Genomic DNA, 56945 nt, shown 5'->3' with positions numbered 1-56945 from the left:
CCGGGAGTGTCGGGTGCTGGAGGATCCAGTTACCGCTGGGTTCGCCGAAAAAATGGCATTTCGGGAGTTTCACCCGACTTTATTAGCGATATCATGGCGTCGTGGGACTGGATCACACCTCGTTGACCACTCTTGCCGCCCTTGGCGACGATCTGCGCCGCCGCATGTTCGACTTCATCCGGCAGGAGCGGCGTCCGGTCACGCGCGAGGAGGTGGCCGCGAGCCTCGGGATCTCCCGCAAGCTGGCGGCGTTCCACCTGGACAAGATGGTGGCAGTCGGTCTGCTCCGATCTCACAGCCAAACGCCTGCGGGAATGATCCACAAGGTCGGCCGCAGGCCCAAGGTCTATGAGCCGGTGGCGGAGGCCATCGCGGTGAGCATCCCCGAGCGCCGCTACGGCATGCTCGCCGACGTCCTGACCGAGGCCGTCGTGACCGAGGCCGGGGGCGAATCGGCCCGCGACACCGCGCTCCGCGTGGCGTATCGGCGCGGTGAGACCCTGGGCGGCGCCGAACGGGAACAGGTACGTCCCGGCCGGCTCGACGCCGAGCAGGGGCTCAGCCTGGCTGCCGACACGCTGGAGGGGCTCGGGTATGAGCCGGAGCGTTCCGCGCCGACCCTGCTCCGGCTGCGCAACTGCCCCTTCCATCCCTTGGCGGCCAAAGCCCCCACCCTGGTCTGCGCCGTCAACCAGGCTTTCCTGGCCGGCTATCTGCACGGCCTGGGAAGTGACAAGACCACAGCGGTGCTCGCCCCGCGGCCCGACGCATGCTGCGTCGAACTCCGCGCCGACGGCGAGGCTCAAGGCCCCTCGGAACCCGGTACCGCCTGCGGGCGGTGAACCGGCGCAGAGGCTGCGGCCGGGAAGCATCCGCCAACGGTGTGGCGTGAATGCCCGCCGCCGATGGCTCGGCGCGGGCCGGGCTGAGGAAGCGCCCTAGTTCACATGCTCGCCGGAGCATGCCATGGCTACGAAGATTTATATGCACCAGACCTCGGCTCCCCTGGAACCGGCAGCGCGGCACACCGTGACGCCGAGGTCGTCCGCCTCCGACTGGGGGCTTTTGCTGATCAGGCTGACCTTCGGATTGTTGATGGCCGGCCACGGCGCTCAGAAGCTGTTCGGGCTTTTCGGGGGCAAGGGGCTGACGGCGACCGGTCAGGGGTTCGCAGCCCTTGGTTACCACCCGGGAAAGGTCTACGCCCTGGTCGGCGGTCTGTCCGAGTTCCTCGGTGGCCTTGGTCTGGCTGTGGGGCTGCTCACCCCGCTCGCGGCCGCCGCCCTCGTCGGCGTGATGATCAATGCCATGGTCACCGTGACCGGCTCCCACGGTCTGTGGGAGACCCGCGGCGGCGTGGAGTACAGCGTCTGCATCGCCGTCGTCGCCCTGGCCGTCGCCCTGATGGGTCCCGGCCGGCTGGCCGTTGACCGGATCTTCCGCTGGGGTGCCGGTGGCTGGGTCGCGGGCGCCTTCGCCTTGAGCCTGGGAGGGATTGCTGCCGCCGTCGTGCTGAGTCTTTGAACCCTCCAATGCCAGCGAACGGTTGGAGTCGCCATGAACTCCACGCACTCCGCCGAAGCCCGCCTGAGAGGACTGGGAGTGTGCTGTGCGGTCGGCAACACGGTGCTGCACACCCTGCTCGTCCCTGATCACCTCAAGGAGAAGTTCTACATCGGCGTTCTGTTCGCCGTGGGAAGTGTCGTCATGCTGGTCGTGGCGGTGGGGCTCGTCACCTTGAAGCGTTCCCTGGCCGCGTGGCTGGTCGGGGCCCTCGTGAGTCTCGGCATGATCACCGGTTTTGCGCTGTCGCGCACCGTCGGCCTGCCGGGCGGTTACTACGAACCCGGATGGGAGCCGCCCTACGGCGCCCTTTCCTTGATCGTCGAGGGAATCTTCGTTCTCGCTTTCCTCGCCTGGCTCGGGGAGGGGACAGCCGTGGGTACCGCTGAGCCCAAGATCCGAAACAAGGCAATCCGCGAACGGAGCGCACCGGGGCCGGGCCCATCGAAGCCCCGGTAGGCGTCGTCATGTGCCGGTGAGGTGGCGCGCGTTACTCGTGCGCAACGCGCCCTGCGGGAGGCAGTCCGTGATCTGTCATTCGGTGCCGCATGCCGCTGGCTGTCACCGACAGCCAGGTGTGCAGAGTCAGACCGTCCTCTCCGTGCCAGGCCGCTTCCGCGACGGTCTGGACGACCGCGCAGATCCAGCAGTCCGGCACGGGCATGAAGCCGTTCGATGGCGGATCCATGCCCGGGCCGGGCGGTGTGATGTCGTCCACGGCCACGGTTCTCCAGACGAAGTAGGCCTCTTGGCGTTGTGGGTGTGCTGACATCCGCGCCCGGGCCCGGAATGCGCGGGGTGTTCGGCTTGGTCCTTCGATCTGCGGGGCGGGTTAGCCGCTGAGGGCGGGCAGGTCGGGGCCTATGGTCAACGTGACCGCTCCAGCGGCGGCCTGCCTTGACAGGGTGGGCGTGAGGCCGGGCAGGTGGGCGGCGAGTGCCTGGGCCTGCTCCGACTGGCCCTGGGCGTAGGTGAGCGTGGTCTTGCCGGCCGTGGCGGGTGCGTTGCCGGTGGAGGTGATCTGGAAGCCGAGGGCGCGGAGTTGGTCGGCGACCTTCAATGCTTCGCCCTTGGTGTCGGTGCCGTTGAGGACGGTGACGTGCACCGTGCTCGCCGGCGCGGGTAGGTGGACGGCTTTTTTCAGGTCGGCCTTGGTCATTTCCCGGTCGTGGTTGAGAGCGGTGAACAGGTCTTGGGCTGCGGGCAGTTGCCAGGCGACGTTGGCCTTGTCGGTGGGCACGTCCCGCTCGCGCGGGTAGTTGGGGACGGTCAGGAACGAGATGCGATCGGTGGGTATGCCTTTGACGCTGGTGGCCAGGCTGTAGAGCTGCTTGAGGCCGGCCAGGCCGGGGTCTGCGGTCAAGGACTTGGTGGCGGAGTTCAGAAACCCGTAGAGGGCGGTGGGGTTGTAGAGCTTGGACTTGGCGCGGGTGGCCAGGGACTGCATGAATTCCTGCTGGCGGCCGATGCGGCCGATGTCGGAGCCGTCGCCGATGCTGTAGCGGGCGCGGACATAGCCCAGGGCCTTCTCGTCCTTGACGATCTGGCATCCGGCCTTCAGATCGAGGTGAGCCTTCTTGTCATGGATGGCCTGCTTCGGGCAGACCTGGACGCCGCCGAGCGCGTTGACCATGCCGGTGAAGCCACGGAAGTCGACGATCAGGAAGTGGTCGATCCGCACGTGGGTGTTCGTCTCGACGGTCTTGATGGCGCAGGCGGCGGCCTTCGCGGTGTCGCCGGTCGAGCCGCCGATCGCGAACGCCTCGTTGATCTTGAAGTGGTGGGCGGTGGACCGGGTGCCGTTGCCCCGGTCGCAGGCGGGGATCTGCACCCAGGAGTCGCGGGGGAAGGAGACGACCGTGGCCCATTTCCCGTCGCCGCCGGTGTGCAGCAGCATCAGGGTGTCGGATTGCATGGTGGTGAGGTTCTTGCCGTAGGCGTCCCCGAGCCCTTTGCGGCTGTCGGATCCGATGACCAGGATGTTCTGGCCCCCGACGGCGGCCTTGGGCCGGTTGTCGCCGAGCGAATTGCCCACGTCGGCGCCCGTGATGTTGCCGTTGAGGTGCGTATACACCCAGCCACCCACGGCAGCGGTCCCCAGGATCAGGACCGAGACGGTCAACGCGATCCACCGGCCAATGCGTCGTTTGGGGCGCCGGCGCCGCCTGCTCGTGGGTTCCTGGAAGCCGGATGTGCTGCGCGCGTGTCCTGCCATGACAGGGAGAGGCTCCTTCGCTGTGGCGAGTGCTGATTCGCGCGGACGGGAGGTGGCCCGGCCGTCGGCGGCAAGTCCGACCGACAGCACCGTCCCGTGCGGCCACGCGGGCCCAGGTGGCAGCACGGGGCACCCGCTCAGCGCAGGATGGGTATCAGGCCGAGAGCGAAGAGCACGTAGAAGCCGGCCGCGACCGTGAGACGCGCAGGGGTGAGCTTGTGGGCGCGCATGGTCAGCAGCAGGTAGACGATCGCCGCCATGGTGATCAGGCCCGACCACAGCAGCGCGCCGTCGAAATGCCACGTCGTGAACAGCAGACCCAGGCCGGAGGGCACGGTGGCCTGGATGATCATGGCGCCGGAGATATTGGCGAGCGCCAGCTTGGTCTTGCCCTGCCGCACCCAGATGATCGCGTTCATGATCTCCGGGAGTTCCGTGGCGATCGGGGAGAGCAACAGGGCGGTGACCGAGGCGGACAGGCCCAGCATCGGACCGATGGCGTCCAGCTGCTTCACGAACAACTGCGAGGCGAAGAAGATCACGACGAGGGTGACGAGCGTCTGCGCGATGACGGCCCAGGTGGCGGGGGAGGCGGCCTTGGGCTGGAACTTCAGCGGCTCCAGCTCTTCCTCTTCGCCGTCCTCGTCTTGGCCACCGCGGATCTCCCGCCAGAAGTAGACCGCGTATGCGGCGAAGAACAGCAGACCGAGCGCGGGCTTGAAAGCGAAGGCGACCAGGCCGAGTGCCACCTTGACGATGAAGATCGGCAGGAACCACTTCTGGTCCTTGGCCAGCCGCTTCATGTCCTTTTCGCTGCCGAGCGCTTGCTCAGTGTGAGGCGCCTGCGGATCGAAGCGGTCCGGCCCCACACCGCCCGCGGCGACCAACGCGGAGGTGCGCTCCTTGCGGCGCTTGAGCAGCAGCACTGCGCCGGTCACGCCGTAGGCGACGGTGGCCAGTGCCAGCGGGCCGCCCATCGCGGCACCCACGCCGATGTTCTTGGCCTCTTCGGTGCCACCGGTGGTGACCGCGACGAGAGTGACCACGGACTCGGGCAGCGCGGTACCAAAGGCGGCCAGGATCGTACCGACCGCCATCTTCCCCACGTTCAAGCGCTCGCCCAGCCACTCCACGGCATTGACGAACCACTCGCAGGACAGATAGATCGCCACCGCGCAGACGATCAACAGAACGAAATGAATCACGGGTCTCGTCCAAGCCTTCCCGCACCGGCGGGGGCTTCGAGAACGACCGCGCGAGGAGAGATGGCGGCAGCTTCGACCCCGCCAACGCGCATACGTCGTCGACAAAGGGCCGAAGGTCTCGCCCACCCGCACACGAACCGTGCGGGCCCGGTCACCGGGAACCCGGCGCTGGGCTCCAGTGTGTCGACGACCGGTATTGCGGGGCTACTCCCCTTCGCAGCCGCCGAGCATACAGGGTGCTCGTCGACGTCCCAAAAGCCATGTGTATACCCGGTCTGCATACCCACCCGCGCTGATCAGGTCGGCCGGAACTCCTGCGAGCGGGTTCTGGAAGTGCGCCCCCTCCTACGGAACGGCGGAGGTGGCGGCCGGGATGTGGGCGGTGGTGATCGTCATCGGTGTGCCGGTGACGGCGATGAGATAGCTTCCCGGCCCGTGACCACCGGGCATCGCACGGAAACCCCCCTCGGGCTCCACGCGATAGTCCGCGGAGGTGTGCGGGGCCAGCACGGCGGGACCTGAGGCGATCGTCCACCAGTTGGAGGCGCCCTGGCCGGTACGGCTCGCGAAGTGCGGCTCAAGCGCCGTACCGGTGGTGTTGACGGCCCTGACCTCGATGGCGGTGACACCGACACGTGACCCGTGCTTGGCGAAGTGCGGCGTGAGGCTCATGCGCAGAGGAGGGGTACTCACCGCAGCGATCACGACGCATGCGAAGGCGGGGGCGAGCAACCCGGCCGCGACGACGGCCTTCGCGCGTCGGCCGGTGAGGCGGGGCAGGCGTGGCTGCCAGGCGGTGGCGAACGCGGCGGCCGGGACGGTCGCGGCGGCTGCCAGCCACAGCGGGGTCATCATCAGGAAGTAGCCGTCCTGGGAGCGCGTGGCCAGGTAGAACGCGATCCAGGGCAGGACGGTGAGGGCGGGGCCCAGCCGCCGGACGAACAGCAGCGTGGCTGCGAGCAGGCCGAACAGGAGCAGTTGGCTGCCGTAGGAGTAGTAGTCGAGGCGGCTGCTGCCCGCGGTGAAGTAGTAGGAGATGCCCATCACGCCCTGCCCGTGCAGGATCGCCTTCTGTTCCAGTGGCAGCAGGATTCCGTGCAGCCAGGCCGGGAAGTCCTGGACGGCGAAGTACGCGTTGACCGCGGACCAGGTGAGGGCGGCGGTGGCGGTGTACCGGGTGGTGACTGCCAGGGCGCGCCGGGGGCCGAGTTCGCTGCGCCGGACGGCGTACAGGCCGATCAGGAGGAACGGGGCGAGGAACCAGGCCAGTTGCTGGGCGGCGCAGGCGGCCCCCAGGCAGGCTGCCCGCAGTACGCCCGCCGGCCCGAGGTGGCCGCCCTCGCCCGTGCCGGGCCAGCGGACGACGACGGGGATGAGCAGGGCGAGGGCCGTGATGGCCGGGTAGCCGGCGTAGGCGTAGTGGGGCAGGAGGCCGAAGCCGAGGCACACGGCCGTGGCGGCGGATCGCCAGGGTGCCGGGAGCAGGATCCACAGCAGGATGGAGGAAAGCAGGAGCGCGCCTGTGGGGACCAGGGTGGCGGCCGTCGTCGAGTGGACGATGGCGTGTACCGGGGCGGCGAGCAGGGCGGTCAGCGGGGGATAGCCGTAGGTGTAGTCGGCGCCGCCGGACATGGTCTTGGTGATCCCGACGCCGTGCCTGGCGAACAACCAGGGCCATGGCTGGCCGTAGACCGGCTGGCTGTGCAGGATCTGGTGCGCGGCCTGGGCGGTCAGCGCGCCTTCGTCGTTGCCGGCGTGGTCGAGCAGGTAGCCGCAGATCACCAGCGCGACGGCGGTGATCAGTACGGCCGCGTCGACCCGGATCAGTGCCCGGCGGGTGCGCACGAGGAGGCTGAGGACGGCGCAGACGAGGATCGAGGCGTAGCAGACGGAGATGGCGGCGGCGACCGGCGGGCTCGACGCCATCGCGGTGGTCCAGGCGGCGCGCGTGCCGATGAACAGGCTGACCGTGGCCAGCAGGGTCAGTCCGCGGTGCAGCTGCTGGGGCCCGGCGTCCGGGACACCGACGGTGGAGGTCGGGGGCGGTGCCGTACGGTGCGTCGCGGCACGACGACGGATTTCGACGCCCATTCCGCCACGATGGGTGTCAACCAAGGACTGTCTCCTCTGCCTCGCCTCCGTTGGGCGGCAACCACATGTGGCGAGGTCCCGCCGGGCCGGAGGTTCATCCGACCGCCCCGGCAAGGGATGCGCGCATCCACCGTTCAGGGCAGGGACGAATGGACGCCCCTGTTCGATCATCTACAGTTCACCTGGTGTCTACAAGGCTGTAGCCGGTAAGCAGTTTGTGCGAAATCGTCCGCCCGGGAAGGCCCGGGAGGCGTCCGTTTCTGCCGCCGCCTCGCGGGCGCGAGCTGTCAGGCTCCGCGCGCTGCAGGATTCGAACCTGCGACACCCGCTTTAAGAGTTCGATCCGACCTCGCTCCGGCCCCTGCTGTGTTTGACCTGCATGCCGGATGCTCGCGGTGGAGGGGGATGGCTCGGTTACTCCTTGCGCGGGGGTGGTGTGCCGGAGGCCCGTGTGTGTGAGGGTGCGGAGTCCAGGTCTTGTTCGGCCCAGATGACTTTGCCGCCCGATGCTGGGCGGGTGCCCCATCTGCGGGACAGCTGGGTGACCAGGGAAAGGCCGCGGCCGTTTTCGTCGATGGCGCGTGCGTCACGCAGACGCGGGGAGTTGGCGTCGGTGTCGAATACTTCGCAGGTCAGGGCTTGGTGGTGGATCAGGCACAGTCCGATTGGGCCGGTGCTGTGGCGGATGGCGTTGGTGACCAGTTCACTGACGATCAGTTGCGTGGGGTCCTGGAGACCTTCCAGGCCCCATTCGGTCAGCTGGCGGGCCGCCATGTGCCGGGCGCTGCGGACAGCGGTCCGGTCGTTCGGCAGCGTCCAGGAGGCGACCTGGGCGGGGCTGAGTGAGAGCGTCCGCACCAGGAGCAGGGTGACGTCGTCGGACGGTGCCTGGCCCGGGAAGGTCTCCACCGCGCGGGTGCACAGGTCTTCCAGGCAGCGACTTGGGTGTGCCAGGGCGGTGCCCAGGCGGCGCATTCCCACGTCGGGCACCGCAGATCCGGCAGGGCAGCGGCCCGACTCCCCTGGATGCACAGACCACAACCGCGCACCCCCTGCATCCCAGACTCGGTCGCGTACATGACTGCTACCTCGTCCCAGGGCACACGGTCACCGGCGTCTTCACGCGGACTGACCGGCCTCGTCACTCGTAGCCGCTGCCCTGTGCCGGCCGGGACCGGCTGTCTGCTCGCCACCGGACAGAGGGCGGTGGAGTCTCAATGACCAGGCAAGCGCCGCTGCCCGAGTCCTGGAGCACTAGTTGGAAGACGCCGTATGCGGATTCCGGCCGACCTGCGAAGTCTCTGACCTGGTCCGGAGCGTGGTCGCCGCCGCTGTTCCCCGCGAGTCCTCGCTACGTCCCGCCGGAACGGGCACGCAACGGGCATGCGCGTCGCTCTGGCGCTTGGGCGGCCGGTCGCCGGGCGTCCCGCGGGTCGCCTTCTATTCGGCGCTCAGGCGGCGGTTCAAGGCTCTACCTGTTTGGGCCTGGGTCAGGTGGTGGGCTTCGTGAGGTTGGTGACATCGAGGGCGGGGCGGATGGCCTGCGCCAGGCGCGCGCCGTCGCCGGTCGCCCAGAAGTGCAGGAAGAACAGGCGGGGTTGCTCGTCCAGCATGTGGTTGTGCACCTCGACGATGTTGATGCCGCCGCGCCGCAGGGCCCTGATGACCTTGTTCACCTCGTCGGCGGTCATGACGAAGTCGCCGTTGATCGCGGCCTTGCCGCCGCCGAGGGGCTGGAAGTTCACTGCCGTGGTGATGCCCAGGGCCGGGGGCAGGATGTGCCGGCCTTCGGTGACGGTGTTCCGGCGGGCGATGGAGAATTTGTAGATGCCGCCGTCGGCGGTGCCCTTGCGGCCCAGGGCCTTGTCAATGGCGGTGGTGTCCAGGTCGATGGGCGGCTGGGTCGGCTTGGACGGCGACGCGGCGGGAATGCTCGTGGCCGCGAGGGCTTGCTTGACGCCGCGGGCGAGGGTGATCGGATCACCCGTCCCGTGGATGTGGATCCACCAGACAGCGGGGGACTGCTGCGGGAGGTGCTTGTGGATTCCTGTCTGCTCGATGCCTGCCGTCTGTAGGGCGTCTATGACCTTGGGTGACTCGTCCTCGGTGACCACCAGGTCGCCCATCACCAGGGTGTCGTCGTGGTACTTGGCGAAGTTCACGTACCCGCCGAGCGCGAACCCGGGCTTGATGGCCACGCCCTTGCTGGTCACCTTCAGGTCCTTGCGGTGAAGGGCAACGTGGTAGACCGTCCCGCCCATCACTGATCCGGTACGGCCGAGAGTGTCGGCGACCGGCTTCCAGTCGGATTCCGTGGTGGGCAGCGGAGGCATTGCCTGTGGGGCGGGGTCGCTTCCGTTGGATATCGCTGTCTGCGGAGTGGCTGGGGTGGGCGATGCCCACGTGGGGCTGGTGCCGGCCGTGATCAGGGTGGATGTCGTGAGCAGGGTCAGTGCCAGCGTGCCGAGGTTCGGTGCATTCCGTGCGCGGGGCATGGGGTCTCCTCTGGTCGAGAATTTCCCCTTACTCAAGGTATTTGCGACCCTACAGAGGGTCCTCGGCGTGTGTGGTGTTCGGGTGAATGGGGGATGTTCCGCCGACCTCAGCCACAGCGCGGCAGCAGCCAGCTCCCCGCCAGCCGATTCCTCGAGGTCAGGTCCGCTCACGCTGCCGCATCCGTGACGGCGGCGGTACGGCGCCAGGCCTCGCCGGCCTTTCTGCTCGATGGCCTACGCCCCACCCGGATGCCGCCCCCTCCGCAGCCAGTCTGTCCGACAGCACTACGGCTATGGCCGCAGACGGCCGTGCTCGTGTCACCTGAACCGCTCAGCGATGCCGTCGCGTTGTTCGGCCGGTGTGGGCCTTCTCGTGCTTGCCCGCTGCACGCGGCGCGCCGCCGGACGCGGCCAGCCGGGGCGCAGACAGGAGGCAGGCCGCGCCGCAGAGGCGGCGCGTGCCCGCGCCGTGCGCGGGCCTGGACGTCCATCCCCGGATCGCCATGCAGATCCTCCGCCACTCCGAGATCGCAGTGACCATGGAGGTCTGTACCCACGTTCCCTCGGCGGAGACCCGCCGGGCGCTCCGGAAGCTTGGCAAGGCTCTGGGCGGCGGCAGAAAGCAGAAGAGGGGCAAGCGCAAGCAGCAAGAGGAGCCGTGCAGGGACGGCCAGCAAGAGCCACAGCGGTTGCTGTACTCCGCTGCTGTACGGGAAACACTCAGGCCACCTACTAGCGACTAGTAGGTGGCCTGACCTGTGTCGGGGTGGCGGGATTTGAACCCACGACCTCTTCGTCCCGAATAATGTGCGGAAAGATCGCTGACCAGGACTACTTGACTCCTGTGCAGGTCAGGGCGTTGGTACGAGTTGGTTCCTGTGGGTGGCGATCCGCGCGGCTTTCTTGATCCACTCCCCGTTCACTCCCCAGGGCCGGCGCGTTACCCGGCCTTCCGCTTTTCAGGCGAGCCCTGGCCCCACCGGGTGGGGCATTGAGCGACACTACCGCCACACGCCCCCTGCCCATCTCAGGGTTTACGCATTCGAGCGAGGGCTAGCGCACAGTCGGTGCAGCGGCCTCCACGAACGCGCTCAGCGTCGCCTTGCAGCGCTGCGAGCGGCGGTACCGTTCGACTGCGTCAGGAGCCTCGTGCAGGCAGTTCGCCAGTTCGAATGCGGTGTCGGCTTGACGTAGCCGCATGTTGTCGCAGACGAGCTGGACGCGAACCAGCGCCTGCCGGGCGGCGACATGGGACTGGTACGAGGCGAAGCGCGCCTCCTCCACCTCGGACGCCGACGCCACAAGAGCAGCACCAGCTACCTGGGCGGCTACTCCTACAGCTCCTCGTCCGCCGGGGCGTCGATCAGCTGGACCTTCACCGGACGTTCGGTGGCCTGGATCGTCTCGCGGGCCTCCACCTCCGGTCAGGCCTACGTCTACGTCGACGGCACCAAGGTCACCACGGTGGACCTGAAGTCCTCCACGACCCTCTACCGCCAGGCGAGCTGGACCAAGACCTGGTCCAGCTCCGCCAAACACACCCTGAAGATCGTCGTAGTCGGCACCTCGGGCCGCCCGACCATCACCACCGACGGCATCGCAACCATCGGCTGACCAGCCACCACGCCGGTCCGGCCCGCGGCACCACCGCGCGGGCCGGACCGGCGGGCGAGACCTCCTGGTGGCCCTGAAGGTGCACCCAAAGGTGGCATAGCCCCCGAAACGTCAAGGGCCCCGGATCTCTCCGGGGCAACGAGGGTCGGGCAGCCTGACGACCCCGCTGACGATCAGCGGGGCCCTTCTTTTTGGGCTCTCCTGCCGTATGCGTGGGTGCTGTGGCCTGGGCTGATACGTGAAACACGCCGCTTCCTGTGATCCTTGAGGTGTCTAGGCTCAAGTTTGATCAAGCAGAGAAACGGCGTGTCTGTCTTCAGCATATGGAAGCGGTCCCTGACGGCGGAAAACACCGTGGTCGAGGGCGTCCGGATCGATGAGAACGAACAATGTGTGGTCGTGTCGGTACGGCCCGATGCCCGCCGTCGGCAGCGGTGCGGCCGGTGCGGACGGCTGGCGCCCTGGTTCGACGCGGGGCGGGGCCGGCGTCGGTGGCGAGACCTCGACCACGGCGTGATGCGGGTCTTCCTGGAGGCCGACGCGCCGCGGGTGGACTGCCGCCGACACGGGGTGACGGTGACGGCGGTGCCCTGGGCCCGTCACGGTGCCAGACACACCTACGCCTTCGATCAGCAGGCCGCCTGGATGGCCTCGGAGTGCTCCAAGAGCGCGGCCGCGCAGTTGATGCGGACTTCCTGGCGCACGGTCGGGGCGATCGTGGAGCGGGTGGTCGCCGACCGTGACCGGGCCGTCGACCGGCTGGCGGGGCTGACCCGGATCGGCATCGACGAGATCAGCCACCGCAAGGGGCAGAAGTACATGACCGTCGTGGTGGACCACGAGACCGCGAAGGTGGTGTGGATGGCCGACGGACACGGCAAGGACGTCCTCGACCGCTTCTTCGACGCCCTCGGGGAGCGGCGCACCGCCAAACTCACGCACATCAGCGCCGACGGCGCCGCCTGGATCGCTGAGGTCCTGGCCGACCGGGTCGCCTCGGCGGTGCGCGTGATGGATCCCTTTCACGTGATCGCGTGGGCCACCGACGCCCTGGATGTCGAACGCCGTGCCTCGTGGAACCGCGCCCGCCGCCAGGCCGCCGACCCGGACACCGCCCGGGCGCTGAAAGACTCCCGCTTCGCGCTGTGGAAGAACGAGGCAGACCTCACCGATCGGCAGGCCGCGAAACTCACCTGGATCGCCGCCACCGATCCCCGCCTGCACCGCGCCTGGCGCCTGAAGGAAGCCCTCCGCGCGGTATTCACCCTGGCCAAGACCCGGCCTACCGCCGCCCTGTCCGCTCTGGACCGCTGGATCGGCTGGGCCCGCCGCTGCCGCATCGACAGCTTCATCGACCTCCAGCGCCGCATCCGCCGCCACCATCAGGCGATCCGCGCCGCCTTGACCACCGGCATGAGCAACGGACTGATCGAGAGCACGAACACCAAGACCCGCCTGATCATCCGACGCGGCTTCGGCTTCCACACCGCCGACGCCATCATCGCCCTCGTCATGCTCACCCTCGTCGGCGACCGCCCCACCCTCCCCGGCCGCCAACCCACCACAGAATGACCCACACATACGGCTCGACTTTCGCAGTTTGCTTGGTCGGTAGTGACGACTGGGGCGGCGATCGGTTCTCTTGCGGCGGGTGTCGCCGTCGGCCGGGACGCGAGGAAGCATCGACGGTAGAAGAAGTTCCGCTCCCGGAGAGGAGGGATTCGTCGATGCTTCCGCCTTCGACTGTACTGCCGTCCCTGGCCGGGCTACTGGAGGTCTTCCGGCCCTGCTTCCGGGCGCCGACTTACCGGGTGTTCGCCGCCCTGGTCGTGGGGATGATCGCGCAGACCGGCCGCCGCACCGTGTGCGGCATGCTCCTGGGCGCCGGGCTGGGCGGGGTGTGGCACCACGCCCGCGCCCACCGCTTCTTCTCCACCGCCCGCTGGTCGGCCGACCGGGTCGGCCTCGCGCTGGCCCAGCTGATCGTCGACCTGCTCGTGCCACCTGCCGCGGCCCTGGAAGTGGCGGTGGACGAGACGTTCTTCCGCCGCCGCGGCAAGAAGATCTTCGGCGTGCTGTGGGGACACGACGGCTCGGTCAACGCCCCCCAACCCCTACAGGTGGGCTGGGGACACTGCTGGGTGATCGCCGGCCTGGTGGCGCACCTGCCCGGCTTCCCGCGCCCAATCTGCCTGCCGGTGCTCTTGCGCCTGTGGGGCGGCAAGGGCACCGCCAGCCGGGTCCAGCTCGCCCGCACCCTGGTAGAACTGCTGGCCCGCGCCTTTCCCGACCGCGACCTCCACGTCGTCGCCGACGGCGCCTATGCCACCCACGTGCTGCGCGGCCTGCCGGACCGGATCACCTGGACCACCCGGGCCGCCGGTCGGTCCGTCTTCTACCGCCTGCCGCCCGCGCCGACCGGCAGGCGCGGACGCCCCCGGCTCAAGGGCGACCGGCTGGGCACCAGCGCCGACCTCGCGGCCCGGGCCCGCTTCCGCCCCTGCCGCACCACCTGCTACGGACACACCGCCACTGTGCGGGTGGCCGAGACCCTCTGCCTGTGGTACGGCGTCTTCGGCCCCCGCGCCGCACGGGTGCTGACCGTGCGCGACCCCGCCGCCCGGGGCAAGGACCTGACCCTGGTCACCACCGACCTCGCCAGCACGGCCGCCGCCCTGGTCTCCCGCTACGCGGGACGCTGGTCCATCGAGGTCGCCGTCTTCGACGGCAAGCAGTTCGTCGGTGCGGGGCAGGCCCGCAACCGCACCCGGGCCGCCGTCGAGCGCACCGTGCCGTTCGCCGTGATCTGCACCAGCCTGATCCCGCTGTGGTACAGCCAGTTCGGCGACCGGACCGCCGACGTGGCCGACCATCGGCGCGCGGCCCCCTGGTACACCACCAAGAAGGACCCCTCGTTCGAGGACATGCTCGCCGCGCTCCGACGTGCCGTCATTGCCGCCCGATTTAACCCTCTTCGAGCCGAAGCCCCAACAGCCACCGAAATCCTGCAAGTCCAGCACGCCTGGGCCTCCGCCGCTGCCTGACTGCGAAAGTCGAGATACGGCAGGAGAGCCTCTTTTTGCCTGTTCAGGCGGCTGCGGAGGATACGAGATTCGAACTCGTGAGAGGTTGCTCCCAACACGCTTTCCAAGTGTGCTTGTATTGGCCGGGCGGCCGTGTGGAGTCGTTCACCCGCGTGCATGTGCGGCCGTCGCCTTCGAACTCGACTTGCCCTGGTACTCATCCGGACGGGGCGGTACGTGTGTGAATGAGACCAGAAGTGAGACCACGACCGGTGCTGGCCGGCTGGGCGGCACGCCAGTGGCTCGGTCGCGTCCAGAGAAGTGGTGTACGGGTTCGAGACAGGCGAGAAGGGTGCCGGGGGACGGCCATCGGCTGTGCATCGCTTCCGGCTACGGTGCGTTGGCCTCGATCTCGAACCACACCGTCTTCCCCCTGCCGCTCGGCGAGTTGCCCCAGGAGGAGGCCAGCGCGGAGACGATCAGCATCCCGCGTCCTCCCTCGGCCTTGTCCTCATCCGGCCCCAGGTCCACGAGCATCGCCGGGTGGGAATCGGTGTCCCGTACCTCCACCCGGAGATGGTCCGGGTACCTGCGCAGGCACACGTCGACGTCGCTGTCCCCGTGGACAAGCGCGTTGGTGACGACCTCCGACGCCAGCACCTCGGCAGAATCGGAGATTTGATCCAGGTGCCACCCCTCCAGGCATGTGTCGAGGAACTGCCGCGTGCGACGCACCCCCTGGAAGTCATGGCGCTGTACGTGCAGCCCTCTGACGGACTCCTTCGCCTCCGTTGATGGGCCTTCGTACCGCAGCAGCAGGAGTGCGGCATCGTCCGTTCGAGTAGCCCGTGTGGCAGCACGACCCATGAGCTGGTCGCCGAGCGTCTCGAGTTCATCACCGGAGTCCGCGATAGCGGCTTCCAAAGTCTCCCGGGACAGCTCGCCCTCCCGGCCGGACAGCCCGTCTGTGTAGAGAACCAGCAGCGTTGCGGGTTCCAGGGCGTGGACGCCGGCCTGATACGACGGGTTCTCCTCGACTCCCAGCGGGACGCCGATGTCGGCGGCTGCCTCCAGGTAAGCACCGTCCGCGGTGCGGATCAAAGGGCGCGGATGACCGGCACTGACGACCTGGGCCGTGCCCGTGTCGGGGTCCAGCCAGACGCAGCAGCAGGTAGCGAAGAGATCCGTCTCCAAGTCGATCAGCACGCGATTCGTGCGGTACAGGACCGTGCTCGGATCATGGCCCTCCAGCGCATAGCCGCGCACCGCACTTCGCAGCTGTCCCATCAGCACGGCCGCTGGGGTGCTGTGGCCCTGGACGTCGCCGATCACCGCGGCCACGCCGCCGGCGGGGAGCTTGATCAGGTCGTACCAGTCGCCTCCGAGCTCGATCGCGCCGGGGGGCGGCTCATACCTGCTCGTGGTGAGCACACCGGCGAGCTGGGGAAGTATCCGGGGCAGCAGGGCTTGTTGCAACTTCTGCGCCAATGCGTGCTCTGCGTCGTACAGTTGCGTGCGTTCGAAGGTCTGGCCGAGCAGTGCCGATAGGGCGTACAGAAGTGACTGCTCGGCGGCGATCACGAGTTGCTCCGGGGAGAATCCGATTGAGCACGCGCCCAGTGCGCGGCCGCGGGAAATCAGCGGGAGCACGATCCACGCATTCTCGTCACGACCGTCCGCCGTGAGCCGGCCCTCCCCGTGGGGCAGACTTCGCTCCGCAGCCTCGGAGACGACCAACTTCTGGTGCGCGATGGCTTCGGTTTCTGGCGAGCTTTTGCTGACTGAGATTCCGTTAAGCGATTTGAGGTACTCCTTCGAGCACCCCGATGCGGCCACCACCTGGAGTCGGTCGGCTTCTATCAGGCTGATGGCCACTGCTTGGGCCTGGAATCCCGACATCAGTCGCTCGATTGTCAGTGCGGCAGCGTCCTTTGTGTTCGCTATCAACGTCAGGTGGACGGCCAGTGTTTCCAGGTGGAAAACGAGGGGAGCACTCCAGAGGGCCGGCGATCCCTGCTCTTCCCGAGGCGCGGCGGGGCTGGTCTCCGCAACGGAACTACCCTCGGGGGAGACTACGAACGGATGCTCCGGAGGGGACAAAGAGACACCGTTTGCGGCAAGGCGCTCCAACTCGGCCGAAAGGCTTTGCGCCGTTTCCCGCAGGTAATCCGTCTCGCTTTTGAATAGCTCATCGGGGATTCGCGGCGAGAACACCGATAGTGTGCCGAATTTTCGCTCCCCGGCTATGAGTGGCACCGAGATCCCGAAATGCACAAGAAAAGAAAGAAAAAATAGGCTGGTCTCGGGATATCTTTCGAGGTATTTGTCGATTACTTCGTTGAGCTCGGCCGTGCAGATCTGCCCCGTTCGATAGGCCCGGCTGGACGGAAATGTCGGGTCGTCGAGCGGTATGCGCTCGGGTGCGGCAAGCATCACCGGCGTCGAAACGGCGATCACCGCGGCCGCCAGTACGGGCTCCTCAGGCACACGCAGATACACCACGAGGGCCGATGCGGGCAGGTCTCGCATGCAGCGGCGTGCCACCGAGACGAATAGACCGTCTCGGTCAGCGACATCGGGTGCGTGACCGACGCCGGACGGCCACTGAGAGTGGAGTGGCTGCGACCGCATGTCATCGCCCCAGTGGTTCGAAGGGACTGTCCTCAACTTTACTGCGGGCACACCGTCCGGGCCCTTCCCCCAGAGCGGACATCGACCGCGGGTGCACCGTCCATGCCTGTCCCGCGCGAAAACCCCGGTTCGGACGCTTGACCAGGGTGACTGGCGAGTGCCCCCGGCAAGATTCGAACCTGCGCACACGGCTCCGGAGGCCCCTTTGCCTCCCGGGCAACATGCTGGTCAGGGGTCCCGTCGAGACAAACCAGCTGGTGTCCGTCCACGGATAGTCCACGGAGGTAGCGCTTCCGCGCCGGACCGCGGTAGGGCCGATGCGGGGTTGGAGACCCCGCCGCTCAATGCAACCACCCACCCGGTACCCTCACCGAATCTACACATGTCAGGGGAGGGCATGCCGTGAGCGGTACCTGGGTTGCTATCGACTTTGAGACTGCCAATGCGTACCGCGGGAGCCCGTGCGTGGTTGGTCTTACCGCGGTTGAGGATGGCCACATCACCGACCGGATGTACACCCTCATCCGCCCCCCTGCTGCGCACAGGCATTTCGATTCATACAACACCCTCGTCCACGGCATCAGGGCCGCTGACGTCGAAAGCGCACCAGGCTGGGCGGAAGCCCTCCAGCAGATACTGGAGTTCACTGCGGGCAGGACCCTCGTCGCCCACAACGCGGCCTTTGACTTGGGGGTGCTTCGCGATGCCGGGTCTTCGAATTTAGTGGGGGTGCGCCTCCCGGCGGCTCCGGCGTGTGGTTGCACAGCGTGACCGGAGTCGTTGGTTGGCTCGGTTCCGGAAGCCGAAGGCGTTACGCGCTTCGAGTTTGATGAGGCGGTTGTTGCCTTCGGAGGCGGCGTTGGTGATTCCAGTGGTCAGGTAGGTCTCGATGCCGTCCCACCACTGCTCGATGGTCTCGGCGAGGGTGACGAGTTCGGGCAGGTGGGCGTGGTCGGGGGTGGTGTGGGCGCGGCTGACGGCGAGGTGCAGGAGGTCGCGCAGGAGTTCTTTGGCCTGCCAGGCGGTGTAGATCTGTCGGCCGTAGGTGCCCATGTGGTCCAACTCGACCTTAAAGAGGGTGTGTTGGTCCTCGGTGAGGTCTTCTTTGTTTCGGCGCAGGAGTTTGCGGACGGTGTAGATGCTGTCGCCTTTGCGGGCTCGGCGGCCGTGCTGCTTCCAGGTGAGGCGGCGGCGCAGGTCGGCGAGGTGGCGCTGGGCGAGTTGGACGATGTGGAAGCAGTCGACGACCACGGCCGCATGCGGCAGGGCACGCTGGACGGCGGCACGGAAGGTGGAGCACAGGTCGATGGCGACGTAGCGGACCTGCTCGCGCCAGGAGGCGGGCTGGGCGGTGAGCCAGTCGGCGACCGAGGCCGCGTTACGGCCCTCGACCTGGCCGAACAGCCCTTGTCCGCCGATCGCGTCGACGAAACCGATGTGCCAGGCGTCCGCGACGAGTTCCCACTTCTCCGTGGCCGGGTTCTGCTTCCACACCGGCTTGCCCCGCCGGGTCTCGTCGATCCCTATCGCCGAGGTCGCGGGCGGGGTCTCGGGCAGGACCTGGGCGGCGTAGTCCTCGAAGCATTGCTGCACGATCGGCCAGCTCAGGTGCAGGTCGCGGCCGGCCTGCACGACGGTGCGGCCGCCGTCGCAGACCGCGGCCCCCGCCGCCTGGCGCAGGGCGGTGGTGGTGCGCATCCCCGCGGGCACCGCGCGTATCGCCTCGGTGAACGAGCCGCGTGGGCACGCGGGGTCGGTGCAGTGCCAGCGTGCCTTGCGCCATCGGATGCTCACCGGGCGCCCACCGCTGGGCAGGTGTCTGGGCCGGGTGGTGCGGTAGTCCTTCAGCCGGGTGGCGAAGACCCCGCAGGCGGGGCAGGCCCGGGCGGAGTCCTCGTTCGTGACCACGTACACCGTCGAACCGCCCGCCCCATCGTCCTTGACCTGCGTCACACTCACCCCCTCCAGCCCCAGAAGTCGCGTTGCCGCCTCGTTGATCCCGGTATCGTCGATGTTCAAGCCCGTGGGGTTTCATGATCGGTTGCCTAGACAACAACCATGATCACGAAGGCCCGCGGGCTCCTTGCATCTGGGCCACCCGCACCCCAACCACCTCACACAGAGTGACCGGCCAGCCCGCCCGTCACCGCCGCACCTCCATCAAGTTCGAAGACCCGCGATGCCTGTACGGCGGAGGGCAGTCCGTGGCCGACGTTGCGCTATGCCTGCTCCCTTGTTGTCGCCCGCAAGACCTGGCGGTTGATCTCCTACACGCTGCCCGAGGTCGCCCGACATGTGGATGCGCCCCTGAACGAGCATCACCAGGCCGGCGCCGACGCAGATGCCGCTGCGCACATCATGCTCGCAGCTATGCAACACCACGAAGCCACGACCCTTGATCAACTCCTAAAGGGATTGGGCATAGTTCATGGCATCGTGGCTCCCAACGAGTGGTCCGGCTCGCACAGCAAGGGAAAGCACACGGGAAAGCCTTCGGCTCCGTTGCCAGGTGCGAATCCGGATGCTGACCCCAACGGCGCCTTGTACGGCAAGACCGTATGCATTACTGGAACCCTCAGCAGGATGAAGCGGGCTGAAGCGCAGGCTGCGCTCGCCAATGTCGGCGGCACCCCTGTCCCTAAGGTCAGCGGTAAGACGGATATCCTCGTGGTGGCTACGCCCGACCCACGACGGTTCGCTATTGGCTCGGACAAGAGCGACAAGCAGAAGACGGCCGAGAGATTGTTGGAAGCCGGACGCGACATCGAGATCATTGGTGAGGCGGATTTCTTCGAACGACTGAACAGCTAACCTTGCGAGGTGACCTGGCGGCTGTGACCTGTACGCCTCGACATGGGTGATCTCTGCTCCTGTTGACCTGTGACTCTTCCTCAACTGAGCGGTGCGCCGGTAGAACTTCGACACGGATTCGACACGCACCGTACTGGCGGCTCTGTATGGCGCGAACGTTATGCACACTGGTCGATGGCATGGGGCGTCGGAGGCGAGGCGGGTCAGGGAGCGTAGCAGTCCCAGGGCGCGCTGGGATCGTGGCGGAGTGATGGCGCTCAATAACGGTATGTGGGGGCGGATGTGACGATTTATCTGACTGAAGTTCATTCGCGGTGGGCTGAGCATTCTGGTGAAGAGGGGCACTACGGTGACCCGGAATGGGGCCCGGAGGACTTGGAGCGCGCCGCGGTGTTCCTGGCTGAACTCGCGCCGCAGGCCCGGCGCGTGTTCGAGTACATGCTGCGCAACCCTGGCCGGGTGATCCACTGCACGGAGCTGGTGGATAGGGTCCTGGGCGGGCCAAATGAGGGCGATCCGGCGCGGCGCGTGGCGGGTGTGCTGTCCGGGATGAGCAAGGGGCACAGCAACAGTGGGCGGCGGTTTCCGTTCTACTGGTGGGAGGCCCCTGAGGGGAGCGCGGGCGCAACGTACGCAGTCCGCCCCTCGGTGGCAGCGGTTTTCCTGGCCGCTCAGCTCGGCCAGTGACTCCACCGCCCGTGGCCTCGGGATCGCTGGTCTCGGCGTGGGCGTTCTAGGCCTGGCCGCAGTGGTGTGCGTCATCCTCCGCGGTGGCACAGCCGGAGTCGGCCCGAGTAGTCCGCCGAATCTCGGTGCCATGGGCACCGAGCAAGTAGGCGCGGACCCGCGCTTAGAAGAGGGTGTGTGTCTTCAGGATGGTCGCCGGGCGCTGCGGTTGGGGTCGTCAGAACAGAGAAGTGCCCTGGCTCAAGGAGTCAGGGCACTTCTCTACTCGGTTTCCTTTGGGTGGCCGAGGCTGGCTTTCACTAGCCACACGATCTGGCGTCTGTGGTCTACCAGGTACCAGATTCGTCCGCCGCCCGTGACTTCGATCTGCCACTGCGGCAAGCGTTCACCCCGGAAGTCTCGGTAGGCCAAGTCGAACTTGAGCTGGTGATGCCGCTCAGTCTGCTCCTGCGGGCACGGTTCCGTCCGCATCTGCTCCCATGCCTTATAGGCATTGCCGGGAGCCTTGTTTCCGACCTCTCGCCAGCCCTCGACCGTGGAGGTCTCCCCGTAGCGTATGTCGTACTCGTCCTTACCCGGCCGCGGCGCGACAGGGTCCCCCTTCTTCGGGCTCACTCGCTGGGAACCTCCGGCGGTTCGACAGGCCCGAAATCCTCACCGACTGGGGCGGTGAGCTCGTGGTGCAGGCCCTTGTCAGCGTGAATGAGAGCGGTCGACTTCCACGCGGCAATGACAGGGGCGAGCAGACTCACGTTGTCGAGGTCGACAGCTGCCCGAGCAGTCTCGACAAACTCGACAAGGAATTCTCGGACAGCCGCCTCCGGCAGGAAGCGCACCCATGGGAACGCCTCGGGGAAGACATGCGTGAGGATCTTCACCGCCTGAGGGTCGTTCTTCATCATCGCCACGAAGATGCGGGTGGTGGAGTCGACGACCTGAACCGCCTCCGCAGCCTGAGCGGCGGTGGTGAGGTACAGATCTTCGTCGTCGCGCCGGTGCAGACGGATGCCTCGGTGCGTGCTGCCCTGCATCAGGGCAACGGTGTCCTTCGGCTTCTGGAGCAACTCGGAGAAGTTGGCTTCCGCGTGCATAGTGGTCATGACTTCAAAACTACTTCAAAGGTGCTGCGTACGCAATAGCGTATGGAGAGTGCCGCGGCGGCAGTATGTCGCATTTTGGGAGGCTGTCGATGCAGAGCTGTGCATCCCAGTTAGCGTGTAGCAGCCCGACGGCTGGACGCTTGGGCACGGCATCTTTGAGGATGTCCTGTGCATTCCCCCCACCCATGAGGGCCGGGCTTGTCAAGCGTAGAAGTGCCCCCCGACCTGCGGCTTTTTGCGGTTCGCCGAGGTGCTTTCCTTTGTGGGTCTTCCTCGTGCTCGTCTGGCAGGGCTGCCGTGCAGGGCCCTGGACCGGGAGCGAGGAAGCGTCACCAATGTTCAGGGGTCTGGTCGTTGACGTCCCCGATGCGCGGATGGTCTGGCGGAGTGGGCTCACATCCACCCATTCGGCGTCTGGCCGGGCGGGCCGGCGCCATGACCGTGGTTCGGGGATCCGGGCTGCTCAGTCAGGTCAACGAGCGCGGGCGACAGCCCGTCTCATGGGAAGATGCGAGCTCACCCGGGGTCTGCGACCGCCCCTGGGCAGACATCAGCGCCACGATCGCCCGCCGCAGCCGCACCGGATCTTTAGCGGTCCGGCTGATCCGCTGCGGCCTGCGGCCGGCCCTCCTCCATGCTGACCGGCCGGACGAACACACTCGGTCGACGCCCACGACCACCTCCAAGATCAGGTTCTGGAGCCAGTCTGCTAGTCGTCCGAGTCGACGCGGCGATGACCTGCGGATTCCTGCGCCTTGATCCCCTACACCACCTGGCGGGACGCCACCTTCGAGGCGCTCACGACCTCCTCCGAGAACCTTGTGCGGCTGGGCTTCGGGGGGCTCTTCCAGGGCCTGAGACTTTCAGCGGAGGCCCGGCGGGGCGGGTGTCGCCCACGCCTTCACGGAGCCGCGGGTTGTGACGGGGGGCCTGGTCGGATGGGTACGGACTTCCGAACCAGTCGGAAGTCCGTGGTGTCCCCGGTCGGCGATCGCTTCGCCGCGTGTGCTGTCCGGTACGTCAGGTTGCGGGTACCGCTTCGATAACGGCGAAGGAACCTGCGGGGCTCACCTTGACGCGACGCAGACCAGCCGCAGCGAACAACGCGTCGAACTCGCTCATCTCCCGTTCCCGGCCACCGGTCATGTCGAGCATGGCCATATCCATCAGAGGGGCAAGTCCGGGTTCCCCGATCGTGCTGACGAGGAGATCCACCACGGCGACGCGGCCGCCTTCCAGCAACGAGGACCGGCAGTTCTTCAGAATGCGCACGCAGCTGTCGTCGTCCCAGTCGTGAAGGATGTACTTCAGCACGTACAGGTCCGCCGGCGGAATCTGCTCGAAGAAGTCACCGCCGACGACGGTGAATCGCTCCGCCAGCCCGTCCGCCTGGGCGGCCTCCGTCGCGGCGGGGACAATGTGCGGCAGGTCGAAGACCCCACCGCGCAGTTCCGGGTTGGCCTTCATCAACGCCCGGACGACGTGGCCGGCTGCGCCGCCGATGTCCATGGCGAGCTTGACGCCTTCAGTGTCAAGAACGGCGGCTACATCCCTGGCCGCGGCAACCGACAGGTTGGTCATGGACTTGGTGAAGAAGGAGGCCTCGTCGGGGTGGCCAGCGAAGTAGTCGAAGATGTTTGCGTCTCCGTGGGCGGCCTTCACCTGGTGCTCACCGGTGCGCACGGCCTCCGGGAACCGGCCAAACGGCAGCCAGTGCCCTGGTGCGGCCTGCGAAACCGCGAAGTAGCGCAGCGAGTTGGGGGCATCCTCACGCAACGTGTCGAGCAGGGACGTGCCCGTGTAGTGCACACCGTCGTCCGAGGTCATCAGACCCAGCGACGCACACGTGCGCATGAGACGACCAGTGGCGTCAAGGTCGGTCGACTCCGCCTCGGCGATCTCCTCGGCGGTGCTCCTCCCTGACGCGAGGTGACCTGCAAGGTCGTACACGGCCGCAGCGCGGACGATCTGAGTCACCCAGAACCCGGTGACCATGCCCATCATTCGCTCGTAGTCTTGCGTCTGGGCGGGAACAAGGTTTATCAAGTTATTTTTTTCCTTGACGGGGACAGTTGTTGGCGTCGGTTGAATGAGTGTGGGCGACGGCCCGGTCGCTGACCGAGCGGCGGGGCCGCTGTCGAGGCGTCGACCGCTCGCGTCACCGATTCACTGAACGGCGCCACTTCTCGGCGGAGGTGTTGGGGGGGTAAAGAGCGTGATCGATTTTTGCAGTCAGAGTCGACTCTGACACGATCAGGTCTACAACAGCTCTACAGCGTGTCTACGATGCACACCACGACGGCAGGCGCTGTTCATGAGAGCGTCATTGCCATGCCCCATTACGCGCGGCCAGCAGAGCATTTAGTCGCATGCCCAGGCCCCTTCGGTAGTGGTGCGTCGAAAATGAGCACGCCGCCGGACCGCTTCTGCACGCTGTACCGTCTACTTTCCGAGAGCGCCAGCAGGAATCGCCGAGGCGCCTTCTACCGGACGCTGCTAACGGGTCAGGCAGCACCTCCGCCGCACGTGTTCACCGAGCTGAAGAACCGTGGCCTGGACGACGCGCTGATGCTGGTCTGCGATGGCCTGAAGGGACTGCCCGAGGCCGTCGAGGCCGTCTGGCCTCGCACGATTGTTCAAACGTGTGTCGTTCACCTGCTGCGCAACAGTTTCCGCTACGCGGCCCGGCAGGACTGGGACAAGATCGCTAAAGCTCTCAAGCCCGTCTACACCGCACCCAGCGAGGATGCCGCGACGGAGCGATTCCTGGAGTTCCAGGAAGCCTGGGGCAAGAAGTACCCGGCGATCGTGAAGCTGTGGTCCGACGCCTGGGCAGAGTTCGTGCCTTTCCTCTCTTTCGACGTGGAGATCCGCAAGGTGATCTGCTCGACGAACGCCATCGAAAGCGTCAACGCGCGGATACGCAAGGCCGTCCGGGCCCGCGGGCACTTCCCGAACGAGACAGCAGCCCTCAAGTGCGTCTACATGGCGCTGATGAGCCTGGACCCCACCGGCAAGGGCCGCAAGAGGTGGACCCAGCGATGGAAAGCGCCCCTGAACGCCTTCCAGATCGCCTTCGAGGGCCGGCTGACCCCGGCCAACAACTGACCCCCTATAAACCAAGATCAGCCGTTAAGTTGACACTCCCGCACCTGGGCGACGGTTCCTCGCGCGCTCCGTGCCCGCCAACCATGCGAAGGCGGAAGTTGCGGTGGGGTGCACGGCGTGGGGCAGTCCCGCGGTGATCACTCGGGCAGGCAACGTAAACCGCCCACCGTGGTCGTGCCCTGGCAGCGTTCAAGAACCGATCGGTTGTTGAACGCAGCGGGCCAGGGTGGCATTTCACCGCTCTGACCCGGTAGTTCATGTTCAGGAAGGGCGTTCATCCCACGTCGGCCTGGCCCCGGAGCTGTGCGGCTCGGGCGCGAGCGTCGGCGGCCTGTTCGACGGCTTCGGGTCGGTCGTCCTCGGCGGCGATGCGCTCCAGCCGAGGTGTGTGACGGGGTCGATGGAGTCGGCTTCGTAGGCCACCACGACGCCCTGTCCGTCGGCCTCCCCGGCACGCGCGGTCAGGGCCGCGCCCTCATGGGTGCGGATGACGATGTGGCCGTTGTCCAGGACGTGGTTGACCGGGCGGACGGTCGGCAGCGCATGGCGGGTGAAGACGATCCGTCCGAAGGACACGCTGCCCAGCAGTCGCAGGGCCTCACGGCTGTCCAGTTCGATGCTGCGGCGCGGCCCCGCGGGGCGTGCCTGAGCGGTGTCGGTGGTCACGGGAGGCTTCCGTGCGGGTTCGTTGCTCACCGCTGTGGGTCTCCGGCCGGGGCGGCGAGTGGCTGCACGGTCTGTCGCCGTGGCCGCGGCCGGTGGGCCGGTACAGCATGTACGCCGTCCCCTCACGAGTTGGTGGTTGCCTGTCCGTGACACCCGGGTGGGAGCCACGGACACGCGTGATCAGCTCATTGGAACGGCAGTGGTACTCCTCACGCCAGGGCCGTTCGGCCCTGGTCCGCGTGCGTTCGGCCCTGCGCACGCCAGTAGTAGGCGGTGCGCATGATCTCCTGCATGTCGTCGAGCATCGGCATGCGCGGGTTCGCCGGCGCGCACTGGTTCATCGCGGCCACCGTGCTCGACGCGACGCCGCGCGCCGCGCGATTCGTGCGCCTTCGCGCGTCGCCCTCGGCCACATCCGTCGACACAGCTCGCACTCCCACCCCGTTGCCGGCTCCGCCGCCGGAGGATATCGCCGGCTCGTACGGCAATTCGTTCCCGTTCTCCGTTCCGATGAGTGGCGTCAATGGTGCAGATCGCGCTCCTGGAGCCCGTTCTCGGTGCAGAACTTCGCGTAGGCCCGCCGCTTCGACTGCTGATCGTCGACGTGCACCACGCTTCCGTCGTCGCCGAGGTACTCGACGCGTGGCCCCGCCACGATGAAGAGGATCTCGGCCCCCGCCTCGGGGCAGGCGAGGACCTCGTCCTCGGCCCCGTCGGCCTCGTGCAGGTACGCGCCGGCCTCCAGCCACGGGTCGTCGGGCGAGTAGCGGCACCGCCCGCGCAGGACGACGCCCTGCACGTCGCCCGTGTGCCGGTGCCGGGGCACCCGGGATCCCGGATCGATACGCACCACGCTGGCCCACCCTTGTCCGTCGGCGGTGAACCGCAGCGGCTTGGCCGACACACCGTCGACGACGGGGATCCACGGCATGGTTCCGGGATGGTGGGAGTAGATGGCGGTCATTCGTGTCCTCTCGGGTGGTGGGATCCGCTCATTGGCGCGCGCGGCCGCGCGGTTCTGAACTGTCCTGTCTGCGTGCATCTTGGCCTCATCGAGGTCGGTAGAGGTCGACTGTCCGGCGTCCGTCGAGCAGAGGTGCGGGCGCCGGACAGTCGAGTCCCCCGGAACTGAGCAGGCGTGCCGATCGCGCGCCCGCTCAGTTCGTTATATGTGGGTGAAGATCTTCTCGGCGTCGAAGCGCGAGACCGGCTGGCGAGAGACGCGCGTCTCGTCCGGGTATCCGAGCGCCATGATCAGCGTTGTGGTGAAGTCGGTGTCGGTGAGGCCGAACGCTTCGTCGATCGCCGCGCGGTCGAACCCTTCGAACGGGGTGGCGTCGACTCCGAGAGAAGCGGCGGCCATCATGGTCGCGCCGACGACGAGGTAGGTGTTCTTCTCCAGCCAGTGGAGCACGTCGCCGTCATAGTTCTTCGACTGGATCTCCACGAAGTGGGACGCTCCAGCCTCCCATCCCTTCTGGATCTCCGGGTCCGCGAAGCGATGGTCCGCGCGCTCCTTGGCGAAGATCTCCTGCAAGTGCTCGTCGGGAATCGTCTTGCGGGTCGTGAACACGATCGCGTGCGAGGCGTTGCGCACCTTCTCCTGGTTGTCCTCGAAGCGGCCGACGAGAGCGTCCGCAAGCTTGTCCTTGCCGGCCTGCGACTCCAGCACATGGAAGTGGTTCGGCTGGATGTTGATCGTCGTCGGCGAGGTGCGCAGGTAGCGCAGCAGGAGCTGGAAGGTCTCCTCGGGGATCTTCTTGTTCGGGTCGAAGTAGCGGGTGAGGTGCTTGGTGATCAGGTTATTGAGATCCATGCCTGGTTTTCGTTTCGTTGTCGGAGAGATCGGGTCGGGAGGTGGTTTCTGGGCGTTGGAGTCACGTCAGTACGTGGTGAGCGTCGCTGTCATGGGGGTGCCTTACGTGCCGGTCGACGCGGTTTCGACGTCGCTGGTTACGCGCCCGCACCGGGGATGTCGACGACGGTGTCGTTGACGTTGTTGAGGTAGTTCGTGAGCAGCGTGACGACCACGACGGTGACGATCGCCTGGATCTCGGGGTCCGTGTAGCCGGCCTCGCGGACCGCGGCGATGTCCTCGTCGCGCACCTGACCGCGGGTCTCGATCACCTGCTGGGAGAAGCGAGCGACGGCGGCACGCTTGGGATCGGTGGAGGCGCCGGTGCGGGCCAGCTCGATCTCCTCGGTGGACATGCCTCCGAGGTTCGCGGAGATGTGTCCGTGCAGCGCCGAGCAGTAGTCGCAGTTGTTGGAGTGGGACGTGGCCAGCGCGATCGTGTGGCGGGTCTTCGCGTCGAGGAGCTTCGCGATGCTGCCCTGCAGGCCCATCACGATCTCGAGGACGGCCGGGTTGGCGGCGAGCGTGGTGAACATGCCCGGAGCGAAGCCGAACTGCTTGGCGATGGCGTCGAGCGTGCCCTGCGTCTTGGCGTCGATGTCGGTGAGCTCGGGCGTGCTGAGACGAGACATGGTGGCGGTCCTCGGGTCGGTATCAGTCTGGGCTGCTTGGCCCACTCACAGTGAACGCGACGCGGAATGGGCTGTCAAGCCCAATCCGCGTTCATATTGGGCCGCTGAGCCCAATCTGCGGGATAGGGTGGTGACATGCAGATGAACGATGGATCGCGTGATCTTCGCGGGCGCACGGGCAAGGGGCTGGCGACGCGAGGTCGCATCCTCGAGCACGCCGCGGACTTGATCTACACGCGGGGGGTCCACGCGACGAACAACGAGCTGGTACGAAGAGCAGCGGGGGTCAGCGGCTCGCAGCTGAGCCACTACTTCGCGAACAAGGAGAGCCTGGTGCGCGCCGTCATCGACTGGCAGGCCGAGAGCGTGCTCGGCTTCCACCGAAGCGAACGGTTCGCCGGCTTCGACACGATCGAGGCGTACCAGGAGTGGGCGGACTTCTTCGTCGTCTCCGGTCGCCCGTTCGAGAACGGCTGCAGCCTCGGATCCCTCGCGAGCGAGATCGTCAAGGCCCAATGCCGCGTAGCGTAAGTTGATCAAGGGCATGGGGTCGCCCTTCGGCTGGGGCGGTAGGTTGCTGATCGTGAGTCAGGGTGGGGGTGCAGGCGGGCGGTTGCCCGAGTGGATCTCGATCGGGCTGCTGGCGGGTTCGGTCCCGCGTGATGTGATCGACGACGCGGTGCGGGCGTTCGGACGGCAGGCCAGACGGTCGGACGGGAAGCTCCCGCCGCATGTGGTGGTGTACCTGGTGATGGCGTTGGCGCTGTTCGCGGACGACGACTACGAAGAGGCCATCACCCGTCTTTCGGAGCCGCTGGAGCGGTGGGGCTGCTGGGACCGGGCCTGGGAGGTGCCCACGACCAGCGCGATCACCCAGGCCCGCAAGCGCCTGGGCTCCGAACCGCTCGCGGAGATCTTCGACCGCATCACCGAGCCGGTCGCGGAGCAGCTCACCCGCGGGGCCTGGCTCGGGCCCCGCCGCCTGGTCTCCATCGACGGCATGGAGTGGGACCTGCCCGACACCGAATCCAACGCCGAGGCGTTCGGCCGCTCCGGGACCGCCGCCAATCCCTCCGCCTTCCCCAAGGCGCGGGTGCTCACCCTGGTCGAGACCGGCTCCCGCGCCCCGATCGGGGCAGCGATCGGGCCGATCGCCGGCAAGCGCGCCGGCGAGCAGACCCTGGCCTTCCATCTGTTCGAGCGCCTGGAAGAGGACATGCTGCTGCTGGCCGACCGGGGCTTTTTCGGCTTCGAGCAGTGGTGCGCTGCCGCCGGGACCGGCGCGGACCTGCTCTGGCGCGTCGGCGACACGCTCACCCTCCCGCTGGTCGCGGACCTGCCCGACGGCTCCTACCTCTCCCTGGTCTACTCCCCCCGCCTCAACACGGCGGCGCGGGGCCGACTGCTGGAAGACGCCCGCGCCGGGCGGGAGGTCGATCCCGCAGCCGCCCGAGTGGTGCGCGTGGTCGAGTACGAGGTCCCCGACCGCGGCACCGACGCCGAGCGGGAGCTGATCTGCCTGATCACCACGATCACCGACCACACGAACGCCCCCGCCCCCCTGCTCGCTCACGCGTACCACCAGCGCTGGGAGCACGAGCAGTCCAACGATGACCTGAAGACCGCCCTACGCGGCCCAGGCCGCATCCTGCGTTCCAAGAGCCCGGACCTCGTCCGGCAGGAGCTGTACGGCTACCTGCTCACCCACTACGCGATCTCCGCCCTGATCTGCCGGGCCGCCACCGAGGCCGACATCGACCCCGACCGGGTCAAATTCACCCGCACCCTGCGCATCGTCCGCCGCCGCGTCGCCGACCCGGCGGCTATTTCCCCTGAGGACCTGGACGCCGTCCTGGCCAGGGTCCGCGCCGACATCACCCGCAAGAAGAACCTCAACCCCCGCCGCCGCCATCGCAGTTACCCCCGTGTCGTCAAGCGCGCCCGGCACAACAGCTACCGCGTCAAGCGTCCTGCCGACACCGGCACCCGCCATCCGGCGCCGCCCACAATCCACCTCGTCAACGCCCGAGCACTCACTCTCACAGCATGATCAACTTACGCTACGTGGCATTGCGTCAAGACCGATCTGGATGTCCGCGACGACCTCACCCGTGTCTTCGCCGAATGGCGGGACATCTTCCGAGCGGGACTCGAGCGGATGCAATATGACGGACGACTCGACGCGTCGGCGGATCCGGCGCGACTCGCACACATGCTGATCGCCGCCTACCAGGGAGGCAGCCTGCTCGCGCAGATCGCCCGCGACGTAGCGCCATTGCGTGACGCGCTGTATGCCGCGGTCGAGCAACTTCGCGCGTACACAACGTCAGACGACGTCGTGTGAACCTGATACGAAGCCCGGGCCTCTTGTTCCAGAGTGTGAACGTCTCGTGACGAGATCGGTAAGACCGTGGCGTCGGTAGACGCTAACCAACTCGCGTGGCAGCGTAGCGAGCCTGACGACCCGTCGTCGGTTGTCAGGCCGTTGATCCCGTGTGGATTACCGGCTCTTCGCCGATCCGGTGGGGATCATGGCGTGAGTCCGCTGGCGGCTAGTGCAGCAGCGTATGTGTTGGGCGCCGATTTGAGGGTGCAACGCCCGTGGCACGCTTTCCAACTGTCCGCGTGACCGTACGGGGGCGTCCGTGGAGGTTCACACAGCAGGTGGGACCAGGTGCGCGTACGGAAATGAACCATGGCGTCCGTCTGCGCATTGGACAAAGACCAGGACAACGAACGCCGCGCAGACGAGTCAAGATCAAGAAACGCCTTCAAGCGCGCATGGATATCACCAAAGTCCCCGAAAGGAGTAACGCCTTAGTCCGGCATGTGTACGGTCGCACGCCGATACCTGGTCACAGATTTACGTAGAGTGACCAGAATGTGCCTGACGCGTGTTTGAGCTGAAGGAAGGCCCCACCCATCCGCCCTCGGGAGGACACCCAACCCTTATCGGCGGGGCGAGTGAATCAAAGGCGGGATGGCTCGGGGGGGTGTGGCACTGGTTTCCGCAGGACAGCGGAGCTCGGAGTCAATAACTCTTGAATCGCGGCCCACCTGCCGCACATCCCCCGTTCAGGGCTTGATCCGGCGTTCGGTGACGTACGAGCCGGTGATCCCGGGAAAGCGAGGCTTTCAGATGCGCAAGGCAATATCCTCCCTGGCAGCGGCCGGTGTGCTGGGCCTGTCGATGGGCGTCCCGACAACGGCAGCCGCAGCCTCAGACTCCGGCTCGCACAGCTTCCGGGCCGACTTGACTCCGATCCCGACGAACAACGTGACCGGCTCGGGCACCGCGACCGTGTCCGTGTCCGGTCACAAGGTCACCGTGAGGATGACCGTGAAGGGGCTCCTGGCCGGGGTTCCGCACGCGGCCCACATCCACATCGACGGCATGGGCACGTGCCCCACTGCGGCCGCGGCCACCAACCTCAACGGGCACATCGCGATCAGCACCACCGACGGCATGAAGTCCTACGGCATGATCGGCACCTCCCTGACCACCAGCGGCGACACTTCCCCGGCCAGCGCACTGGCGGTGACCCGCTTCCCCGTGGGCAGCTCCTACCAGTACTCGCGCACCATCACCGTCAACAACGATGTGGCCGGCAACATCCGCGCCGGCAAGGCCGTCATCGTCGTGCACGGCATCGACTACGACGGCAGCGGCAAGTTCACCAACGTGCTGGGCCCCAGCGAGCTGGACCCCAAGCTCCCCCAGACCGCCACCGCCCCCGCGCTGTGCGGCACGCTGAAGGCCATGCCCTCCAAGGGCGCCACGACCGGCTAGCCTACGGCTAGCCTCGACGTGTCATGACGGCTCGTCAGTGCAACTGGCGGGCCGTCTCGGCGTGTTGGGCTGCTGGTGGGCAGCGTGAGGGCCCGGCTGTCGCGTCGGGTAGACGCCGGGTTCCACGGCTCCGGCGTAGTGCTTCCCGATCGGGCACATCCGGACCGGAGCACCGTGCGTGATGGCCAGCGGCGTTCGGCTGTGTACGGCCTCGTTGCCGTCATCCGTGGCCGTCACTGTCGTGGGTTCGAGGTCTGGCGCTTGATTGCGATGATGGCGGCGTCGTCGCCGAGCGGCCCGCCCCACGGCTGCGGGAATGGACCACAGCCGTACGACGCCCCAGGCCAGGACGAACAACCCGATGCAGGTGGCCATCATGGCGAAGTAGACGTGACGCCGTCGTGCGTACATACCTCCAGGCTATGCCCGCACATGCCGAAGGGCCGCACCCCTGCCGGCGATCGTCCAACCCCCGGGGGATGCGGCCCTTCAGCCGTGCACGCACGGTCCCTCGGACCGTCGTGGAGTGCCGTCAGACGGCGATGGCGACCTCCGCGAGGCCGCCCGTCCGGGCGACGACCGTGCGGTCCGCGGTGCCGCCCGGCACCAGGGCGCGTACGGTCCAGGTGCCCTCGGCCGCGTAGAAGCGGAACTGTCCGGTCGCCGAGGTCGGGACCTCGGCGGTGAACTCGCCGGTCGAGTCCAGCAGGCGCACGTACCCGACGACCGGCTCGCCGTCGCGGGTCACCTGGCCCTGGATCGTGGTCTCACCCGGCTTGATCGTCGAGGCGTCGGGGCCGCCGGCCTTCGCTCCACACATGTGTACTTCCTTCGGTAGGTCGGTAGGTCCGGGGGTCCCGGGTTACTTGGCGGCGCCGAGCTCGATCGGGACGCCGACGAGGGAGCCGTACTCGGTCCAGGAGCCGTCGTAGTTCTTGACGTTCGGGACCTCGAGCAGCTCGTGCAGGACGAACCAGGTCAGCGCCGAGCGCTCACCGATGCGGCAGTACGCGATGGTGTCCTTGGACAGGTCGACGCTCTCCTCGGAGTAGAGCTCCTTGAGCTCGTCGTCCGACTTGAAGGTGCCGTCGTCGTTGGCGTTCTTCGACCACGGGATGTTGCGGGCGGTCGGGACGTGGCCCGGACGCTGCGACTGCTCCTGCGGCAGGTGCGCGGGAGCCAGCAGCTTGCCGGAGAACTCGTCGGGCGAGCGGACGTCCACCAGGTTCTGCACGCCGATCGCGGTGAGCACGTCGTCACGGAAGGCGCGGATGGACGCGTCCTGCGGCTTGGCCTTGTACTCGGTGGCCGGACGCGCGGGCACCTCGGTGCCGTCGACCAGCTCGCGGGCGTCCAGCTCCCACTTCTTGCGGCCGCCGTCCAGGAGCTTCACGTTCTCGTGGCCGTACAGCTTGAAGTACCAGTAGGCGTAGGAAGCGAACCAGTTGTTGTTGCCGCCGTAGAGGATCACCAGGGTGTCGTTGGCGATGCCCTTCTCCGACAGCAGCTTCTCGAAGCCGGCCTGGTCGATGAAGTCGCGGCGGACCGGGTCCTGCAGGTCCTTCGTCCAGTCGATCCGGACGGCGTTCTTGATGTGGTTCTTGTCGTAGGCCGACGTGTCCTCGTCGACCTCGACGACGGCGATGTCGGAGTCGTCCAGGTGCTCCTGCAGCCAATCGGCGTCGACCAGGACGTCGCTGCGGCTCATGCTCTTTCTCCTCCGGGGCAGTTGCGGCGGGGTGTGCGAGTCGGAAAGGGTGTGGTCGCGCATTCTCAAGCTCGTGTTCCGTGTCGGAAATTTATGGCAGTCTGCACGTGCCTGCTGTGTGATTTGCAGTCCTTCGACCGTTGTGTCGTCGGGTCGCGCCGGTGGAGATCTTCGTCACCACCAGCGCGACCCTGTCTACGGAAATACTCCCTACCGTCTGTAGGGATCGTCGTTGCTCATCCCTTGACGGTGAAAGCTACTTCTGCAGGAAGGAGCGCAGCTGAGCCGTCACTTCCTTCGGCCTCTCCTCGTTCACGAAGTGGCCCGTATTCTTCAGGACTCGTCCCTGGACGTTCACGGCGTACTCACGCCACTGGTTGGGGACCCCTGAACCGAAGGAATACTGACCACCGATCGCGAGGATGGGCATCTTCAACTTGCCCTGGGCCAGGAACTCCTTGTTCTGCTGAACATCTGTGCGAAGCCCACGGTAGACATTCATCCAGGCCGTCGCGCGGCCGGGCTCCTTCAGGAAGTGGGCGTAGTAGTCAAAGTCCGACGCCGTGAACGGCGACTTGTCGCCCGCCACGTACTCAAGCATCATGTCGTGGACGAGGACGCGTTCGTGACCGGCCATGAGCTTTTCAGCGAGGGGCAGCTGGAACAAGCCGAAGTGCCACGGCGAGGGCTTGTTCGGGTCGGCATTGAGCGCGGGGTAACTGTAGATGCTCTTATCCGGGATGGGAGCCTCCATCACAGCCATGCTCCGCACTTCCGACCTGAACTGCGCCGCATAGCCGTAGGCGACCCACATACCAATATCGTGGGCGACAACCTGCACGCCGTTGTTGAGCTTCAGCTGCGTCAGCAGCTGATGCACGTCCTTCGCCAACTGTGCTGCGTCGTAACCACCCTCGGTGACCTGGGACTCACCAGCACCACGCAGGTCGACGGCGATCACGGTGTGGGTCTTGGAGAGCGGAACCATCTCCTGCCGCCACTCAGACCAATCCTCCGGGAACCCGTGGATCATCACCACAGGCGAACCTTTACCACCCCGAACGTAGTGCATGCGAAAGTCATTTACTTCCGCGAACTTGGACTGAAAACCAGCGGGTGGCTGAGACTGCGGGAAGGACGACGTTGACTGCGCCGCCACGGAGTCATGCTCGCGACTCTCGCCCCATGCTCCGACGCTCGAGACCACGGAGCCCACCAGGATAGTCACCACAGCCGTGATGAGCGCGATGAGCCTGATGGTCTTTCCTATTCCAATGTGTGAATCTTCGCTGGACAGCTTGCCGTCGTTCACTTTCTTGTTCTTTCTCTATGCGTTTCGGCGTTCATCGCAGGCGCCGTGTACGCGGTGCTGACGTGCAAGGTTGCGGTCTGTCGATCAGGTGAGGATCGGCGCGGCCAACGAGGCCATTGGGGAGACCACTTCAGATGAACATGCCTGCCGGAGCGTTCTGCCCCGGCAAGCCAGGTTGATCACCGGTGCCACGTCTGGCATCGAGCCGTGCCTTTCTATTCCTCTGAACCACCCCGGAGTTTCTGGAGGCCCCGGGCTGTGTCTCTGCCCAAGGGACCGACGCCGGGCAGAGACAGGCCGGCGCACCCGGGCCAGACCGCGCACCACACGACAAACGTAACTTCATTCTCCGGCGCGCCCATCATGCAGCGCAGAGGACTATTTAGTCCACTCAGATGATCGACAAGCCTACAGCGATACACGCCCAGACCGGAGCTGCGCTCCTCGCCGCGACCGGCAATGAGCGGCGTGATCCCGACCTCGCAGGCCTGCCTGCGGTACTTGTCGTGGTCGTAGCCGCGGTTGGCGTAGAGTGTCTGGTCGCTGGCGGGGCCGGCCGCGACGGCCCCGCACTGGTGGGATCGCGTGGATGAGCAGCATCAACTGAGTCAGGACCAAGCGCACACGCTTGCCGAAGCCGCGATAGCATAATTTGGACGAAATAGTCCTATTGTCTCTTGGCCGACGGATCGACCGAACTCATCGGGCCACCCACCCGCCGCAAGTCGTGGACGTAGCACCCAGGAGCCAACAGCCGGGGAACCGACTACGCCGATGCTGAAGTAAGACGGCGCGGCGGATCTGACGCTAACCAGGCTCACCGAAGCCCGGCGGCCGCTGCCCTGACCCGGCTGCGCGCCGCCAGGATCGCCCTTTCCGTCCCGTACCGCCCGGCCGACCGACCGACCGAGGAGCGCCCATGCCCCCACCCGAAGCTCTAGACACGTACGACACCGACGTTATCGTCGTCGGCAGCGGCCCCGCGGGCGCCTCCGCGGCCCTGCTTCTGGCCACCTTCGGGGTGCGCACCCTGCTCGTGACGAAGTACGGCTGGCTCGCCAATACGCCGCGTTCCCACATCACCAACCAGCGCACCATGGAGGTCCTGCGCGACCTGGGCGTCGAGTCCGAGGCGCTCGCGGCCGGCACGCCGAACGAGCTGATGGGCGACACGGTCCTGTGCACCTCGCTGTTGGGGGACGAGATAGGCCGCATCCGCGCCTGGGGCAGCGGGCCGGGCTCGGCCACCGAGTTCGGCGCGTCGAGCCCCTGCCGCCACGTCGACCTGCCGCAGAACTACCTCGAGCCCATCCTGGTCAGCAACGCGGCGGCCCGCGGCGCCAAGGTGCGCTTCGACACGGAGTTCCTCAGCCTGACCCAGGACGACGACGGCGTCACCGCACTACTCAAGGACCGTGTCCGAGGCGACGAGTTCACCGTGCGCGCCCGCTACCTGATTGGTGCGGACGGCGGCCGCAGCGCCGTCGTCGAGCAGCTCGGCCTGCCCCTCGACGGGCAGATGGACAAGGCCGGCAGCATGAACGTCGTCTTCAAGGCCGACCTCTCCCGCTACGTCGCCCACCGGCCGAGCGTCCTGTACTGGGTGCTGCAGCCGGGCGCCGAGACTGGCGGCATCGGCATGGGGCTCGTCCGGATGGTCAGGCCCTGGAACGAGTGGCTGCTCGTGTGGGGGTACGACATCGAGCAGCCGCCGCCGGAGGTGGACGACGCGACCGCCCGCGCCATCGTGCGCGACCTCGTCGGCGTCCCCGACCTGCCGGTGGAGATCACTTCAACGTCGCTGTGGACGGTGAACCACAGCTACGCCACGACGTACTCCTCGGGGCGCGTGTATTGCGCGGGCGACGCCGTGCACCGGCACCCGCCGTCGAACGGGCTCGGCTCCAACACCTCGGTCCAGGACGCTTACAACCTCGCCTGGAAACTCGCCATGGTCGTCAAGGGCGAGGCGGGCCCCGGCCTCCTGGACACCTATTCGGCGGAGCGCGCCCCGGTCGGCAGGCAGATCGTGGAGCGGGCGAACCTCAGCCGCGACCAGTTCGGGCCCGTCTTCCAGGCGCTCGGCGTCGCCGAGACGTTCAACGAGGAGACTCTCAAGAAGGGCCTCGAGACCATCCGCGCGACCACGCCCGAGGGAGCCGGCCTGCGCCGCGAGCTGGAGGAGGCGGTGCAGCTCAAGAACTACGAGTTCAACGCGCACGGCGTCGAGATGAACCAGCGTTACGCCTCCGACGCGGTGATTCCCGACGGCAGCCCCGACGAGGTCTTCGAGCAGGACGCGGAGCTGTTCCACCGGCCGACCACCCGGCCCGGCGCGAAACTGCCGCACGCGTGGCTGGTCGACCGGGACGGGCGGCGTATCTCCACCCTGGACGTCGTCGGCAAGGGGGCATTCACACTGCTCACCGGTCTGTCCGGGGCCGTATGGGCGGAGGCGGCCGACGCGTGCGCTAAGAGCCTGGGCATCCGGCTCGGCGCCGTCCGCATCGGCGACGAGGGAGCCCGCGACGCCTACGGCGAGTGGAGCCGCGTGTCGGGTGTCGCCGAGGACGGCGCTCTGCTCGTGCGCCCGGATGGCCACATCGCCTGGCGCGCCCCGGCTGCCGCGACGTCCTCCGAGGCCGCACGCGAGGAACTGCTCGGCGCGCTGCGCGCCGTCCTCGACCGCTGACCGTGAACGGCGGCGGCCGCCCGGGAGAGTCTCCCGGGCGGCCGCCGCCGTCGCCGTGCGGGTCAGTGCCGCGCGTCGGAGCGCTTGCGGTGCAGGGTGAGCTGCTCGAACACGGACACCTCGCCGTTCGGCTTGTTCGCGTTGTAGTACGTCACGTGCATCGTGGTCGTGTCACCCGCGAAGCGGCCCGGGTCGACGTTGAAGGCTCCCCTCCCTGAAGGGAGGGGATTCTCCACCCTCCAGGGCTGCGTGGGGATTCACGGCTCAGGCCGCCACCGGAGCCGGCGGCTCAGGTGGTCTTACGCCCTCGGCACCGTCCGGGTTCCAACCTGCCCGGACCAGCATCACGCGGGCGGAGTTCTTGTCCCTGGGGGACACGGCTGCGCACACGGTGCAGGCATAGGTTCTCATCGAGAGAGGGAGTGCGTGCTTGGTTCTCGCTCCGCACGTTGCGCAGTCCATCGTGGTGTGCGCCGGGTGCACGAGGCGGACGTCCCGTGCGTGCTTGCGCCCCATCTCGACCAGAGCGCGTTTGGTGGCGGCGATGGCGGCATCGGCTGCCTTGCGGGCCATGGTGGTTTTCGCGAGGAACTTCGGGCGGAAGTCCTCCACCGCCACTCCGTCATGATCGCGCATGACGGCCTTGGCCCACTTGCGGCCGGTGTCCTCACGCTGCCGCGCGACCTTCTTGTGCAGCTTCGCGGCCTGTGCCTGCGCCTTCCGGTAGCCCTTGGATGCGGGCCGGCCCTTCGGACGCCGGCGCCGGGCCATCATCCGCTGGTAGCGGGCGAGCCCCTGCGCGGCCCGCTTGCCGTGCTCGGCATGCGGGAGATCGTAGGCGCCATCCGTGGTGGTGGCGGTCTCCTTCACACCCCAGTCCACCCCGGGCACCCGCCCCGTGAGGGCAAGCGGTTCGCTCTGCGCGGGGGCGACGAAGGACACATACCAGTGCCCGAGCGTGTCCTGGTACACGCGCACACTCGACGGGTCGGCCGGAAGAGCCCGCGACCACACCACGCTCAGCACGATCTGGCCCGCAAGGTGCAGACGACCGTCCTTCAGACGGAAACCGCGCCGCGTGTAGTTCAGGCTCGGGCGGCTGTCCCGCTTGCGCTTGAAGCGGGGCATCCCGGCCCGGCGGTGCTGCGCAAGCCCGTCCTTGACGTCCTTCAGCGCCTTCGCCCGCGACTTGGCGAAGTCCCGAATCACCTGCTGCTGCGGCACCGAGGCACCCTCGGCCAGCCACGGCATCACCCTGCGGGCCTCGGTCAGCATCCTGTCGAGCTGGGCCGGACCACACGTCAGCTTCTCTCCGGACTCCTTGGCTCGCTGGTGGACCTGCTTGGACTTGGCGACGCATTCATTCCAGAGCCACCGGCAGCGGTCCCACTCCGCTTCAAGTGCGCGCCGCGCGGTAGCCGACAGGCGCACACGGAAGGAGTACCGGGCATGCCCGGCCCCCTCCGTGGTCGCGTCTGTCGTCATGCATCCGAACCTACCCGGGGGGACTGACAGTTGAGACCTCTTGATCGCCACGGCTCGCTCACCTCGTCGCGGGTGGACGGTCTTTCGCCCTGGAGGCGAAACCCCTATTTCCTGTCCTGCTCCGCAGGAGTCCGATTCCTCCCCGGCCTGAAGGCCGGGGCATCCTCGGAGGAACCCGGTGAACGCCTCGAAGCCGTAGGGGTGATCCACGTCGCGCACGCCCGGGCCTTGACCCCGGATCTTGAACACGTCTATGCGGCTCGGGCCAGGGTAATTGATGGTGATTGGAAGGTGTTCTCGAAGGCGATCGGAGATCGCTGACCGAGCCGGGAATGCCGGCGCCGGGTGTTGTAGCGGTGCAGCCAGCGGAAGGCATCGAGTCGCGCCTCGCGCTCGTTCGACCAGCCTTTCCGGCCCTTGAGCGTTTCTCTTTTGAAGGTCGCGTTGAACGACTCGGCAGCGGCGTTGTCCGCGCTGGACCCGATCGCACTCATGCTCTGCCGCACCCCTGCTGACCTGCATGCTTCGGCGAATGCCCGACTCGTGTACTGCGATCCGTGATCGGTGTGCATCACAGCCCCGGCCAGGCTCCCGCGAGTGCGCTCGGCTGCTGTGAGGGCGTCGATGACGAGCTCGGTGCGCATGTGATCGGCGATCGCCCATCCGGCCAGACGGCGTGAGGCGAGGTCGATCACGGTCGCGAGGTAGCAGAACTTCCCGCCGTCGACGGGCAGGTAGGCAATGTCCCCGACGTACTTCGTGTTGACCGCGGCCGCGGTGAAGTCACGGCCGACCAGGTCCGGCGCCTTCGCCGCGGCCGGGTCCGCGACGGTGGTGCGGTGCCGGCGACGCAGACGGACCCCTCGAGTCCGATGGTCTGCATGATCCTCGCGACCCGCTTGTGATTGACCGCCAGGCCACCCTCGTCGCGGAGCTCGGCGGTGATCCTGGGGGCGCCGTAGGTGCCGTCGGAATCCTGGTGAACCTTGCGTATCGGGGCCGAGAGGGAGCAGGCCAAAGTTGAGGAGCTGACCGTGCTGGGCTTCGGCCGAGTCTCGCGCACCACGGTGCAGCGCATGCGCCTGGCCTACCGCAAGCAGGGCCTGTGGGGGCTTCGAGGTCATCGACCCGGAACGGGCAGCGCCCCGCGGCCATCACAACGAAACGGATCGACGGGATCGATATTCGTCCAGGCCGCAGGCAGCGAGACCACCTCGCCGTTCTCGTCGGCGAGGGCGACACGGTCCTCGTCCCAGGCCAGACGCCGGTCAACGAAGGTGAGCTCCCGCCCGGCCCACGGGTGGAACGGGTGTGTGACCCGCACAACTCCGGGCCGAGCGTGCTGATCGGGTGCAGTCGACGACTCGTGACAAAGGCATCGTCGAGCGCACCTTCGGCACCATCAACGCCCTGTTCTGCCAGCACCTGCCCGGCTACACCGGATCCGACGTCACCCGCCGCCGCCCCGACACCGAACAAGAAGCCTGCTACAGCGTCCCCCAGCTCCAGGACCTGCTTGATGAGAGGCTGGTGCATTACCACCACCGCCCCCATGAAGGCCTGCGCCACCCGATGATTCCCCGCAAGGCCCTCACCCCGAACCAGGTGTGGGCCGCGCTGGTCGCCGTCGCCGGGTACGTCCCCGTCCCGTTGACCGGCCACGACTACCTGGAGCTGCTGCCCGTGCGCTGGCAGGCCATCACCGCCTCCGGCATCCGCATCCACCACCGCACCTACGACCACGACCTCCTCGCCCCCTGCCGCGGCCAGCCCTCCCCGGTCGCCGGCCGAGACGGCAAATGGGAGATCCACTACAACCCCCACGACGTCCGCCAGATCTGGATCCGCCTCCCAGACGGCCACCTCACGGAGATCCCCTGGATCCACCGCGACCACGTCCACCAGCCGTTCAACGACCACACCTGGCAGCACATCAAAACGCTCGCCCTGCACAGCAGCCACGGCGACACCGAGCAATACGAAGCCGACCTCGCCGACGCCCTCGACCAGCTCATGCGCCGCGTCCACAGCTGCGCGAAGCCGGCCCGGCACCACCCGACGGCTCTTGAGCAGCAGCTCCGTGTCCGAGCGCAGCGGCAATCAACTCTTCTTGCCGACTGAGAACGCATCAGCCCTGCAACCGTCGCGTTGCCGATAAGGTTTCAATAGGGCTCTTGCGTATGTCAGTTGGTGTGCTGGAGGCTGCGAGATGGGGTGGTCCCAGGCCGCTGGATCTCATGCCCCGCCCTGGGCACGGGACCGCATGTCCCGGCCTGGCCGGGGTCGCTCCCCGGCCGGTGAGGACTACCGCACGCGGACGCCGGCCCGGAAGACGGCTTCGACGTCGAGCAGGGCGGCGGGGTCCTCCGTGGGGTTGCCGCTCACGGCCAGGAGGTCGGCGTCGGCACCGGCGGCGATGCGCCCCTTGCGGCCCTCGACCCGGCACAGCCGGGCCGCCAGGCTGGTCACGGAGACCAGTGCGTCGGCGGGGTCGGCGCCCAGGCGGACGAGATCGCCGACGCCGTGGGGGAGGACGTTGTGGGGCTTGCGGGGTGAGATACCGGCGTCCGAGCCGATGACGACCTTGACGCCGAGCTTGTACAGCTGGGCGAAAGTGTCGTAGAGGGCGGTGACATGGGCTGCCAAGGCCTTGGGCAGCTCGAAGTCCATGTCGGGCTTCCAGCCGAGCGTCAGGCTGGCGAAGCTCGCGCTCTTCACGAAGGCGTCCAGGACGACCGGGTCGGGATAAACGCTGTCCTCGGTCAGGAAGGAGACGTGCTCCAGGCTGTCGACGCCCGCTTCGAGGGCGTCGCGGATCGCCTGGACACCATGGGCGTGGGCGGCCACAGGCAGCCCAAGGCGGTGTGCCTCCTCGACGACCGTGCGCAGGTCTTCCAGGCCGTACTGCGAGGCGTGTGGAGGCACGGAGTTGGGCGTCATGTTGCCGCCGCTGGCCATGATCTTGACGACGGCGCAGCCGCGAGCGTGGCGCTCGCGTACCGCGGCGCGCAGCGCCTCGGTGCCTTCGACCTCGCCACCGAAGAAGTGGCAGTGGCCGCCCGGCGTGGTCAGCGGGGGGCCGGCGGCCAGGATCTCCGGGCCCAGTTCCGGGCTGCTGGCGAACTCCTCGACGAGCTTGAGCGAGAGGAAGTCGCGGTCGCCGAGGTCGCGCACGGTCGTGATACCGGCCTGCAGGGCCGACCGGGCCGCCGAGCGCATGTGCTCCAGCAGGTCCTCGTCGCCGGTGGCGGCTAGCGAGGCGACGGGGTCCGTGCTGGCGTCGAAGGCGAGGTGGACATGGCTGTCGATCAGGCCCGGCAGCAGACAGGCATGCGGGCCGAGGTCGATCACCTCGGTGCCGTCGGCGGGCAGCGCGCCGGTACGGTCCACACGCGCGATGCGCTCGCCCCTGACGTGAACCGTGGCGGGTCCGGAAAGGGTGAACCCGTCGAACATCGAACCGGCGTGTATAGCAAAGGAATTCATCAGAGTCATTCCAATCCGAAAGCAAATGTCAAGGCGAACTGGCCCGGGAGGCTGTCTGAAAGACTCGGCCCAGAGTCAGGTTGCGTATCCGCTCGCCGGGACGCTGGTCAACGGTCAGTCAGCGGAAGTCGATGCGATTGCACTGAAGACGCCCGCCCATGTCCGGAGTGGACGGCCGGGACGGGCCCAGGACGCTCGTGTTTGTGTGGTAGGTGTTGGTGGGTCGGGGCTAGTTTTCGGCGCTACCGGTGGCGTGGCCGGTCATGGAGGAGCGTCGACCGTGTCGGTTGGCCTTGCGGAGTATCCAGGCGATGAGAGCGGCTGAGTCCCTCTCGTAGACGCCGCTGCGGAAGTCGGCGCTGTCCTCGGCCGATTCGCTTGCCCAGTACGCGCTGAGGTAGGCGTTTTCACTGATGGGGTGGCCGACTGTGCCTTCCTCGCCGTAGCAGTCGTAGGCGCTCCACTGGAGGTACGAGCCGTCGGCGAAGTCGGTGAGGTGGTGGGAGCCGCCAAGGTCGTTGACGACGCTGCAATGGATTCCGGCTGCCTCGAGGCGGGAGAGGATGGACCGGTCGACGCGGTGGCCAGGGTCCTGATCGTCACTGGTGACAGGGATTTTGGTGCATTCTGCACTGGTGTAACGGGCGGTGCGGACACTTCGAGCAGGGTCGTAGGTCACCCAGGGCTGCTGGTCACGGTTTCCACACGGCGCGAACGCCACGGGCACCCGGGTGTTAGCGGTAACGATGCGCACGCGTCGGCCTTGATCGTCCTATTGTGCCCTCGCCGCAGCAGCCCGGGATGTTGAGCAGGTCACGCGTGGCGGGATTTTTATGGGTGGGGGTTTCCATGGCCCATGCTGTCGACTTGGGTGTGGGAAGCCGGCTGCGGATGGAGAGGTTGCGGAGCGGGAGTGCCGCCGGGGTGAGCAAGGTTGCGGGAAGGACGTACCAGCCGAGGCTCATCACCAGGAGGATGGTCCCGGCGGCGACGAAGGTTGTGACGGTTCCCGTGCGGAGCCGTCGATGCCTGTACTGGGCTTTCCTGACTGCGGCCAGGGGGAGGGCGCAGAAGAGAGCACCGAGCCCGGCCAAAATCCAGGCCAGAGTCTGCATGTCAGCAGTCCGTTTCTTGGGGGGGCATGCGTGGCCGAGTTGCCACCGCGGATGCGGAGCGGCCGGTGCCACCGTGCTCGAGGGGATGGCTAGGACCGCAACAGGGCCTGTCACGTGTCCTACTGCGCACGGCGTGGCGGGCAGCAGGGTGGGAACGCCTGCGTGGGCAGCTGATGCGTGACGGAGACGCCCCCCTGCGCCGCGGGGCGGTGGGGTTGTCTCGGGTGTCAGGGTGGCGTGCCGCGGTCGATCAATCGTCCAGGGTCTTTGCCGCTTCGACGGCGTGGACCTGGTGGTGGGTGCACGTGGCCATGGTGGCTCCTTGGTGGGAGACCATGCGGTTGGCTTCGTGGCAGCGTCCCTCGTGGCTGGCGCGGCACCACAGGCGGTTGGCGATCAGGTAGCTCAGGGTCGGCCCGAACTCCGCGCGTGCCAGTGCCAGTTCGGTCGGCGTGGTCGGGATCGGGGTCTCGGGGACTGGGGTCGGAGAGATCGTGCCGGGGTGGCACTGTCTGCGCGGACCTGCTCGGTGCGCCGCATCAGCTAGCGGTGTAGGTGGAGCACGATTTCGAGCCACAGGTCGGGGTGGTTGGTGCGTCGGGCCGCAGCCAGTTGCTCACATCCACCGCGAGCACGATCCGTCCGTCGGCGGCACGCGAAAGCGGCGTGGAAGCAAGCAGCCTGCGAAGGCGGCGCGGCTCCAGCCAGCCGTGATTGACCGCGTCGTACATCGCTCCGTGCCCACGCCGGTGCTCGGCTGCGAGCGTCAACTCGACCAGCGACGTCACTGAGCCGTCCGAGCACAGCACTGGTGAGGTAGACCCGAGGCGCGGAACCGATGTTGTCACCGGCCCGTTTCCCGGAGCCCCCTCCCGAACCCGGCGTATGCGTCTCCACATACCGGGCTCTCTGCGTGCCTTCCCCGCTGGTCAGCCGCTTGCCGCAGCTGCCGGTTTCGGTGTCCATGGGGTTGCGATGACGCTGCCGCGGTAGCGGTAGCGGGTCACTGCGACGCTGGAGGCGCCGGTGAACACGACCCCGTTGTGGGCGAACCTCGACCCGGTGTCGCAGAAGCGACGACGGAGTTCTTTCATGGGCAAGCCGGTCTTGCCTGCGTACTTGGCCCTCGTCCAGCACATCAGCTGATTCCAAACATGGAAAACGATTGCGTTGAAGGTGGCCTTGGACGCTCCGTGACTGAAGTAGTTCGCCCACCCCGCCAGAGATCTGTTCAAGCCAAGGATCAGCTCGTCGAGGTCCATGTGGAGGGTTGACCTGTATGTCTTCACGTTCACCTTGCCCTCGACCGACTTGATCGCCTTCTTGGACGGCTTGGTGTAGACGCAGTATTTCGACGTCTCCCGCTTCCGCTGGCGGCGGATGTGGTGGCCGAGGAAGTCAAAGCCAGGAGGGTCGCGTCGGGGTGGTCCTCTGCTAGCTGCATCTGCGCTTCGACGACCTGGTCCGGGTCCGTCAGGTCTGCGGCGACCGACCATGCAGCGCCGGATTGCGAGAGGCTCGACACGGCCTCGTCAAGCTTCTGGCCCGTGCGGCCGACGAGCACTGCACTGCCGCTTGCCACGACCACGTTCTCGGCAGTCTTGAAACCCATGCCGCTGGCACCGTCGATCACAACGATTTTCTTGCCTTCGAAGTCCATGGCCACGCGAATCACTCCGTATTAAGCAGCGAACATTTCTTCTTGTTTTGCAGTCACAGTCGACTCTGACACGATCATGTCTACAACAGCTCTACAGCGTGTCTACGATGCACACCACGACGGCAGGCGCTGTTCATGAGAGCGTCATTGCCATGCCCCATTACGCGCGGCCAGCAGAGCATTTAGTCGCATGCCCAGGCCCCTTCGGTAGTGGTGCGTCGAAAATGAGCACGCCGCCGGACCGCTTCTGCACGCTGTACCGTCTACTTTCCGAGAGCGCCAGCAGGAATCGCCGAGGCGCCTTCTACCGGACGCTGCTAACGGGTCGGGCAGCACCTCCGCCGACCCGACGGCCTGAAAAGCGGAACGGACCCCCGGCGAGTTCTTCCCGCAGGACTTCGGCGTGTGCCTTGGTGCCCGACACGAGCAGGCACCGGTGAGTCGGCGGCGGGAATCTCACCTGCCGCCGCTCGCAGAACCGTGCGGGAACCTCTCGGCTCACACGGCTCACATCGCCCAGCCATCACGCTTGAGACCGAACCGCCAGTGGGCGAAAAGGTTCGGGTACCGGCGGGCGGTGCCCGCCAGCAGTTCCCTCGCCTTCCGCTCCCTGCGGTGAAGCCGTTTGTACTTCCGGCAAGCCCAGCGCACCAGATACTCGTTGAGGCGCCGGAGGAGGGGATACAACATGGACTTGTAGAAGCGCCCGTAATAGTTGACCCACCCTTGCACGACGCTGTTGAACATCCGCGCAAGGTCGTTGAGAGACTTGTCACTGCGGGCGGCAATGCGCCAGGAGCGGATCTCCTTGCCCATCGCCTTGATCGCCTCCTTGCTGACCGCGGACAGGAAGTTCACAAAGTGCTTCCCATACCGGTTCTTGGCCAGCCTCGGACGGAACGTGTACCCGAGGAACGTGAACGACGTGTGCTCGTACGAGCCGCGCCGGTCGGCGTCCTTGCAGTAGACGATGCGCGTCTTGTCCGGATGCAATTCCAGACCGACCTGCGATAGGTCTGCCGATGCCCGTTGCTGCTGTTCAGCGGCTTGAGGGGATGGCTGCGGACACGAGGACGGCCGCCTTGATCATGATGTGGTGTGACGCAACATCAGAACGAGACGGCCGCTTCGACGACGGTAGACCACGAAGGCCACGACATCACGTTCGGGGGCCTGTTGGCTTCGGTGGCCGACTGCTTCGCCCGCTCCGAGACCCGGGAGACGTTCGCACGGATGACCCGGGGCATGCTGATGGAACTCGAAGACGTCAACTGCTGGAGCCTGGCCGAAGCGATCGGTGAGCGGGGCCCGCACCGCCTGCACCATCTGCTGTCCCGCGCGGTGTGGGACGAACAAGCGGTGCTCAAGCGGACGGTGGCCTGGGCCGTGGACCTGCTCGACGACGGCGGCGGGATCCTGATCGCGGACGAGACGGGAGACGCGAAGTCCTCCACCGACGCGGTGGCCGCGGCCCGCCAGTACTCCGGCTCGGTCGGCGGAGTCGCCCTGTGCCAGGTCGCGGTGCACCTCACCTTCGCCACGTCCGCCGGGCACTGCCTGATCGACCGGCGCTTGTACTTCACCAAGGAGTGGGCCGCAGACGAGGAACGCCGTGAGCTGACCGGTGTCCCCGACGAGCTGTGCTTCGCCACCAAGCCGCACCTCGCGCAGGACATGCTCCGCACCGCCGGCCGGCAGGGCATACCCGCTTCGTACTTCCTGGGCGACGAGGTCTACGGAGGGCGGGAGCTGCGTAGCGCCTGCCGTGAGCTGGGCCTGGGCTACGTCGTAGGAGTGCGCTCCAACCACCAGGTCACCACCCCGGCCGCGAAGCTGAGCGTGACCCAGGCCGCTAGCCGGCTGCCGAAGCGGGCCTGGCAGCGGATGCGGACCGGCGCGGGGCAGAAGGGCATACGCGACTACGACTGGGCGATGATCGAGGTCACTGCCGACGACACCCCCGACGGACACGACCGCGACGCGGGGACGTCCGTGCTGCTGGTCCGCCGACACCGCTATACCCGCACCGTGTCCTACTACCGCTGCTTCGCCCCCGGGCCGGCGACGCTGGCAAGACTGGTGTCACTGGTGTGCCGCAGGTGGCGGGTAGAGGACGACTTCCAGGACGCGAAGGAGGTCTGCCACCTCGACAAAGGCCAGGTCACCTGCTGGAACTCCTGGCACCGCTGGAGCGTGATCGCCCTGGTCGCCTACGCCTTCCTGGCCGTCGCCGCTGCCCTCGAACGTGCCGCCCAGACCGGCCGGAACGATCCTGCCGAGGCCGACCTCGTCCCCCTCAGCAGCCACGAACTTCTCCGCCTGCTACGGGCCTTGATCCTTCCGTCGCCCCGACGAGGCCCCGAACACCTGCTGTGGTGGTCCATCTGGCGCCGCCGCCATCAACACCGCGCCCGCCTCTGCCACCGCCGTTGGCACGCGTACGCCGACACCACACCATGAACAGACAGCGCGCCGGCAGCTATCTACAGCTGCCGTATTAGCGGAGATCATTTCTCAGTGACGAGGTCTGGGATTGCCCTGACTTCACGCCCACGCTGGCTCCAAGATGTACGCAACCGTTTCCAGAAGATGCACGCTACTGTTTCCAGCATTTGACACCACCGCCGAAGATGGCCGCGGCGCTGGCAACGGTTCCCGGATGTCTGGCCCAATTTCCTGCGCGAAGTATGGACTGGAGGTTCCGGGCGGCGGCGGAGGCCCAACACTAATGATCACCGGAGTCACCAGGGAGCCCGCAGCATGACCGGCACCACGGAGGCCCTTAGCGGGTCGGCTGCAGTCGACAACGCAGCACGAAGTATCACGTGCCCATTCTACGTATACGCCGTGCTCACCAACTCGCTATTCCAGCGCGGCGTATTCGTGATCTTCCTTTATCAGCGCGGCTTCTCCGCCGCGCAAGTGGCCCTACTGCAGACACTGCTCTACCTGGTCAGCGGACTTGCGGAGTTGCCGACGGGAGTCATCGCCGACCGAATCGGCAGGCGTGCCAGCATCGTGATCGGCCAGATGCTGATAGCTGGATGTCTGCTCGGTCAGGTGTCGTTCTCCAACTACTGGGTGTTCCTGGCGCTGTTCATCGGGCAGGGTGTAGGCATGGCATGTGTGTCCGGTTCGGACACCGCCCTGCTGTACGACCTGCTCGTGCGTCGTGGCGCAACGGCCAGCTACGTCAGGATCAAGTCCCGGTTCACCATGCTCGGGACGGTCACCTCGGGAGCCGCCATCGTCCTCGGCGGCCAACTGCAGCAGATTTCCTGGGGAGTCGTCTACGTCGGTTCGGCGGCGTGGCTCGTCCTGGCCGTGGTGGTGCTGATGTCAGAGGTGCCCGAGATCCGCGGCGCGGACGCGGTGGACGAGCAGGAGGGAGCCGAGGAGGAGCACGGCGACGTCACAGCATGGCGGCGATGCTTCGGGTCGCCACGCCGGCGCTCGTGACGCTTGTCGTGGTGTCCGGATTGATGCATGCGACTTTGACGCCGTACATCATTTTTACGCAGAAGACCCTCTCCGATCAGGGAGCGGGCACCGCATTGGTCAGCGTGGTCATATCGGCGGGATTCATCGCCGGCGGGCTCACTCCGCTGCTGTCGGACCGCGCGGACCGGCGCATCGGGTATCGGGTCATAGCCCCGGTGTCTCTCCTGACGCTCGCCGCGGCACTTGGCCTGAGCGGCCTCGGCCTTGTCTGGGTCACCATCGCCGCGTTCCTGGCCCTGGTCGGGATTCCCGAGATCACCGCCGTGATCGTGGACAACGTGTTCAACGAGGCCGTGCCGTCGCGCCACCGGGCGAGCCTGCTGTCGATGATCGCATTCGTGGAGTCGGCGCTCATCGGCATCGGCTATCTCGTCCTCGGCGCGCTCATGGACGGGATGGGCTCCAGTGTGGGCATGGCCACCTACGCCGCAGTCCCCCTGCCAACGTCGCTTGGATAGTCTAAGATCGCCTATCATCTCGCTCTTGTGTCGAGGGGTCACATAGCTGGTGAGACGTACCCGGAGCGGATCCGGATGGGGCTGCTGTCGCGGACCTTTACGCCCGAGTTGGTTGACTTTGTGGTTGACGAGGCTGGGGCGCGGGAGGAGCGGACTCGGTCCTTGCCGTCGCGGCTGGTGGTGTACTTCGTGCTCACGATGTGGCTGTTCACGGGAAACGGATACGGGCTGGTGCTGCGGGAGTTGGTGGAGCATTGGCCGCGTCGACGGGGTGAGGAGTGGCGGCCGGCCGGCACGGGCTCACTGACGTTGGCCCGCCAGCGAGTGGGGCCCGGTCCGCTCCGGTTGTTGTTCGACCGGGTCGCAGGGGCGAGCGGGAGTCCGGCCACCCCCGGTGCCTTCTGGCGTGGCCTGCGCCTGGCTTCCCTGGATGGCTCCCTGCTCGACGTGCCGGACAGCGAGGCGAACGCCGCCGCCTACACCCGCGCCTCCAACGGAGGCCGGCCCGGTCCGTATCCGCAGGTACGGCTGCTGGCACTGGTGGAGTGCGGCACCAAGGCGATGATCGGCGCGGTCTTCGACTCCTTCGCGGTGGGTGAGCGGACCCTGGCACGGCGCCTGCTGGTGCACCTGCACACGGGGATGCTCGTGATGGCCGACCGAGGCTTTCCCGCCTTCGGCCTGTGGCAGGCCGCCGCGGACAGGGGCGCCCAACTCCTTTGGCGCGTCTCGGACTCCTTCACCTTGCCGGTGGATCACGTCCTGTCGGACGGCACCTACCTCTCCCACCTCAACGGCCCGCGCGGGGCGCGGATCACGGTGCGGGTGATCGAGTACACGGTGCTGACCACCACCCTCGATAAGGACGGGGCGAGCGGGGAGACCTCCGAGCTGTTCTGTCTGATCACCACGCTGCTCGACCCGGCCTCGGCGCCCGCCCGCGAGCTGGCGGAGCTGTACACGGCGCGCTGGACCAGCGAAACGATCTTCAAACACATCAAAATCGAGCAGCGCGGCGGGCGAACCGCCACCCTCCGCTCGAACAGCCCCGCCATGGTCGAGCAGGAACTGTGGGCCATGCTGTGCGTCTACCAGGCCCTCCACCAGCTGGCCGCCGATTCCGCCCACCGCGCCCACCTCCCCGTCTCGCACATCAGCTTCAAGCAGACCCTCGCCGCCGCCCGACGCTCCGTCGGCGCGGACTTTTCCCCTCGCCAGCTGACCGCCAAGGTCCGTGACGTCCAGGACGACCTGATCCGCGAGGCCGTCAAGCCCCGCCCCGGACGCGCCGCACCCCGCGCCACCAAGCGCAGCGGCACCGGCTACCGCAGCCTGCGACCCGACGAACCGGCCACCACCCACGTCACCCACACCATCGAGCTCCAGCTCTTCCCCCAAGACCAACGCCCCGCACCACCGAACAGCCCAGCCATCCCGCAGATCACCACATATGACGAGACGTCGCCTCCGCCTCGACAGATGGCATCAGCTGCCTAAATCAAGCGACGTTGGTCCCCCTGCTGGCATGTCTCCTGTGGCTCCCGGTGCTCTTCCGAGGGGCACGGGTGACCACCGAGATCAAGAAGCCCGCCGACCAAAAGGCATCCTGAAACAGACCATCTCGCGCAACGTTCTGCCCGATGGCAGAGGCGCTGCTCGTTGACATGTCGCTCCCAGTCAGCGACGGAGCTGTCATCGCGACGATCAGCGCCAAACGGGATGGGAAGAATCGCGCCACTGAGAAAACCTCATTGGATCACTGCCCAGTTGGGCAGGCTGCCGTGTGGAGAGAAGCTGCCTTAAGCGCCATGTCGCACTGAACCAGCGGGACTTGTGATCGTCCGGCGTTACCTAGACGAAGATGACGAGCTGGCCCAGCACCTCACCCACCAACTCAACAGTCCACCGGACTGGCCAGAAGGTGGAGGTCTGAACACCGGGCACGTCGCCAAGATTGCTTCCGCGGCAGCCTGCGACGTCTCATACAACCAAGCGGCCAACGGCCATCTGGTCGACCTCTTCGCCGCGCTCCCTCTGCCAGGCACTCCCGAAGGGCGTGAGTTCTGGGATTCGCTGAGGGATGTGGGAGGTGAAGCCACCTGGAACATTGTTCCTGCTAACGCGGGCGGTCCCTTCTTCGATCGCGTGATCAACGGAAACGAAGGGGGCATCGCCGGCCGCGTGCTCAGCTTTCTGGAGGAGCTCGACCAGCAACAGCGCGACGCCGTGGCCGAAGTGATCGGCGGCGCATTGGATCACAACACGTTCGGAGTCGGTGGCCGATACCTCGGGAAACTGTGGCTGCGTGACGCCGAGACCGCCGCCTGGCACGTCCTGCTCGCCAGTCGCCAGTCGCCAGTCGCCGGACGTACGAGACGTCAGACGACCGCAAGCGATTCCTTGAAGCGTGGGGCAGCGCCTAAACGGTGCGATAGAGTGTCAAATGTGCACCATGAAGGCCCTGGTCGCGAGCGGTTTCCGCATCCGGAGGGGCTGCCTGGCCCACGCATGCCCCATGGGCCCTCGGAAACGGGGCCCATGCCATCACCTCTTGCGGGAGGCCATCTGCTCAGGCGTCGCCACACAGCGGAACCCGGTCCGACTGTGATGGAGAGCGCAGCCTGCTGCCCGAGCGGGTGGCAGGGCTCCATCTAGTCCTTCGTGATTCCGAGGGCCTTGTCTGGTCGGCAGTGCTCGCAGGGGTGGTGGAAGCCACCGTCCTTGACGAGTGCGTACTGGGCTGTGGTGGCGTCGAGGGTGGCGACTGGGTGGTCGATCTTGGCGCAGTCGGCGACATGGATTGTCGTTCCCGTGGGTCGGCCGGCGCGGCGCTCTCGCTCACTGACGTAGCCGTCGGTCGTCCGTACCCGCTGCTCAAGGTCACCGATCTTCCGCCGGGTGTGCTCGAGCTGCCAGGCCAGCCACTCTTCAAGGACACACAACTTGGCCAGGCGCTCGACGGAAGACAGTTCGGTCATGTGTTCGATTCTAGGATCGCGGGCTACCTGCCGGAAGCGGAGCACTGGAACGAGGATTCCCTCGTGACTCTGAGGCACGCTTCCCTCCAAACGGGTTCGGTCCGTTCCATGGCAGCCGAGGGGTGAGCCCCGTGCATGGCTTTCCAAGATCTGGCTCAGCAGTCGTCGCGTAGCGTCCCCCTGTGCTCGCACTATTCGACCTCGACAACACCCTGATCGACCGGCAAGGCGGCTTGGAGGCATGGGCGGGCGCCTTCGCTCGTTCGCGCAGACTGCCAGATCAGGCCGCGGCGCTGGTGACTTCCAGGCTGCGAGACCGGGCGTACCCCGAGGACTTCGTCTACTTGCGAAACGTTCTACGGCTCACCGACGGCGCCGAGGACCTGTGGTGTGAGTACGTCGACGGAGTGGCTCGGTCGGTGCACTGCTTTCCTGGGGTCCTGGAGGTCTCCAAGCGCTCCGGAGCGATGGGTGGAAGCTGGGGATTGCAACAAATGGGGCGGTCGATATCCAGCGGGCCAAGCTCGACAGGGCGGGGCTCGCCGCGCTCTTCGACGGAGTCGCCATCTCGGAAGGCATCGGAGCACGGAAGCCAGAACGTGCCCTCTTTGAGGCCGCCGCCGCGGCTTGTGGCGTCCCGCTAAGCGGGGTCTTCGAAGTTAGGCGGGGGTGCGATGTCCGTCGTTGCTCGTGCCTGTCACGCAGCGTGAGTGATTGGCTGTCCGGGCCCCTGGACGCAAGGCGCCCGTGGCCATCGATCATGACTGTTCTTTACGCAGCTTGATCACATGGAACCACGGGCTTGGACAACGATACGACGAAGCTGTTGGACCTCGACGGCCTGGCCGTGGAGCGGGTCGAGCGCCTGGCGGACGGCACCCGGCGGACGGCACCCGGCGGGTGCACCTGGTCACCGCGGACGAGACCGCGCGGGCCTGCCCGTCCTGCGGGACGTTCGCTTTACGGGTGAAGGGCCTGGTCCGCACCCGTCCACGTGATCTCTCCTACGGGGAACGGGGATTGGAGCTGGCATGGCTCAAACGCCGCTGGTACTGCCACGAGCCGGACTGCGTCCGAAAGTCCTTCACCGAGCAGGTGCCCCAGATTCCGGCGGGTGCCCGGATCACTGCCCGGCTTCGTCGCGCCGCGGCCCTGCGGGTGCGTGATGCCGGCTCCACCGTCGTCCAGGCCGCCCGCGACCTGCACGTCTCCTGGCCAACGGTGATGTCCGCATTCCGCACGGCCTCCCGTGAGGTGACCGACGCCGAGCTGCCCGAGGTGGAAGTGCTGGGCGTGGACGAGCTTCGCGAGCTGGGCGGAGGTGGCTTCCTCGGCGGTCAGGCTGGTGACGGCGTAGACGGTCTTGACGGTGGTCCTGCCGGTTTTGCGGTCGGTGCGCACACTTCTACAACTGGCATCGACCACACCGAACACTGAGACAAGCCGCGCCGCTTCGCCCACTACCCCAACCGATCACCGTGCCAGCGCACGTGAAGCATCTTGAGGTCCGTCAACGAGACCGACTCGGAGGAACCCTGCACGAGTACCAACATGCCGCCTGAACAGGCCGGATGATTAATCGGCACCCGCAGGGCCGGCCGTGGCCTGGGTCGGTACCGATTCGAGGAGGCCGAAGCGTGGGTAGAGGGCGTCGAGGTGGAAGCGGGTGATCGCGCGGATCTGCTCGCCGGAGATGTCGAGCACGATGAGCCCGCCCGGCGTGGCCACCGGCTTGCCCGGTTGGCTGACATAGCTACCGAGCGCGGGCTGCGTGTTGGCATACGTGGGCAGCAGAAATACCTCGCGCTCGCCCCGGTAGTCGAATGCCGCCCGGAAGAATTCGGCGATCGCGTCGTGGCCGTGGTACTGGTGGGGCACCGGCGGCATGGAGAGCCATGCGTCGTCGGTGAGCAGCGCGATCAGGCCGTCGACGTCGGCGGCGACGAAGGCGTCGGCGAAGCGACGGGCCACCTTGTCGCGCTCCCCCGCTGACCCGCGCCGGTCCGCTGGTCCCTCCCGCCCGGACGCCGCGTCCACCGCGGCGCGGGCACGTTGCAGGGCGCCCTTGATCGCCGTCTGGCTGGTGCCGAGCATGTCGGCCACTTCATTGGTGTCGAAGCCGAGCACGTCGCGCAGTACGAGTGTGGCGGCCTGGCGTGGTGGCATCCGCTGCAAGGCGGACACGAACGCCAGTTCCACCGCTTCGCTGGCCTGGTACCGCACGTCCGGTCCGGGCGCGGTGTCGGCGATTCCGTCCAGCAGGGTGTCCGGGAACGGTTGCAGCCAGGCGATCTCGTCCCGGCTGGTCGGCTCGGGTGGCTGGAACGGCGGCACCGGTTCGGGCACGACTCGCCGGCTGGCGGCGCGTAGCGCGTTGAGGCACTGGTTGGTGGCAATCCGGTACAGCCACGAGCGCAGTGACGACCGCTGCTGGAAACCGCCCATTCCACGCCACGCCGCGACCAAGGTCTCCTGCAGTACGTCCTCGGCGTCGGTCAGCGAGCCGAGCATCCGGTAGCAGTGCACCAGCAGTTCCCGCCGGTGCGGTTCGGTCAGCTCGCGGAACGCCTGCTCGTCTCCGGCGCGGGCCCGGTCCAGGGTGGCCTGTTGCACGACCACAGCCTGCCATGCCCCACCGACATTTTTCGAGAAATTCCGCGCGCACCGTTCCGTTCGCGACCGGGCCGGTGTCTGCACGAGTGACAGACACACCGAGAGCGAGGGAGTTGAGTTCGATGAACCAGGCACACCGTTCAGGTTGGACGTTGGCGATCACGTCGGTGGCGTTCTTCATGGTCGCGCTGGACGCGCTGGTGGTCACCACCGCGCTGCCGGTGATCGGGCGGGACCTGCACGCCGGGATGACGACGCTGCAATGGACGGTCAACACCTACGGCCTGACCTACGCGGCGGTCATCATCACCGCGGCCGCGCTGGGCGACCGCTACGGACGCCGGGCGGTGTTCATGGCCGGTCTCGCGGTTTTCACGGTGGCGTCGGCCGGCTGCGCGCTCGCGCCGAGCGTGGCGGCGTTGCTGGCTGCGCGCACCGTGCAGGGGGTCGGTGCTGCCGCGGTGATGCCGCTGAGCCTCACCATCCTGACCCGGGCGTTCCCGCCGCAGCGGCGGGGCGCGATTGTCGGTATCTGGGGCGGCCTCGGCGGGCTGGCGGTGGCCGCTGGTCCCTTGGTCGGCGGCGCCGTGACTCAAGGCCTGGACTGGCACTGGATTTTCTGGGTGAACGTGCCGATCGGGCTCGCCGCGCTCGCGCTGTCCGGTGCCCGGCTGCCGGAGTCGCGGGGGCAGGCAGTTCGGCTGGACGTGCCCGGCGTTGCCCTGCTGACCGGGGGCGTGTTCGCGCTGGTCTGGGGCCTGGTGAGGGCCGGCGAGGTCGGTTGGGGCGCTGCGCAGACCGTGGTCGTGCTGGCGCTCGGGCTCGCGCTGGTGGCCGGGTTCGTCGCCTGGGAACGGCGCACGGCCACGCCGTTGCTGCCGCCGCGGTTGTTCCGGGTGCGTGACGTCGCCGCGGCTAACGCCAGTGCCTTCCTGATGAGCGGCGCGGTGACCGCGTCGGCGTTCCTGATCGCGCAGTACTGCCAGCTGGTGCTGGGCTACTCGCCGCTGGGCACCGGGCTGCACCTCCTGCCGTGGACGGCCACCCCGCTGCTGATCGCCCCGGTCGCCGGGCGGTTGTCCGACCGGATCGGGCGGCGCCCGGTGCTGGCCACCGGTCTGCTGTTGCAGGCCGTGGGGCTGGGTTGGTTCGCTCTGCTCGCCGACGGCCGACCGCACTATGCCACGCTGGTGGCGCCGTTGGTGGTGGCCGGTATCGGCATCTCGATGGCGCTGCCCACCGCGGCCACCGCGGCGATCAATGCGGTGCGACCGGAGGAGATGGGCAAGGCATCGGGCACCAACAGCACTCTGCAACGGCTGGGCGCCGTGTTCTGTGTCGCGATCGCGACCACCGTGTTCACCGCCGCCGGCGGCACGGCCACCACGTTCGCCGCGGGCTTCCGTCCCGCGCTGGAGATCGTCGCCGCGATGTCCCTGCTCGGGGTGGGCACCGCTTCGGCACTGCACGGCCGCCACGCCAGCCGGTCCGCGTCGGCCCCGGCCGCGCGGCTTGTCGACGCGGGCAGCCCCACCGCCTGACCACCCTGTCCGAACACAACAACCAACAGGGCTTGTATTTCAATTAGTGCTTGTTCAGGCGAAGTTGGTGGGACGGTGGACCATGACTGTGCGTCCGCCCGTCACCGCCTTACGGGCCAAGTTCGATCGGATCCTGCCGCATCTCGACGAGCGCCGCCGTCGGCTCTACCTGGCTAGCGAGGCCGCGGCCATCGGCCACGGCGGGATCGCTCTGGTTGCTGCCGCCTCCGGGACCAGTCCCGCCACCATTGCGCGTGGCGTCACCGAGCTGGCCGGGGACCCGGTGCCGACGCGGCGGGTCCGGGCTGCGGGAGCTGGCCGCAAGCCGTTGACCGTCGCCGACCCCGGCCTGCTAGCGGCGCTGGAGTCGTTGATCGAGCCGCACACCCGGGGTGATCCCGTCTCCCCGTTGCGATGGACCACCTTGTCGCTGCGGGCCCTGGCCTCGACTTTGACGTCACAGGGCCATCCGGTCAGTGCCGCAACCGTCGGGCGCCTGCTGCACGGCCTGGGTTATAGCCTGCAGGGCACCGTCAAGACCACCGAGGGTGCCAGCCATCCGGACCGCGACGCCCAGTTCGCCCACCTGAACGCCACGGCCACCGCCTTCCTCGACGACGGACAGCCGGTGATCAGTGTCGACACGAAGGCCAAGGAATGGCTTGGCAACCGTGACCGGCCCGGTCGCACCTGGCGGCCGGGCATGGACCCGATCAAAGTCGACTGCCACACCTTCACTACCAGCGACCAGCCCGTCGCCATCCCGTATGGGATCTACGACATCGCCACCAACACCGGCTGGGTCAACGTCGGGACCGACCACGACACCGCCGAGTTCGCGGTGCAGTCCATACGCCGCTGGTGGCAGCGCCGCGGACAGGTGCACCACCCGGACGCCACCCGGTTGTTG

49 protein-coding genes and 9 pseudogenes (1 of these 58 running past the window's edge) are annotated in these 56945 nt (G+C 67.2%); 23 read left to right on the top strand and 35 right to left on the bottom strand.

Features of this window, described 5'->3' with window-relative positions; all coding sequences use genetic code 11:
- Window positions 1–101 precede the first annotated feature (101 nt).
- The 3 genes from ACQEXA_RS26995 to ACQEXA_RS26985 all read left to right on the top strand — a co-directional run bounded on the left by ACQEXA_RS26995 (window position 102) and on the right by ACQEXA_RS26985 (window position 2022).
- Window positions 102–842 carry a helix-turn-helix transcriptional regulator gene (locus tag ACQEXA_RS26995; protein WP_432930625.1) on the top strand — a complete coding sequence of 247 codons (741 nt, stop codon included), beginning with the start codon at window positions 102–104 and terminating at the stop codon, window positions 840–842.
- Window positions 843–984: 142 nt separating this feature from the next.
- Window positions 985–1524, top strand: coding sequence for a DoxX family protein (locus ACQEXA_RS26990; protein ID WP_433134626.1), 540 nt, complete (start codon window positions 985–987; stop codon window positions 1522–1524).
- Window positions 1525–1557: 33 nt separating this feature from the next.
- Window positions 1558–2022: a hypothetical protein gene (locus ACQEXA_RS26985; protein WP_432930627.1), complete on the top strand. Its 465-nt coding sequence runs from the start codon at window positions 1558–1560 to the stop codon at window positions 2020–2022.
- A 31-nt stretch (window positions 2023–2053) separates the two neighbouring features.
- Here ACQEXA_RS26985 and ACQEXA_RS26980 read toward each other — a convergent pair whose 3' ends face one another.
- From ACQEXA_RS26980 to ACQEXA_RS26955, 6 genes are all read right to left on the bottom strand, one after another.
- Window positions 2054–2281 carry a hypothetical protein gene (locus tag ACQEXA_RS26980; RefSeq protein WP_433131308.1) on the bottom strand — a complete coding sequence of 76 codons (228 nt, stop codon included), beginning with the start codon at window positions 2279–2281 and terminating at the stop codon, window positions 2054–2056.
- A 114-nt stretch (window positions 2282–2395) separates the two neighbouring features.
- A complete protein-coding gene (locus tag ACQEXA_RS26975) occupies window positions 2396–3778 on the bottom strand; it encodes an LCP family protein (RefSeq protein WP_432930631.1) in 1383 nt (460 codons plus the stop codon).
- A gap of 137 nt (window positions 3779–3915) precedes the next feature.
- Complete coding sequence (locus tag ACQEXA_RS26970) at window positions 3916–4983, bottom strand: sodium:calcium antiporter (RefSeq protein ID WP_433131306.1); 1068 nt, start codon at window positions 4981–4983, stop codon at window positions 3916–3918.
- Window positions 4984–5328: 345 nt separating this feature from the next.
- Window positions 5329–7074 carry a hypothetical protein gene (locus ACQEXA_RS26965; protein WP_432939383.1) on the bottom strand — a complete coding sequence of 582 codons (1746 nt, stop codon included), beginning with the start codon at window positions 7072–7074 and terminating at the stop codon, window positions 5329–5331.
- Between the two features lie 414 nt (window positions 7075–7488).
- Window positions 7489–8064, bottom strand: coding sequence for an ATP-binding protein (locus ACQEXA_RS26960; protein ID WP_433131304.1), 576 nt, complete (start codon window positions 8062–8064; stop codon window positions 7489–7491).
- 500 nt (window positions 8065–8564) lie between these two features.
- A complete protein-coding gene (locus tag ACQEXA_RS26955) occupies window positions 8565–9569 on the bottom strand; it encodes a DUF1259 domain-containing protein (RefSeq protein ID WP_432930639.1) in 1005 nt (334 codons plus the stop codon).
- Between the two features lie 1302 nt (window positions 9570–10871).
- Between ACQEXA_RS26955 and ACQEXA_RS26950 the strand changes: the two are divergent.
- From ACQEXA_RS26950 to ACQEXA_RS26940, 3 genes and pseudogenes are all read left to right on the top strand, one after another.
- A pseudogene (locus ACQEXA_RS26950) lies at window positions 10872–11183 on the top strand (N-acetylmuramoyl-L-alanine amidase); the annotation flags it as partial.
- A gap of 306 nt (window positions 11184–11489) precedes the next feature.
- Window positions 11490–12755 (top strand): ISL3 family transposase, encoded by a 1266-nt coding sequence (locus ACQEXA_RS26945; protein WP_433131302.1) that lies wholly within the window; start codon window positions 11490–11492, stop codon window positions 12753–12755.
- Between the two features lie 155 nt (window positions 12756–12910).
- Window positions 12911–14227: an IS701 family transposase gene (locus ACQEXA_RS26940; protein WP_433131300.1), complete on the top strand. Its 1317-nt coding sequence runs from the start codon at window positions 12911–12913 to the stop codon at window positions 14225–14227.
- Window positions 14228–14596: 369 nt separating this feature from the next.
- Here ACQEXA_RS26940 and ACQEXA_RS26935 read toward each other — a convergent pair whose 3' ends face one another.
- A complete protein-coding gene (locus ACQEXA_RS26935) occupies window positions 14597–16735 on the bottom strand; it encodes a SpoIIE family protein phosphatase (RefSeq protein ID WP_433131298.1) in 2139 nt (712 codons plus the stop codon).
- Window positions 16736–17239: 504 nt separating this feature from the next.
- Between ACQEXA_RS26935 and ACQEXA_RS26930 the strand changes: the two genes are divergently transcribed.
- Window positions 17240–17608 carry an exonuclease domain-containing protein gene (locus tag ACQEXA_RS26930; protein ID WP_433131295.1) on the top strand — a complete coding sequence of 123 codons (369 nt, stop codon included), beginning with the start codon at window positions 17240–17242 and terminating at the stop codon, window positions 17606–17608.
- Here ACQEXA_RS26930 and ACQEXA_RS26925 read toward each other — a convergent pair.
- Complete coding sequence (locus ACQEXA_RS26925; protein WP_433131293.1) at window positions 17558–18856, bottom strand: ISL3 family transposase; 1299 nt, start codon at window positions 18854–18856, stop codon at window positions 17558–17560. The genes ACQEXA_RS26930 and ACQEXA_RS26925 overlap by 51 nt on opposite strands.
- 240 nt (window positions 18857–19096) lie before the next feature.
- On the opposite strand from ACQEXA_RS26925, the gene ACQEXA_RS26920 reads away from it, so the two are divergent.
- Together ACQEXA_RS26920 and ACQEXA_RS26915 are read left to right on the top strand one after the other, a co-directional pair.
- Complete coding sequence (locus ACQEXA_RS26920; RefSeq protein WP_433131290.1) at window positions 19097–19648, top strand: BRCT domain-containing protein; 552 nt, start codon at window positions 19097–19099, stop codon at window positions 19646–19648.
- Window positions 19649–19930: 282 nt separating this feature from the next.
- Window positions 19931–20335 (top strand): DUF6416 domain-containing protein, encoded by a 405-nt coding sequence (locus ACQEXA_RS26915; RefSeq protein ID WP_432930643.1) that lies wholly within the window; start codon window positions 19931–19933, stop codon window positions 20333–20335.
- A 261-nt stretch (window positions 20336–20596) separates the two neighbouring features.
- Here the strand turns inward: ACQEXA_RS26915 and ACQEXA_RS26910 are convergent, their stop codons facing one another.
- From ACQEXA_RS26910 to ACQEXA_RS26900, 3 genes are all read right to left on the bottom strand, one after another.
- Window positions 20597–20950 carry a hypothetical protein gene (locus ACQEXA_RS26910; RefSeq protein WP_433131288.1) on the bottom strand — a complete coding sequence of 118 codons (354 nt, stop codon included), beginning with the start codon at window positions 20948–20950 and terminating at the stop codon, window positions 20597–20599.
- Window positions 20947–21435, bottom strand: coding sequence for a hypothetical protein (locus tag ACQEXA_RS26905; protein WP_432930647.1), 489 nt, complete (start codon window positions 21433–21435; stop codon window positions 20947–20949). The genes ACQEXA_RS26910 and ACQEXA_RS26905 overlap by 4 nt, the downstream gene beginning before the upstream one ends.
- 1020 nt (window positions 21436–22455) lie before the next feature.
- Complete coding sequence (locus tag ACQEXA_RS26900) at window positions 22456–23481, bottom strand: methyltransferase (protein ID WP_432930649.1); 1026 nt, start codon at window positions 23479–23481, stop codon at window positions 22456–22458.
- Between the two features lie 480 nt (window positions 23482–23961).
- Between ACQEXA_RS26900 and ACQEXA_RS26895 the strand changes: the two are divergent.
- A pseudogene (locus ACQEXA_RS26895) lies at window positions 23962–24543 on the top strand (IS256 family transposase); the annotation flags it as partial.
- Between the two features lie 261 nt (window positions 24544–24804).
- Here ACQEXA_RS26895 and ACQEXA_RS26890 read toward each other — a convergent pair.
- From ACQEXA_RS26890 to ACQEXA_RS26870, 5 genes are all read right to left on the bottom strand, one after another.
- Entirely contained in the window at window positions 24805–25239 is a 435-nt protein-coding gene (locus tag ACQEXA_RS26890) for a pyridoxamine 5'-phosphate oxidase family protein (RefSeq protein ID WP_432930651.1), read from the bottom strand.
- A gap of 179 nt (window positions 25240–25418) precedes the next feature.
- A complete protein-coding gene (locus ACQEXA_RS26885) occupies window positions 25419–25634 on the bottom strand; it encodes a hypothetical protein (RefSeq protein WP_359405514.1) in 216 nt (71 codons plus the stop codon).
- 95 nt (window positions 25635–25729) lie between these two features.
- A complete protein-coding gene (locus ACQEXA_RS26880; RefSeq protein WP_359405517.1) occupies window positions 25730–26173 on the bottom strand; it encodes a cupin domain-containing protein in 444 nt (147 codons plus the stop codon).
- Window positions 26174–26374: 201 nt separating this feature from the next.
- Window positions 26375–27025 carry a nitroreductase family protein gene (locus ACQEXA_RS26875; protein WP_433131286.1) on the bottom strand — a complete coding sequence of 217 codons (651 nt, stop codon included), beginning with the start codon at window positions 27023–27025 and terminating at the stop codon, window positions 26375–26377.
- A 137-nt stretch (window positions 27026–27162) separates the two neighbouring features.
- Complete coding sequence (locus ACQEXA_RS26870) at window positions 27163–27696, bottom strand: carboxymuconolactone decarboxylase family protein (protein ID WP_433131158.1); 534 nt, start codon at window positions 27694–27696, stop codon at window positions 27163–27165.
- Between the two features lie 135 nt (window positions 27697–27831).
- Between ACQEXA_RS26870 and ACQEXA_RS26865 the strand changes: the two genes are divergently transcribed.
- The 4 genes and pseudogenes from ACQEXA_RS26865 (at window position 27832) to ACQEXA_RS26850 (ending at window position 31486) form a co-directional block, all read left to right on the top strand.
- Complete coding sequence (locus ACQEXA_RS26865) at window positions 27832–28227, top strand: TetR/AcrR family transcriptional regulator (RefSeq protein WP_432930658.1); 396 nt, start codon at window positions 27832–27834, stop codon at window positions 28225–28227.
- 43 nt (window positions 28228–28270) lie between these two features.
- Window positions 28271–29530: pseudogene (locus tag ACQEXA_RS26860) on the top strand (IS4 family transposase); the annotation flags it as partial.
- A 252-nt stretch (window positions 29531–29782) separates the two neighbouring features.
- On the top strand, window positions 29783–30040 hold the full coding sequence (locus ACQEXA_RS26855) for an LmrA/YxaF family transcription factor (RefSeq protein WP_432939385.1): 258 nt from the start codon (window positions 29783–29785) through the stop codon (window positions 30038–30040).
- Window positions 30041–30835: 795 nt separating this feature from the next.
- Window positions 30836–31486, top strand: coding sequence for a hypothetical protein (locus tag ACQEXA_RS26850; RefSeq protein ID WP_433131284.1), 651 nt, complete (start codon window positions 30836–30838; stop codon window positions 31484–31486).
- Window positions 31487–31786: 300 nt separating this feature from the next.
- On the opposite strand, the pseudogene ACQEXA_RS26845 reads toward ACQEXA_RS26850, so the two are convergent.
- The 5 genes and pseudogenes from ACQEXA_RS26845 to ACQEXA_RS26825 all read right to left on the bottom strand — a co-directional run.
- Window positions 31787–31897 (bottom strand): annotated as a pseudogene (locus ACQEXA_RS26845) (DUF3099 domain-containing protein); the annotation flags it as partial.
- Between the two features lie 121 nt (window positions 31898–32018).
- On the bottom strand, window positions 32019–32306 hold the full coding sequence (locus ACQEXA_RS26840; protein WP_134033173.1) for a DUF1416 domain-containing protein: 288 nt from the start codon (window positions 32304–32306) through the stop codon (window positions 32019–32021).
- 42 nt (window positions 32307–32348) lie between these two features.
- Window positions 32349–33194, bottom strand: coding sequence for a sulfurtransferase (locus tag ACQEXA_RS26835; RefSeq protein WP_432929589.1), 846 nt, complete (start codon window positions 33192–33194; stop codon window positions 32349–32351).
- A 256-nt stretch (window positions 33195–33450) separates the two neighbouring features.
- Window positions 33451–34506: an alpha/beta fold hydrolase gene (locus ACQEXA_RS26830; protein WP_433131282.1), complete on the bottom strand. Its 1056-nt coding sequence runs from the start codon at window positions 34504–34506 to the stop codon at window positions 33451–33453.
- Window positions 34507–34919: 413 nt separating this feature from the next.
- Window positions 34920–35118 (bottom strand): annotated as a pseudogene (locus ACQEXA_RS26825) (IS5/IS1182 family transposase); the annotation flags it as partial.
- Between the two features lie 307 nt (window positions 35119–35425).
- Between ACQEXA_RS26825 and ACQEXA_RS26820 the strand changes: the two are divergent.
- On the top strand, window positions 35426–37198 hold the full coding sequence (locus ACQEXA_RS26820; protein WP_432930665.1) for an FAD-dependent oxidoreductase: 1773 nt from the start codon (window positions 35426–35428) through the stop codon (window positions 37196–37198).
- A gap of 62 nt (window positions 37199–37260) precedes the next feature.
- Here ACQEXA_RS26820 and ACQEXA_RS26815 read toward each other — a convergent pair whose 3' ends face one another.
- The 4 genes and pseudogenes from ACQEXA_RS26815 to ACQEXA_RS26800 form a co-directional block, all read right to left on the bottom strand.
- Window positions 37261–37434 carry a hypothetical protein gene (locus ACQEXA_RS26815; protein WP_432930667.1) on the bottom strand — a complete coding sequence of 58 codons (174 nt, stop codon included), beginning with the start codon at window positions 37432–37434 and terminating at the stop codon, window positions 37261–37263.
- Between the two features lie 28 nt (window positions 37435–37462).
- Window positions 37463–38683, bottom strand: coding sequence for an RNA-guided endonuclease InsQ/TnpB family protein (locus tag ACQEXA_RS26810; RefSeq protein WP_433131280.1), 1221 nt, complete (start codon window positions 38681–38683; stop codon window positions 37463–37465).
- A gap of 251 nt (window positions 38684–38934) precedes the next feature.
- Window positions 38935–39689, bottom strand: a pseudogene (locus tag ACQEXA_RS26805) (IS3 family transposase); the annotation flags it as partial.
- A gap of 114 nt (window positions 39690–39803) precedes the next feature.
- Window positions 39804–40007, bottom strand: a complete 204-nt coding sequence (locus ACQEXA_RS26800) for a DUF5372 family protein (RefSeq protein WP_432930671.1) — start codon at window positions 40005–40007, stop codon at window positions 39804–39806.
- A 26-nt stretch (window positions 40008–40033) separates the two neighbouring features.
- Here ACQEXA_RS26800 and ACQEXA_RS26795 point away from each other — a divergent pair, with 26 nt between their 5' ends.
- Window positions 40034–40804 carry a Mu transposase C-terminal domain-containing protein gene (locus tag ACQEXA_RS26795; RefSeq protein WP_432930673.1) on the top strand — a complete coding sequence of 257 codons (771 nt, stop codon included), beginning with the start codon at window positions 40034–40036 and terminating at the stop codon, window positions 40802–40804.
- Window positions 40805–40987: 183 nt separating this feature from the next.
- Here the strand turns inward: ACQEXA_RS26795 and ACQEXA_RS26790 are convergent, their stop codons facing one another.
- From ACQEXA_RS26790 to ACQEXA_RS26760, 7 genes and pseudogenes are all read right to left on the bottom strand, one after another.
- Window positions 40988–42169, bottom strand: coding sequence for an amidohydrolase family protein (locus tag ACQEXA_RS26790; protein ID WP_432930675.1), 1182 nt, complete (start codon window positions 42167–42169; stop codon window positions 40988–40990).
- Window positions 42170–42398: 229 nt separating this feature from the next.
- Window positions 42399–42923 carry a hypothetical protein gene (locus ACQEXA_RS26785; protein ID WP_432930677.1) on the bottom strand — a complete coding sequence of 175 codons (525 nt, stop codon included), beginning with the start codon at window positions 42921–42923 and terminating at the stop codon, window positions 42399–42401.
- Window positions 42904–43284, bottom strand: coding sequence for a hypothetical protein (locus ACQEXA_RS26780; protein ID WP_433131278.1), 381 nt, complete (start codon window positions 43282–43284; stop codon window positions 42904–42906). Before ACQEXA_RS26780 ends, ACQEXA_RS26785 begins: the two co-directional genes overlap by 20 nt.
- 551 nt (window positions 43285–43835) lie before the next feature.
- Window positions 43836–44183: pseudogene (locus ACQEXA_RS26775) on the bottom strand (transposase); the annotation flags it as partial.
- A gap of 30 nt (window positions 44184–44213) precedes the next feature.
- The gene (locus tag ACQEXA_RS26770; protein WP_432930679.1) at window positions 44214–44546 is read right to left on the bottom strand and encodes a group II intron maturase-specific domain-containing protein; all 333 of its coding nucleotides are present in this window, start codon (window positions 44544–44546) and stop codon (window positions 44214–44216) included.
- Between the two features lie 29 nt (window positions 44547–44575).
- On the bottom strand, window positions 44576–44944 hold the full coding sequence (locus ACQEXA_RS26765) for an SDR family NAD(P)-dependent oxidoreductase (RefSeq protein ID WP_433134624.1): 369 nt from the start codon (window positions 44942–44944) through the stop codon (window positions 44576–44578).
- 507 nt (window positions 44945–45451) lie between these two features.
- Complete coding sequence (locus tag ACQEXA_RS26760; protein ID WP_432930681.1) at window positions 45452–45937, bottom strand: group II intron maturase-specific domain-containing protein; 486 nt, start codon at window positions 45935–45937, stop codon at window positions 45452–45454.
- Window positions 45938–46042: 105 nt separating this feature from the next.
- Between ACQEXA_RS26760 and ACQEXA_RS26755 the strand changes: the two genes are divergently transcribed.
- The 3 genes and pseudogenes from ACQEXA_RS26755 to ACQEXA_RS26745 all read left to right on the top strand — a co-directional run bounded on the left by ACQEXA_RS26755 (window position 46043) and on the right by ACQEXA_RS26745 (window position 50400).
- Window positions 46043–47404, top strand: a complete 1362-nt coding sequence (locus ACQEXA_RS26755) for an IS701 family transposase (protein WP_433131276.1) — start codon at window positions 46043–46045, stop codon at window positions 47402–47404.
- 300 nt (window positions 47405–47704) lie between these two features.
- Window positions 47705–48885 (top strand): annotated as a pseudogene (locus tag ACQEXA_RS26750) (MFS transporter); the annotation flags it as partial.
- A gap of 93 nt (window positions 48886–48978) precedes the next feature.
- Entirely contained in the window at window positions 48979–50400 is a 1422-nt protein-coding gene (locus ACQEXA_RS26745; RefSeq protein WP_432920441.1) for an IS4 family transposase, read from the top strand.
- A gap of 483 nt (window positions 50401–50883) precedes the next feature.
- Here the strand turns inward: ACQEXA_RS26745 and ACQEXA_RS26740 are convergent, their stop codons facing one another.
- Complete coding sequence (locus tag ACQEXA_RS26740; protein ID WP_433131274.1) at window positions 50884–51234, bottom strand: hypothetical protein; 351 nt, start codon at window positions 51232–51234, stop codon at window positions 50884–50886.
- 320 nt (window positions 51235–51554) lie between these two features.
- Window positions 51555–51881, bottom strand: a complete 327-nt coding sequence (locus ACQEXA_RS26735) for a DUF6233 domain-containing protein (RefSeq protein ID WP_432930687.1) — start codon at window positions 51879–51881, stop codon at window positions 51555–51557.
- Between the two features lie 424 nt (window positions 51882–52305).
- Here ACQEXA_RS26735 and ACQEXA_RS26730 point away from each other — a divergent pair, with 424 nt between their 5' ends.
- A complete protein-coding gene (locus ACQEXA_RS26730; protein ID WP_433134622.1) occupies window positions 52306–52665 on the top strand; it encodes an HAD family hydrolase in 360 nt (119 codons plus the stop codon).
- Window positions 52629–53318 carry a helix-turn-helix domain-containing protein gene (locus ACQEXA_RS26725; protein WP_433131272.1) on the top strand — a complete coding sequence of 230 codons (690 nt, stop codon included), beginning with the start codon at window positions 52629–52631 and terminating at the stop codon, window positions 53316–53318. Before ACQEXA_RS26730 ends, ACQEXA_RS26725 begins: the two co-directional genes overlap by 37 nt.
- Before the next feature lie 138 nt (window positions 53319–53456).
- Here the strand turns inward: ACQEXA_RS26725 and ACQEXA_RS26720 are convergent, their stop codons facing one another.
- Window positions 53457–54494 (bottom strand): RNA polymerase subunit sigma-70, encoded by a 1038-nt coding sequence (locus tag ACQEXA_RS26720; RefSeq protein ID WP_432930691.1) that lies wholly within the window; start codon window positions 54492–54494, stop codon window positions 53457–53459.
- Between the two features lie 179 nt (window positions 54495–54673).
- Here ACQEXA_RS26720 and ACQEXA_RS26715 point away from each other — a divergent pair, with 179 nt between their 5' ends.
- Window positions 54674–56035: a DHA2 family efflux MFS transporter permease subunit gene (locus ACQEXA_RS26715; protein ID WP_433131270.1), complete on the top strand. Its 1362-nt coding sequence runs from the start codon at window positions 54674–54676 to the stop codon at window positions 56033–56035.
- Window positions 56036–56117: 82 nt separating this feature from the next.
- Window positions 56118–56945: pseudogene (locus tag ACQEXA_RS26710) on the top strand (ISAzo13 family transposase); its annotated part runs 144 nt beyond the window's last position; the annotation flags it as partial.

The sequence above is a fragment of the Streptomyces sp. CA-106110 genome (genome assembly GCF_050936285.1).
Lineage (GTDB): Bacteria > Actinomycetota > Actinomycetes > Streptomycetales > Streptomycetaceae > Streptomyces.
The sequence above is the reverse complement of the archived record's forward strand: the minus strand, read 5'-3'. Positions and strand labels throughout refer to the sequence as shown.

Bases quoted from the DNA above. Each gene is read 5' to 3' on its own strand.
- ACQEXA_RS26735 (WP_432930687.1), bottom strand. From the start codon at position 51,881: ATGACCGAACTGTCTTCCGTCGAGCGCCTGGCCAAGTTGTGTGTCCTT.
- ACQEXA_RS26810 (WP_433131280.1), bottom strand. From the start codon at position 38,683: ATGACGACAGACGCGACCACGGAGGGGGCCGGGCATGCCCGGTACTCC.
- ACQEXA_RS26835 (WP_432929589.1), bottom strand. From the start codon at position 33,194: ATGAGCCGCAGCGACGTCCTGGTCGACGCCGATTGGCTGCAGGAGCAC.
- ACQEXA_RS26865 (WP_432930658.1), top strand. From the start codon at position 27,832: ATGCAGATGAACGATGGATCGCGTGATCTTCGCGGGCGCACGGGCAAG.
- ACQEXA_RS26990 (WP_433134626.1), top strand. From the start codon at position 985: ATGCACCAGACCTCGGCTCCCCTGGAACCGGCAGCGCGGCACACCGTG.
- ACQEXA_RS26880 (WP_359405517.1), bottom strand. From the start codon at position 26,173: ATGACCGCCATCTACTCCCACCATCCCGGAACCATGCCGTGGATCCCC.
- ACQEXA_RS26840 (WP_134033173.1), bottom strand. From the start codon at position 32,306: ATGTGTGGAGCGAAGGCCGGCGGCCCCGACGCCTCGACGATCAAGCCG.
- ACQEXA_RS26770 (WP_432930679.1), bottom strand. From the start codon at position 44,546: ATGGACCTCGACGAGCTGATCCTTGGCTTGAACAGATCTCTGGCGGGG.
- ACQEXA_RS26965 (WP_432939383.1), bottom strand. From the start codon at position 7,074: ATGGGCGTCGAAATCCGTCGTCGTGCCGCGACGCACCGTACGGCACCG.
- ACQEXA_RS26820 (WP_432930665.1), top strand. From the start codon at position 35,426: ATGCCCCCACCCGAAGCTCTAGACACGTACGACACCGACGTTATCGTC.
- ACQEXA_RS26940 (WP_433131300.1), top strand. From the start codon at position 12,911: ATGCTTCCGCCTTCGACTGTACTGCCGTCCCTGGCCGGGCTACTGGAG.
- ACQEXA_RS26935 (WP_433131298.1), bottom strand. From the start codon at position 16,735: ATGCGAGACCTGCCCGCATCGGCCCTCGTGGTGTATCTGCGTGTGCCT.
- ACQEXA_RS26955 (WP_432930639.1), bottom strand. From the start codon at position 9,569: ATGCCCCGCGCACGGAATGCACCGAACCTCGGCACGCTGGCACTGACC.
- ACQEXA_RS26790 (WP_432930675.1), bottom strand. From the start codon at position 42,169: ATGAATTCCTTTGCTATACACGCCGGTTCGATGTTCGACGGGTTCACC.
- ACQEXA_RS26870 (WP_433131158.1), bottom strand. From the start codon at position 27,696: ATGTCTCGTCTCAGCACGCCCGAGCTCACCGACATCGACGCCAAGACG.
- ACQEXA_RS26905 (WP_432930647.1), bottom strand. From the start codon at position 21,435: ATGACCACTATGCACGCGGAAGCCAACTTCTCCGAGTTGCTCCAGAAG.
- ACQEXA_RS26850 (WP_433131284.1), top strand. From the start codon at position 30,836: ATGCGCAAGGCAATATCCTCCCTGGCAGCGGCCGGTGTGCTGGGCCTG.
- ACQEXA_RS26765 (WP_433134624.1), bottom strand. From the start codon at position 44,944: ATGGACTTCGAAGGCAAGAAAATCGTTGTGATCGACGGTGCCAGCGGC.
- ACQEXA_RS26715 (WP_433131270.1), top strand. From the start codon at position 54,674: ATGGTCGCGCTGGACGCGCTGGTGGTCACCACCGCGCTGCCGGTGATC.
- ACQEXA_RS26745 (WP_432920441.1), top strand. From the start codon at position 48,979: ATGGGGCTGCTGTCGCGGACCTTTACGCCCGAGTTGGTTGACTTTGTG.
- ACQEXA_RS26780 (WP_433131278.1), bottom strand. From the start codon at position 43,284: ATGCAGACTCTGGCCTGGATTTTGGCCGGGCTCGGTGCTCTCTTCTGC.
- ACQEXA_RS26875 (WP_433131286.1), bottom strand. From the start codon at position 27,025: ATGGATCTCAATAACCTGATCACCAAGCACCTCACCCGCTACTTCGAC.
- ACQEXA_RS26975 (WP_432930631.1), bottom strand. From the start codon at position 3,778: ATGGCAGGACACGCGCGCAGCACATCCGGCTTCCAGGAACCCACGAGC.
- ACQEXA_RS26985 (WP_432930627.1), top strand. From the start codon at position 1,558: ATGAACTCCACGCACTCCGCCGAAGCCCGCCTGAGAGGACTGGGAGTG.